The organism is Arthrobacter oryzae, from assembly GCF_037911235.1.
GTDB lineage: Bacteria > Actinomycetota > Actinomycetes > Actinomycetales > Micrococcaceae > Arthrobacter > Arthrobacter oryzae_E.
Genome location: NZ_JBBLYW010000006.1, coordinates 1 through 56,507, shown reverse-complemented (window position 1 = coordinate 56,507; position 56,507 = coordinate 1). Strand labels below are relative to the sequence as shown.

55 protein-coding genes and 1 pseudogene (1 of these 56 running past the window's edge) are annotated in these 56,507 nt (G+C 64.4%); 34 read left to right on the top strand and 22 right to left on the bottom strand.

What is annotated here, in order from left to right; genetic code table 11:
* The 10 genes from WMN78_RS02370 to WMN78_RS02325 all read left to right on the top strand — a co-directional run.
* Positions 1-415 carry the 3' end of an ABC transporter permease gene (locus WMN78_RS02370; protein ID WP_340531801.1) on the top strand. The gene continues 671 nt to the left of window position 1, outside the view, so the window shows 415 of its 1,086 coding nt (coding positions 672-1,086); its start codon lies off the left edge, out of view; it ends in the stop codon at positions 413-415.
* A gap of 41 nt (positions 416-456) precedes the next feature.
* Positions 457-1,437 (top strand): ABC transporter substrate-binding protein, encoded by a 981-nt coding sequence (locus WMN78_RS02365; RefSeq protein ID WP_340531799.1) that lies wholly within the window; start codon positions 457-459, stop codon positions 1,435-1,437.
* 83 nt (positions 1,438-1,520) lie between these two features.
* Complete coding sequence (locus tag WMN78_RS02360) at positions 1,521-3,020, top strand: mannitol dehydrogenase family protein (protein ID WP_340531798.1); 1,500 nt, start codon at positions 1,521-1,523, stop codon at positions 3,018-3,020.
* Positions 3,017-3,790, top strand: coding sequence for an SDR family oxidoreductase (locus WMN78_RS02355; RefSeq protein WP_340531797.1), 774 nt, complete (start codon positions 3,017-3,019; stop codon positions 3,788-3,790). Before WMN78_RS02360 ends, WMN78_RS02355 begins: the two co-directional genes overlap by 4 nt.
* Positions 3,791-3,845: 55 nt before the next feature.
* Positions 3,846-4,436 (top strand): ATP-binding protein, encoded by a 591-nt coding sequence (locus WMN78_RS02350; protein ID WP_340531796.1) that lies wholly within the window; start codon positions 3,846-3,848, stop codon positions 4,434-4,436.
* 168 nt (positions 4,437-4,604) lie between these two features.
* On the top strand, positions 4,605-5,504 hold the full coding sequence (locus tag WMN78_RS02345) for a hypothetical protein (protein ID WP_340531795.1): 900 nt from the start codon (positions 4,605-4,607) through the stop codon (positions 5,502-5,504).
* A gap of 146 nt (positions 5,505-5,650) precedes the next feature.
* The gene (locus WMN78_RS02340) at positions 5,651-6,412 is read left to right on the top strand and encodes a GOLPH3/VPS74 family protein (RefSeq protein WP_340531794.1); all 762 of its coding nucleotides are present in this window, start codon (positions 5,651-5,653) and stop codon (positions 6,410-6,412) included.
* 175 nt (positions 6,413-6,587) lie between these two features.
* Positions 6,588-7,355 carry an enoyl-CoA hydratase/isomerase family protein gene (locus tag WMN78_RS02335; RefSeq protein WP_340531793.1) on the top strand — a complete coding sequence of 256 codons (768 nt, stop codon included), beginning with the start codon at positions 6,588-6,590 and terminating at the stop codon, positions 7,353-7,355.
* A 29-nt stretch (positions 7,356-7,384) separates the two neighbouring features.
* A complete protein-coding gene (fabG, locus tag WMN78_RS02330) occupies positions 7,385-8,119 on the top strand; it encodes a 3-oxoacyl-ACP reductase FabG (protein WP_340531792.1) in 735 nt (244 codons plus the stop codon).
* Entirely contained in the window at positions 8,112-8,534 is a 423-nt protein-coding gene (locus WMN78_RS02325) for a thioesterase family protein (protein WP_340531791.1), read from the top strand. The genes fabG and WMN78_RS02325 overlap by 8 nt, the downstream gene beginning before the upstream one ends.
* Here the strand turns inward: WMN78_RS02325 and WMN78_RS02320 are convergent.
* The 3 genes from WMN78_RS02320 to WMN78_RS02310 are packed head-to-tail and all read right to left on the bottom strand — an operon-like array spanning position 8,520 to position 11,032.
* Positions 8,520-9,293, bottom strand: a complete 774-nt coding sequence (locus WMN78_RS02320) for an SDR family oxidoreductase (protein ID WP_340531790.1) — start codon at positions 9,291-9,293, stop codon at positions 8,520-8,522. The genes WMN78_RS02325 and WMN78_RS02320 overlap by 15 nt on opposite strands.
* A gap of 18 nt (positions 9,294-9,311) precedes the next feature.
* Positions 9,312-10,115: a CoA-transferase subunit beta gene (locus WMN78_RS02315; protein ID WP_340531789.1), complete on the bottom strand. Its 804-nt coding sequence runs from the start codon at positions 10,113-10,115 to the stop codon at positions 9,312-9,314.
* On the bottom strand, positions 10,112-11,032 hold the full coding sequence (locus tag WMN78_RS02310; RefSeq protein WP_340531788.1) for a CoA transferase subunit A: 921 nt from the start codon (positions 11,030-11,032) through the stop codon (positions 10,112-10,114). The genes WMN78_RS02315 and WMN78_RS02310 overlap by 4 nt, the downstream gene beginning before the upstream one ends.
* 121 nt (positions 11,033-11,153) lie before the next feature.
* Here WMN78_RS02310 and WMN78_RS02305 point away from each other — a divergent pair, with 121 nt between their 5' ends.
* Positions 11,154-12,068, top strand: coding sequence for a LysR family transcriptional regulator (locus WMN78_RS02305; protein WP_340531787.1), 915 nt, complete (start codon positions 11,154-11,156; stop codon positions 12,066-12,068).
* A 142-nt stretch (positions 12,069-12,210) separates the two neighbouring features.
* Positions 12,211-13,608 (top strand): MFS transporter, encoded by a 1,398-nt coding sequence (locus WMN78_RS02300; protein ID WP_340531786.1) that lies wholly within the window; start codon positions 12,211-12,213, stop codon positions 13,606-13,608.
* A 190-nt stretch (positions 13,609-13,798) separates the two neighbouring features.
* On the opposite strand, the gene WMN78_RS02295 is transcribed toward WMN78_RS02300, so the two are convergent.
* From WMN78_RS02295 to WMN78_RS02285, 3 genes are all read right to left on the bottom strand, one after another.
* A complete protein-coding gene (locus WMN78_RS02295) occupies positions 13,799-14,890 on the bottom strand; it encodes a type I restriction endonuclease (RefSeq protein ID WP_340531785.1) in 1,092 nt (363 codons plus the stop codon).
* A 147-nt stretch (positions 14,891-15,037) separates the two neighbouring features.
* Positions 15,038-15,775, bottom strand: coding sequence for a VOC family protein (locus tag WMN78_RS02290; RefSeq protein ID WP_340531784.1), 738 nt, complete (start codon positions 15,773-15,775; stop codon positions 15,038-15,040).
* Positions 15,776-15,844: 69 nt separating this feature from the next.
* On the bottom strand, positions 15,845-16,384 hold the full coding sequence (locus WMN78_RS02285; RefSeq protein WP_340531783.1) for a TspO/MBR family protein: 540 nt from the start codon (positions 16,382-16,384) through the stop codon (positions 15,845-15,847).
* A 321-nt stretch (positions 16,385-16,705) separates the two neighbouring features.
* Between WMN78_RS02285 and WMN78_RS02280 the strand changes: the two genes are divergently transcribed.
* From WMN78_RS02280 to WMN78_RS02265, 4 genes are all read left to right on the top strand, one after another.
* Positions 16,706-17,734 carry a TerC family protein gene (locus WMN78_RS02280; protein WP_340531782.1) on the top strand — a complete coding sequence of 343 codons (1,029 nt, stop codon included), beginning with the start codon at positions 16,706-16,708 and terminating at the stop codon, positions 17,732-17,734.
* Positions 17,731-18,057, top strand: coding sequence for a winged helix-turn-helix domain-containing protein (locus WMN78_RS02275; protein ID WP_340531781.1), 327 nt, complete (start codon positions 17,731-17,733; stop codon positions 18,055-18,057). The genes WMN78_RS02280 and WMN78_RS02275 overlap by 4 nt, the downstream gene beginning before the upstream one ends.
* A gap of 149 nt (positions 18,058-18,206) precedes the next feature.
* Positions 18,207-18,497 (top strand): phosphotransferase, encoded by a 291-nt coding sequence (locus WMN78_RS02270; protein WP_340531780.1) that lies wholly within the window; start codon positions 18,207-18,209, stop codon positions 18,495-18,497.
* Positions 18,498-18,917: 420 nt separating this feature from the next.
* Entirely contained in the window at positions 18,918-19,652 is a 735-nt protein-coding gene (locus WMN78_RS02265) for a GAF domain-containing protein (protein WP_340531779.1), read from the top strand.
* Here WMN78_RS02265 and WMN78_RS02260 read toward each other — a convergent pair.
* The 3 genes from WMN78_RS02260 to WMN78_RS02250 form a co-directional block, all read right to left on the bottom strand.
* The gene (locus WMN78_RS02260; protein WP_340531778.1) at positions 19,649-20,134 is read right to left on the bottom strand and encodes a hypothetical protein; all 486 of its coding nucleotides are present in this window, start codon (positions 20,132-20,134) and stop codon (positions 19,649-19,651) included. The two genes, WMN78_RS02265 and WMN78_RS02260, sit on opposite strands and share 4 nt — an antisense overlap.
* 109 nt (positions 20,135-20,243) lie before the next feature.
* Positions 20,244-21,110: a phosphatase PAP2 family protein gene (locus tag WMN78_RS02255; protein WP_340531777.1), complete on the bottom strand. Its 867-nt coding sequence runs from the start codon at positions 21,108-21,110 to the stop codon at positions 20,244-20,246.
* Positions 21,111-21,231: 121 nt separating this feature from the next.
* Positions 21,232-22,056, bottom strand: coding sequence for a PRC and DUF2382 domain-containing protein (locus WMN78_RS02250; protein WP_340531776.1), 825 nt, complete (start codon positions 22,054-22,056; stop codon positions 21,232-21,234).
* Between the two features lie 432 nt (positions 22,057-22,488).
* On the opposite strand from WMN78_RS02250, the gene WMN78_RS02245 reads away from it, so the two are divergent.
* The 3 genes and pseudogenes from WMN78_RS02245 to WMN78_RS02235 all read left to right on the top strand — a co-directional run bounded on the left by WMN78_RS02245 (position 22,489) and on the right by WMN78_RS02235 (position 25,791).
* Positions 22,489-23,373 (top strand): aminoglycoside phosphotransferase family protein, encoded by an 885-nt coding sequence (locus WMN78_RS02245; protein ID WP_340531775.1) that lies wholly within the window; start codon positions 22,489-22,491, stop codon positions 23,371-23,373.
* 59 nt (positions 23,374-23,432) lie between these two features.
* A pseudogene (locus WMN78_RS02240) lies at positions 23,433-24,909 on the top strand (DUF222 domain-containing protein).
* A 105-nt stretch (positions 24,910-25,014) separates the two neighbouring features.
* Entirely contained in the window at positions 25,015-25,791 is a 777-nt protein-coding gene (locus WMN78_RS02235; protein WP_340531774.1) for a hypothetical protein, read from the top strand.
* Positions 25,792-26,249: 458 nt separating this feature from the next.
* Here WMN78_RS02235 and WMN78_RS02230 read toward each other — a convergent pair whose 3' ends face one another.
* Both WMN78_RS02230 and WMN78_RS02225 read right to left on the bottom strand, forming a co-directional pair.
* Positions 26,250-26,561 carry a putative quinol monooxygenase gene (locus WMN78_RS02230; RefSeq protein ID WP_340531773.1) on the bottom strand — a complete coding sequence of 104 codons (312 nt, stop codon included), beginning with the start codon at positions 26,559-26,561 and terminating at the stop codon, positions 26,250-26,252.
* A gap of 121 nt (positions 26,562-26,682) precedes the next feature.
* Complete coding sequence (locus tag WMN78_RS02225) at positions 26,683-27,672, bottom strand: sugar-binding transcriptional regulator (protein ID WP_340531771.1); 990 nt, start codon at positions 27,670-27,672, stop codon at positions 26,683-26,685.
* A 315-nt stretch (positions 27,673-27,987) separates the two neighbouring features.
* On the opposite strand from WMN78_RS02225, the gene WMN78_RS02220 reads away from it, so the two are divergent.
* The 6 genes from WMN78_RS02220 to WMN78_RS02195 all read left to right on the top strand — a co-directional run bounded on the left by WMN78_RS02220 (position 27,988) and on the right by WMN78_RS02195 (position 34,704).
* Positions 27,988-28,950: a sugar phosphate isomerase/epimerase family protein gene (locus WMN78_RS02220; protein WP_340531770.1), complete on the top strand. Its 963-nt coding sequence runs from the start codon at positions 27,988-27,990 to the stop codon at positions 28,948-28,950.
* Positions 28,951-29,892 carry a PfkB family carbohydrate kinase gene (locus WMN78_RS02215; protein WP_340531769.1) on the top strand — a complete coding sequence of 314 codons (942 nt, stop codon included), beginning with the start codon at positions 28,951-28,953 and terminating at the stop codon, positions 29,890-29,892.
* 135 nt (positions 29,893-30,027) lie between these two features.
* A complete protein-coding gene (locus tag WMN78_RS02210) occupies positions 30,028-31,086 on the top strand; it encodes a substrate-binding domain-containing protein (RefSeq protein ID WP_305942385.1) in 1,059 nt (352 codons plus the stop codon).
* Between the two features lie 19 nt (positions 31,087-31,105).
* Positions 31,106-32,611, top strand: coding sequence for a sugar ABC transporter ATP-binding protein (locus WMN78_RS02205; protein WP_340531768.1), 1,506 nt, complete (start codon positions 31,106-31,108; stop codon positions 32,609-32,611).
* Positions 32,608-33,684, top strand: a complete 1,077-nt coding sequence (locus tag WMN78_RS02200) for an ABC transporter permease (protein ID WP_340531767.1) — start codon at positions 32,608-32,610, stop codon at positions 33,682-33,684. The genes WMN78_RS02205 and WMN78_RS02200 overlap by 4 nt, the downstream gene beginning before the upstream one ends.
* A 126-nt stretch (positions 33,685-33,810) precedes the next feature.
* Complete coding sequence (locus tag WMN78_RS02195; RefSeq protein WP_340531766.1) at positions 33,811-34,704, top strand: amidohydrolase family protein; 894 nt, start codon at positions 33,811-33,813, stop codon at positions 34,702-34,704.
* Positions 34,705-34,763: 59 nt separating this feature from the next.
* Here the strand turns inward: WMN78_RS02195 and WMN78_RS02190 are convergent, their stop codons facing one another.
* From WMN78_RS02190 to WMN78_RS02170, 5 genes are read right to left on the bottom strand one after another with little or no spacing between them, the layout of a single operon-like run.
* Positions 34,764-35,951: an ABC transporter ATP-binding protein gene (locus WMN78_RS02190; RefSeq protein ID WP_340531765.1), complete on the bottom strand. Its 1,188-nt coding sequence runs from the start codon at positions 35,949-35,951 to the stop codon at positions 34,764-34,766.
* A 2-nt stretch (positions 35,952-35,953) separates the two neighbouring features.
* Positions 35,954-36,847 carry a carbohydrate ABC transporter permease gene (locus WMN78_RS02185; protein WP_340531764.1) on the bottom strand — a complete coding sequence of 298 codons (894 nt, stop codon included), beginning with the start codon at positions 36,845-36,847 and terminating at the stop codon, positions 35,954-35,956.
* A 5-nt stretch (positions 36,848-36,852) separates the two neighbouring features.
* A complete protein-coding gene (locus WMN78_RS02180) occupies positions 36,853-37,800 on the bottom strand; it encodes a carbohydrate ABC transporter permease (RefSeq protein ID WP_305942379.1) in 948 nt (315 codons plus the stop codon).
* A gap of 26 nt (positions 37,801-37,826) precedes the next feature.
* Positions 37,827-39,092: an ABC transporter substrate-binding protein gene (locus WMN78_RS02175; protein ID WP_340531763.1), complete on the bottom strand. Its 1,266-nt coding sequence runs from the start codon at positions 39,090-39,092 to the stop codon at positions 37,827-37,829.
* Entirely contained in the window at positions 39,089-40,441 is a 1,353-nt protein-coding gene (locus WMN78_RS02170; protein ID WP_340531762.1) for an NAD(P)H-dependent oxidoreductase, read from the bottom strand. Before WMN78_RS02170 ends, WMN78_RS02175 begins: the two co-directional genes overlap by 4 nt.
* Before the next feature lie 277 nt (positions 40,442-40,718).
* Here WMN78_RS02170 and WMN78_RS02165 point away from each other — a divergent pair, with 277 nt between their 5' ends.
* Positions 40,719-41,747 carry a substrate-binding domain-containing protein gene (locus WMN78_RS02165; RefSeq protein ID WP_340531761.1) on the top strand — a complete coding sequence of 343 codons (1,029 nt, stop codon included), beginning with the start codon at positions 40,719-40,721 and terminating at the stop codon, positions 41,745-41,747.
* Positions 41,748-41,953: 206 nt separating this feature from the next.
* Positions 41,954-42,856, top strand: coding sequence for an NAD(P)-dependent oxidoreductase (locus WMN78_RS02160; protein WP_340531760.1), 903 nt, complete (start codon positions 41,954-41,956; stop codon positions 42,854-42,856).
* On the opposite strand, the gene WMN78_RS02155 is transcribed toward WMN78_RS02160, so the two are convergent.
* Positions 42,837-43,310, bottom strand: coding sequence for a GNAT family N-acetyltransferase (locus WMN78_RS02155; protein ID WP_340531759.1), 474 nt, complete (start codon positions 43,308-43,310; stop codon positions 42,837-42,839). The genes WMN78_RS02160 and WMN78_RS02155 overlap by 20 nt on opposite strands.
* 143 nt (positions 43,311-43,453) lie before the next feature.
* Here WMN78_RS02155 and WMN78_RS02150 point away from each other — a divergent pair, with 143 nt between their 5' ends.
* From WMN78_RS02150 to WMN78_RS02140, 3 genes are all read left to right on the top strand, one after another.
* Positions 43,454-43,588 carry a hypothetical protein gene (locus tag WMN78_RS02150; RefSeq protein ID WP_340531757.1) on the top strand — a complete coding sequence of 45 codons (135 nt, stop codon included), beginning with the start codon at positions 43,454-43,456 and terminating at the stop codon, positions 43,586-43,588.
* A 104-nt stretch (positions 43,589-43,692) separates the two neighbouring features.
* Positions 43,693-44,037: a DUF3846 domain-containing protein gene (locus WMN78_RS02145; protein WP_340531756.1), complete on the top strand. Its 345-nt coding sequence runs from the start codon at positions 43,693-43,695 to the stop codon at positions 44,035-44,037.
* A 41-nt stretch (positions 44,038-44,078) separates the two neighbouring features.
* On the top strand, positions 44,079-44,366 hold the full coding sequence (locus WMN78_RS02140; protein ID WP_340531755.1) for a hypothetical protein: 288 nt from the start codon (positions 44,079-44,081) through the stop codon (positions 44,364-44,366).
* 102 nt (positions 44,367-44,468) lie between these two features.
* Here WMN78_RS02140 and WMN78_RS02135 read toward each other — a convergent pair whose 3' ends face one another.
* A complete protein-coding gene (locus WMN78_RS02135) occupies positions 44,469-45,701 on the bottom strand; it encodes an amidohydrolase family protein (protein WP_340531753.1) in 1,233 nt (410 codons plus the stop codon).
* A gap of 85 nt (positions 45,702-45,786) precedes the next feature.
* On the bottom strand, positions 45,787-47,244 hold the full coding sequence (locus tag WMN78_RS02130) for a DUF3100 domain-containing protein (protein ID WP_340531752.1): 1,458 nt from the start codon (positions 47,242-47,244) through the stop codon (positions 45,787-45,789).
* Between the two features lie 146 nt (positions 47,245-47,390).
* Between WMN78_RS02130 and WMN78_RS02125 the strand changes: the two genes are divergently transcribed.
* From WMN78_RS02125 to WMN78_RS02110, 4 genes are all read left to right on the top strand, one after another.
* Positions 47,391-48,878 (top strand): amidohydrolase family protein, encoded by a 1,488-nt coding sequence (locus WMN78_RS02125; protein WP_340531751.1) that lies wholly within the window; start codon positions 47,391-47,393, stop codon positions 48,876-48,878.
* 190 nt (positions 48,879-49,068) lie between these two features.
* Positions 49,069-50,406: an amidohydrolase family protein gene (locus WMN78_RS02120; protein WP_340531750.1), complete on the top strand. Its 1,338-nt coding sequence runs from the start codon at positions 49,069-49,071 to the stop codon at positions 50,404-50,406.
* Between the two features lie 20 nt (positions 50,407-50,426).
* Positions 50,427-51,413, top strand: a complete 987-nt coding sequence (locus WMN78_RS02115; protein WP_340531749.1) for an ornithine cyclodeaminase family protein — start codon at positions 50,427-50,429, stop codon at positions 51,411-51,413.
* 42 nt (positions 51,414-51,455) lie between these two features.
* Positions 51,456-52,124, top strand: a complete 669-nt coding sequence (locus WMN78_RS02110) for a GntR family transcriptional regulator (RefSeq protein WP_340531748.1) — start codon at positions 51,456-51,458, stop codon at positions 52,122-52,124.
* A gap of 183 nt (positions 52,125-52,307) precedes the next feature.
* Here WMN78_RS02110 and WMN78_RS02105 read toward each other — a convergent pair whose 3' ends face one another.
* From WMN78_RS02105 to WMN78_RS02095, 3 genes are all read right to left on the bottom strand, one after another.
* On the bottom strand, positions 52,308-53,684 hold the full coding sequence (locus tag WMN78_RS02105; protein ID WP_340531747.1) for a DUF3100 domain-containing protein: 1,377 nt from the start codon (positions 53,682-53,684) through the stop codon (positions 52,308-52,310).
* Positions 53,681-54,907: an amidohydrolase gene (locus WMN78_RS02100; protein ID WP_340531746.1), complete on the bottom strand. Its 1,227-nt coding sequence runs from the start codon at positions 54,905-54,907 to the stop codon at positions 53,681-53,683. Before WMN78_RS02100 ends, WMN78_RS02105 begins: the two co-directional genes overlap by 4 nt.
* A gap of 55 nt (positions 54,908-54,962) precedes the next feature.
* The coding region (locus WMN78_RS02095; RefSeq protein WP_340531745.1) for an aldehyde dehydrogenase family protein at positions 54,963-56,507 on the bottom strand (1,545 nt) is incomplete at its 5' end.

Here is a 56,507-nt window from a genome sequence, read left to right as displayed (position 1 = left end):
GTCCGCCCGACGCGTCGGCGTGAAAGTGGACCGCCAGCTGATCTCCATCTACGCGCTCTCCGGCGGACTCGCCGGCGTGGCAGGCATCCTGTCGCTGTCCCAGTACGGCACCACTGCCATCGCGGGTCAGTCGGCGACGAACCTCAACGTCATCGCCGCCGTCGTGATCGGCGGAACCTCACTCTTCGGCGGCGTCGGCACCATCTTCGGAACCGTCGTCGGGCTCTTCATCCCCGCAGTGCTGCAGAACGGCTTCGTCATCGTCGGAATCCAGCCGTTTTGGCAGCAGGTGGCAGTCGGTGCCGTCCTCGTCGTCGCCGTCTATGTCGATCAGCGCCGCCGGGCTGCAGCAGCCCGAGGGCATTCCGCCAAGTCTGATGGCAAGAAGAAGCTCTTTGGCCGACGATCCAGCTGATTTCCTCCCGCATCAACCCTTCAAGCAACAGGAGCTAGACAATGAAGTTAACCCCTAAAGTAACGCTGCTCGCCGCAGGCGTCCTGGCCGCAACGTCCCTCACGGCCTGTGCAGGCGGAAGCGCTTCGGGCGGGAGTGCAGCCGGGACGCAGCCCAAGCTCACGTTCATCCAAGGTGTCGCCGGCGACGAGTTCTACGTCAGCATGCAATGCGGCATCGACGCTGCTGCCAAGGCGTCCGGGGCAACGGTCAACACGCAGGGCCCGGCCAAGTTCGACCCGACTCTCCAAAAGCCCATCGTCGACTCCGTCGTAGCATCCCAGCCGGACGCCATCCTCATCGCGCCGACCGATGTGGCCGCAATGCAGGCGCCGTTGAAGGCGGCTGCGGCAGCCGGCATCAAGGTGGTCCTTGTTGACACCACGGTGCAGGACCCCTCTTTCGCCGCGTCGGCGATCGCGTCGGACAACAAAGGCGGCGGCCTGGAGGCCTTCAAGGCAATCAAGAATCTCAGCCCCAGCGGAGGCAAAGTCCTGGTAATTTCCACCGACCCTGGCGTCTCGACTGCCGACGCGCGTGTCGCAGGCTTCGAAGAGGGAGCCAAAGCCGACCCGTCGTTCGAGTACCTGGGTGTGCAGTACAGCCACAACGACCCGGCCGAAGCGGCCAAACTCGTGTCCGCAGCCTTGGCCAAGGACCCGGACATTGTCGGCGTGTTCGCAGCCAACACCTTCGCAGCTGAAGGAACAGCAACAGGCATCCGCCAGGCCGGCAAACAGAACCAGGTCAAGATCGTCGGCTTCGATGCCGGACCTGCGCAGGTCAAGCAGCTCAAGGACGGCGTCGTCCAGGCACTGATCGCCCAGGAACCTGCGTCCATCGGCACACAGGGCGTGGATCAGGCCTTGAAGGCCATCAAGGGCGAGTCCACCCAGAAGGAGATCCAGACCGGGTTCAAGCAGATCACCGCGGACAACATCAGCGGTGACGGCGCCAAGTACGTCTACAAGTCCTCCTGCTAACGGGTTTCCGGTGCTGTTGCCCGCCCCGCTCACCAGCGGGCAACAGCACCGTCCCACCACTCACGACCGAAGAGAAGAATGACATGAATCCCCTGAATGAAGCGGCCCTTCCAGAATTGGAGGACCGGCTACCCATTCCCTCGTATCATCGGCGCGCCGTCCGGACAGGCATCGTTCACTTCGGTGTAGGCGGGTTTCACCGGTCGCACCAGGCCATGTTCATTGACCGACTGCTGAACCTCGGGGGATCTCAGGACTGGGGGATCTGCGGGATCGGCGTTCTGCCCTCGGACAGCCATATGCACGGTGTCCTTAAAAATCAGGACGGCTTGTACACCTTGGTGCTGAAGGGCCCCGGAGGCACCGAGGATGCCAGAGTTATCGGATCCATCACCGAATATCTCTATGCGCCCAACGACCCCGCAGCGGTCATCCGCAAACTCGCGGATCCTGCTACCCGCATTGTCTCCCTGTCCATCACCGAGGGCGGCTACAGCATCAACGACACCACGGGGGAATTTGATCCCCGGACGCCGGACATCCTCCATGACCTGGACCCGAACACCGTTCCAAGCTCAGCATTCGGTCTGATCACCGCAGCCTTGGCGCAGCGGCGTGAGCACGGCGCTGCGCCATTCACTGTCATGTCCTGCGACAACATTCAGGGAAACGGCAACGTCGCCCGCAAAGCGCTCGTGTCCTTCGCCGGGCTCAAGGACCCAAAGTTGGCAGACTGGATCAGCGAAACCGTAGCTTTTCCCAACTCCATGGTGGACCGCATCACTCCTGTCACCACCGACATCGACCGGGCAGCTGTGACCGAAGCCTACGGATTCTCCGATGCCTGGCCGGTTATTGCCGAACCCTTTGAACAATGGGTCCTTGAGGACAAGTTCCCTGCCGGCCGTCCGCCCCTGGAAGACGTCGGTGTGCAGCTGGTGGACGACGTGGAGCCTTATGAGCTCATGAAGCTCCGGCTCCTGAACGCGAGCCACCAAGTCATGAGCTACCTCGGCTACCTCGCCGGTCACCGGTATGTCAATGAGGTCTGTACGGATCCTCTGTTCGCCGATTTCATCGTCGGCTTCATGGCGAGTGAGGCGACACCCACGTTGCGGCCTGTGCCCGGCATCGATTTGGACACCTACCGGGACGAACTCATCCACCGGTTCTCCAACCCTGCCGTCAGGGACACCCTTGCCCGCCAAATGGTCGACGGCTCTGAACGGATCCCCAAATTCGTACTTCCCGTCGTCCGTGAACAGCTCGAACGCGGAGGCCCCATTGACCGGGCGGTGCTGGTGATCGCGGCCTGGGCGCGCTTTCTGGAAGGCATTGACGAACAAGGCGTAAGGATCGACATCACCGACCGACGCCTTGACGAACTCCGCGCCGCTGTCCGTGCGGATCACGCAGAACCTGGGTCCTTCCTCAATCTGACCGCCGTCTTCGGTGACCTGGGGCGGAACGCCCGCTTCGCCGCCGCATACCGGCAGGCCCGGGAAGCCCTGCAACGGTCTGGGGCGCGTGCCGCTGTCCAGGACCTGACCGAACCTTCGATATCCACAAGGAGAACCTCATGACTGACTCACCCGCGACCAGAACAGCCGTCGACGCCCGCGCAGGAGCCGGCTTCAGCGGCCGCGCCATCCTTGTAACGGGAGCTAGCGGCGGCATCGGGGCTGCCACCGTCAGGCAGCTTACCGCCGCTGGTGCAAAAGTGATCGCCAGTGCCCGCACTCTCGAATCGTTGGCAGCGCTCTGTGACGAAACAGGGGCGCAGCCCTTGGCCTTCGACCTGAACTCCGAAGAAAGCATCAGGGACGCCGTCGAGGGCCTTGCCCTGTGGGGCGTCGTGAACTGCGGGGGCTTCGGCGGCGAAATCGCGACGCCGCAGGAAACCGACATCGACGTCTTCGACAAGGTCATCAGCATCAACGCCCGCGGCGCACTCCTGGTCATCAAATATGCGGTGCCCTCCATGATCCGCCAGGGCAACGGCGGCGCGATCGTCAACGTCTCCAGCCAAGCCAGCATGGTCGCGCTGCACGGCCACATCTCCTACGGATCGTCCAAAGCCGCCCTGGACAACATCACCCGGGTGTCCGCTCTGGAACTTGGCAAGCACAACATCCGCGTCAACAGCGTCAACCCGACCGTGGTCATGACCGACATGTCGAACTTCTACTGGGGACGACCGGAAATCGGCGGACCGTTCCTTGAGCAAATGCCCCTCGGACGATGGGCCACGGTCGATGAGGTCGCCGGCCCTATCGTCTTCCTGCTCAGTGACGCCGCCTCCATGATCACCGGCGCTTCCCTCCCCATCGACGGCGGTTACACCAGCCGCTGACCGCCGTTTCCGGCGCAGCAGCGCCGCGAATTGACCTCACCTGAAATGGATGACCATGAACATGACCGAAGAACGCGCATCCGAGGCGATCATCGTCTGCGGCGTGCCGGCGAGTGGTAAGACCACCTTTGCCCAGGATCTGGCCCGCCAGCTCCACTGGACCATCCTTGACCTGGACACCGTCACGAACCCGTTGTTTGAACACATGGGCGGCGAGTTCTTGGTCGACGTCCCCACAGCACAACCCGCAACACGTGCGAGCGTAAACGATATCCGCTACACCTGCCTCTTCGACACAACCCGGGAGAATCTCGCACTGGGCAACAGCGTGGTTGTTGTTGCCCCGTTCACTTCCGAACGGACGTTCCCGGCCGCATGGGCACGGCTTGTTGAGCGCTTGGCGATTCCTGACTCGCGGGTGCACCTCGCCTGGATGGACACCCCGCCGGGCGAGGTGGTGAGGCGCATGCAGCTCCGCGGAGCCGCACGAGACCTCGACAAGATCAAGGAACCGGAGCGTTTCCTCTCGCCCGAAGTCACGCAGCCTCCCGGCGTCGCGCACATCCGCATTGACGGCCTGCTGACGCCGCACGAACAGATCGAGGTTTTCCTGGCGGACTTCGCAGGGCGGGAGGCCGTGCGCTGAGCTGCCGCTAGCAGTTTCCACTCCAACCTTCCGCCGAGGGCCACATCTTCCAGGACAGCACCCCGTACGGGGCGCGATTCGTCGTGCCCTCACCGCGGCGGTTTCCGATGCCTCCGGCCGCCTGATTCCAGACCCACCAGACCAAAACCACCCCATTAGGAGAACCCAGTGAATACACTCACCACACTCGAACGCCGCGGCATGGCAGCGATCTCGACCCCCGGCGGCAAGATGCTCATCGTGGCCGCCGACCAGCGCAACGGAATGAAGGCCGTGATGAACGACGCGCCCGACGGTCCGAACTCCATCACCGCCCAGCAGCTCTCCGACGCAAAGGCGGACCTTGTCCGCTACCTGGGAAACGCCGCGCCGGCGATCCTGCTCGATCCTGAAGTTGCCCTGCCCCGCGTGGCGGATGAGGGCATCCTCTCACGCGACACCGCATTGGTTGTCGGCCTGGATGCTTCCGGTTTCGCGACGGTGGACGGCCTGCGCTACACAAAGTTCGTCCCGGGGATGTCGCCGCACAGGGTGCGCGAACTCGGCGGTGACGTCGCCAAGATGCTCTGGTACATGCGCCCCGACCTTCAGGATGCCGGCTCGCGCGTGGCGGACGAAATCCGTGAACTCGTCAAGGCCTGCACCGACGAGGGTCTCCTCCTCATCGTCGAGATTCTGGTCTACCGCCTCGAAGGCGAAAGCGAGGAGGCCTATGCCAAGGCGTTCCCCGGCCTCGTTGCCGACTCTGCCCGGCTCTCCGTCGAGTGCGGCGCGAAGGTGCTCAAGCTGCAGTACCCGGGATCTGCCGAGGCCAGCGCTGCGGTCACCGAGGCGTCCGCCGGCGTGCCGTGGGCCGTCCTGTCCGCAGGAGTTGACCACGAGACGTTCATCAAGCAGGTCGAGACTGCGGTGGCCAACGGCGCGGGCGGAGCGATGGCGGGCCGCTCGCTGTGGAAGGACAGCATGGCTGTTTCGGCCGAAACCCGCGAGCACCTGCTGACGACACGTGCCCTCCCGCGCCTGCAGGAGCTCGAAGCCGTCGTGGACGGCACGCTCGTGGCTTCCTAAGGTGCAGCGGACGACGGCGGAAGGTCCCGCCGTCGTCCGCTCACCATGACCGCACCCTTTGAAAGCCTGGTCAGCAGCGGGGCCATGGTCGTCGACGCTTGCAAATCCTCATTGTGGTGGCTGCCGAACTGGGCCACCATGATCGTATGGATGCTGAATCAGCCCAAGCGGTGGAACCGAGCCTTCCTCAGGCTTTCCTGCTTTTGGCCACAAACGACAAGAACGGCAAGCCCGAAGTGCCCTTGTTCGCACTCAGGACCACGGTGGCAGGGGCAATACTGGCCGAGCTGGACCTGCTCGGTGCGGTCGAGCTGGAGGGGAAGCATGTCAGGGCCACCGGCACTGCCCCCGCTACGGACTTCCAGGACGAGCTGGAACTCATCCGCGGCAAATCCCGGGCCCGCACTCCCAAGTGGTGGGTCTCCGTGCTCGACAGCCGCGCCGAAGTGCAGCGTGTGTACGAGGGGATGGCGTCCCTGGGCACCGTGGAGCATGTCGGTGAAAAGCACCTAGGCAGGTTCCGGGCCGTGCGGTACCCGGAGAAGGACCACGCTCCGAAGGCGGCGCTACTGAAAAAGATCGAGGCGGCACTGAGCGGTGCTCCGGCGGATCTCGAGGTGCCTGATTCCGCGGCCACCGATGCGCCCGCGACCAATGCGCCTGCGACCGCTGCGGGGGCGCCGGACGCCAGAACTGCTGATGCCGCGAAGCCCGGCGCCAAGGCCCCCGACGTCAGGACCACAGTGCTGATCGCCCTGCTTCAGGCGGCCGGACTGCTCGGCAAGCTCTTCCCGGCTGCAGATCTGGCCCGGGCCAGTGAGCTGTCCAGGGACTATTGGCCGACCCGAGCCGTGGAGGACGAACTTCGCCTGATCAGGCTGGCGGAGGAAGAAGCCGCAACCTTGTGAGGCTGCCTCGCCTTCCTGCTCTCCAGCGACGGCCTGTCCGGTGACGATGCGCAACGGTTTTCCAATTCATGCAAATTCCCACTCAATCGAATTGCGAATGGATATTGGAGATTTCTAATCCCCGCTGGGAAGGTTGTGAAGAGCAGACGCGTCCAACTCGAGAGGAACAGGCCAGTTGTTCATCACCTCCGCCATGGATAACGGCGTCCTGACGATATTCCTCAATGACCCGGACCGTCGCAACGCCATGGGCGATGACATGCGTGGGGAGCTCATCGCGGCCCTCCAGCGTGCCGACACTGACGGCTCAGTGCGAACACTGGTGCTACGCGGGGCCGGCGGCAACTTCTGCTCCGGAGGTGACCTGACCGCCATGCCGCCGGTGGACCTGGACGCAGCTGGGGAGCGCTTGGCCCAGGTGGCCATCATGGTGCGGCAACTGAGCGGCTTCACCCGGCCAACAATGGCCGTCGTTGAGGGTGCTGCTGCAGGTTTGGGGGCCAGCATCGCATTGGCATGCGACTACATCTATATGGCGGACGACGCGCGGCTTATGTTCCCTTTTTCGAAGCTGGCGCTCCTGCCCGACGGCGGAATATTGCACAGCCTCGCAGCACGGGTCGGCGTCGTGAAAGCCAGGCAGATTTTGCTTGAGGGGCGGACTCTCGGAGCGGAGGAAAGCCTTCGCCTCGGATTGGTGGACTACTGCTGGCCAGCAGAGCATCTCGCAGCGGAAGCCGCGGCCAAGGCCGGCAAGCTTGCTACCCTGGCGCCCCGCTCTGTCGCGGGCATCAAAAAGGCTTTCGCTGATGGCCTGCCCACTTGGGAGGATGCGCTCGCCGCCGAAGGCAGCGACCAGCCAGCCTGCTACTTTTCCGACGACTTCGTCGAGGGCCAACGGGCTTTCGCCCGGCGTGGCGTCCCCGTTTTCACGGGATCATGAACAGTTTCAACCGAGTTGAGGAGCGCACTTTGCTATTGCAGGACAAGACCAGCGTGGTCACCGGGGGAGCGCGGGGCATCGGTCTCGCGACAGCCCGTGCCCTCGCGGCACAGGGCAGCAACATCGTTCTCGCCGACCTTGATCCCGGCGCGCTGGAACGGGCAGCTGAGACCTTCGGGGAAGGGGTCGTGACCATCGTCTGTGACGTGACCTCTGCCGAGGACATGGAGGCTGTCGCGGACGCAGCCGTAGATGCGTTCGGGTCCTTGGACATCATGGTCAACAACGCCGGCTTTACACGCGATGCCACGATGCGAAAGATGACCGAAACAGAATTCGACGACGTCGTCTCAGTACATATGAAGGGCGCCTGGCTGGGTACGCGGGCGGCCGCGGACGTCATGCGCAAGCTGGGGACGGCCGGCTCGATCATCAACGTCTCTTCCATCTCGGGCAAGGTTGGTATGCCGGGACAGACCAACTACAGCGCCGCGAAGGCCGGAATCGTCGGCCTTACCAAGGCTGCCGCCAAAGAACTCGGGTTCGCCGGTATCCGGGTCAATGCGATTCAGCCGGGCATCATCCGGACCGAGATGGTCGAATCGCTGCGCCCGGACGTGCTCGAAAAGAAGCTCGCAGAGATTCCGCTGTCCCGGTTCGGCGAGCCCGAGGAAGTTGCCAGTGTGGTGTTGTTCCTCGCCAGCGGGATGTCCAGCTATATGACCGGAACAGTCCTGGAAATCACGGGCGGCCGGCATGCCTGAGCGCTTCGAAATGGTCATGCCGCTCCGCTGGTCCGACCAGGACATCAACGGGCACATCAACAACGCCCGCATCGTGACGCTGATGGAGGAGGCCCGCGTGCAGTGGCTCAACCGGACTGCGGCCGCTGATGGGCTGGACTCGTTCCGCTGCCCCAAGGTGGTGGCTTCCCTGAACGTTGAGTACAAGGCGCCCGTCAGCTACGAAGATGAGCTCGAGTTGGTGCTCGACATCTCCAGGGTTGGCAACGGATCCTTCACCGTCCGCCATACGGGGATCCAGCTGGGCGCCACCGCCTTTGTGGGGACCACGGTAGTAGTCCCGCTGGACAATGAATCGAACCGCCCCCGGAAACTCACTGCCGCTGAAGCCGCCTACCTCGCCCGGTACGCCGAGAAGGCGTCAGTGGCCGGTTAGGCGCCTGCCGCCGTCGACCACGAGTTCAGTCCCGGTGATGTAGCCGCCGAAGTCGCTGAGGAGAAACGCGCAGGCATCGGCAATCTCCTCTTTCCGTGCGAGCCTTCCCAGCGGAATGTTCGCCAGGTGCGCATCCGTCTCCGCTTCGGTTCCGTATAGGACCCCGGCGCCGCCGGTCCCGGTCGTCAGCCCGGGGGTAAGCACGTTGAGACGGATGCCATGGGACGCCCAGGCCGCGGCGAGCGACTTCGTCATGGCCAGCACTCCGGCCTTCGCGCTCGCTGAATGGACCGTCGCTGGGTTCCCGAGCAGAGCCGCGGAGGTGCCGATATTCACCACCGACAACGGCATTGATGAGCCGATGGCCCGTCGGCCCACGGCCTGGGTGAGGTTCCAGGTGCCTTTGAGGACAATATCGACGACGGCGTTCCAGCCGTTGGGAGTAAGGTCCAAGGGGTTCACGCGGAAGTTCCCTGCGGCGTTGTTCACGAGCAGGCCGACGGGACCGTAGTCCCCTTCGACAGCGGCCAAGGCGTGCTGCACGGCTGCTTCGTCGCGGACGTCCGCCCGGTAGCCCCTGACATCCAGTCCCTTGTCCCTGAGGGCGGTGGTGGCGGCCTCAAGTTTCCGTTCATCGCGTCCAATGATTGCTGTCCGGGCGCCCAGGGATCCCAGGCGTTCGGCAATCGCGAGTCCGATGCCGGAAGTACCGCCGGTGACCAGCGCGGTGCGGCCGCTGAACGTGGTGGGGCTAAACATGCGTCTCACTGTCCTTCCTCACCGGAGGTACACACGGCCCGGGTCGATGTCGTCCCGCAACAGCCTGAGTTCCTCTTGGGTGGGCGGCGGCGTTACTGTGACCCCGCCCAGCACCTTGATTGGCCAGCCGGTCTGCTGCCGGACCTGGTCCACGGTCACGCCTTCGTGGATGCTGGCAAGGCATAGTTCACCGTCCGCGTCGGCGGTGAAGACACCTAGTTCGCTGATGACGGTGGTGACGCCGGCTCCCCTCGTCGGCACTTTGGGATCCGCCCGGCGGGCAGCTACGGGCGAAGGGCTGGTGCAGAAATCCAGTTCCGCCACGAAGGAGGTTTTGTTGTGCCGGCGCATCACAACGAAGACCTCCTGGGAGTTCGCCATCACCTCCGCGGCGCCACCGGATCCCGGAAGGCGGACTGTGGGCGAATCCCACGGGCCGATGACGCTGGTGTTCAGGCTGCCGAACCTGTCGATTTGTGCCGCGCCGAGGAATCCCACGTCGATCCAGCCGCCCTGCAGCACATATCCGAACAGGACGGGCATTGTCAGGATGGTTTCCGCGCCGGTGGCCAACGAGGCGTCGGCGATGGTCTCCGGAAGTTTCGGCGGATGTGCGCCGCAGACACCCGATTCGTAGATCTGCTCAATCTCCGGAGACGTGGACTTCTGTGCAAGCGCTACAGCCAAAGTGGGCAGTCCGATTCCTGCGAATACGCGCCGTTTGCCCTGCAGATAACGGCAGCTGACCACTGCCAGGAGCTCGCTCACCGTGTGGGCCGGTGCGGGTGCTGGCGCGGCGGCCAGTTCAGTGATGCTGCTCATAGGACGCTTCCGTAATTGACTGGAGTGGACAGGCGAGGGGCCGGTGTCAGCCGGTCGAAGAACCCTTCGCCAAGTTTGTTGAAGTAGCCGTCGTGGCCGCCCGTATCGTGGATCCATTCCTGGATCCAGCCTTGGAGGCGGGCAGGGTCTTTGCTGATGGCTGACCAGGAGCGGTAGAAGTCGTTGTCGCGGTCGTAGTGACCCTGGGCGAACGATGGGTGCGCCCCGTATTTGCACTCCACGACGGCGTCCACGACGAAACCCGGGATCAGGGTCCTGTTGGGATCGGAGCGGATGACGTCGTCGTCGACGATCTCCTCAACCAGCACGATGGTGCGCTGGGCCGCGAAGGCGACCTCCTGCTGGGGCCCCAGAATTCCCCAGCTTTGGATGTTGCCGTGCCGGTCCGCCCGCTGGGCGTGGATCACCGCGACATCGGGGTTCAGGGCGGGCACCACGTACGTCTCCATATCCTCTTCATAGGGTGACGCCACCTTCTTCAGCAGGGGATTTATGCCAACGAGGTCGCTGCCGGCATAGGACCTGATTGGTATGAACGGGATTCCGGCCGCACCCGCCTGGTACCGTGCCAGGAGGCCGTAGTGGCTGTATTCCTCTAGCTCGAGTCCGCCGGTACCGCCAGCCTCGACTGCGCGGCGAATGGCATAAAGTGAACCGACCGAACTGTTGCCGGTGAACGCAAAGACCAGCTTGTCCACACAGCCGGCGGCGACCATCTGGTCGGCGATGATGTCCGGAGTCATCCGGACCAGTGTCAGGCCCTTAAGGCGCTGCCGGATCATTTCGTGGCCCGCGGCGAAGGGGATGAGGTGTGTGAATCCTTCCAAGGCCACCACATCGCCGTCGGACACAAACGTTGTGATTGCGTCTTTGAGGGAGAACAATTTTTCGGCCAAGGGAAATGCCTTCCGGATATTTCGGCGGGTTCCCTCATGCTCGCAGTACGGATATATAACGGTCCAATACATAAATTACACTTCTGTAATAAGTAATAGTTATCGATCTGGAGAGGGCGCAGTGGAACTGAGGCATTTGACCGGCTTTATCGCTACGGCGGAGGAACTGCATTTCGGGCGCGCGGCCGCCCGGCTGCACATTGCCCAGCCTGCGTTGAGCCAGCAGATCCGGCTCCTGGAGAAAGAGTTGGGGGTCGAGCTGTTCCACCGGAACACGCGATCGGTGACCCTGAGCGAGGGTGGAAAAGCGCTGCTCGGCCCTGCGAGGCAGGTCATGGCCGACGTCGACATCGCCCGCAGGTCGGCGATATTGGGGAGTTCAGAGGTTGTCGGCAGGGTGGTGGTTGGCTTCGCCGGGGCCAGCAGCAGGAATGTGCTGCCCTTGTTGGCGCGGGCGGTCCGCGCAGAGCAGCCCGGCATAGAACTGATACTCCAGGGGCAGACCTATGCCGGTGCGGCCATCGCCGAGGTAGCGGCCGGCGGGCTGGACATAGGCTTTTCACGCCTTCCGGTCACCAACCAGAGTGTCGCGACCCGCGTTTATGAGTACGAGCGGTTGGTTGCTGCGCTGCCTTCCGATCACCAGCTGGCCAGCAAGGACACGATTCGTGTGGCTGACCTGGCCACTGAGCCGTTTGTGACCTTCCCGGGCACCCAGGGCTCCACGGTGCGGGACGCCCTGATCCAAGCGGCCATGAAAGCCGGCTTCACTCCGCGGATCATGCAGGAGGCGCCGGATTCCTACACCATCCTCGGTTTGGTCGCCGCTGGCGTGGGAGTCACCCTTACGGTTTCATCGGTGCAGCACATCGATACGCCGGGGCTTGTGTACCGGGAACTGGAGGATGACGTTCCCCGGCTTGCCGTGGTCCTCGCGTGGAGGAAGGACAACATTTCCGCTGCCACGAGTGCAGTCCTGGAGATCGCCGAGCGACTGCTGCCAACACCGGCCGGGCCGGCTACATCAGCGGCCTAACGATCCGGGCGACTAATAGCATTTTCAACTAACTGTAGGTCCGATTAGTTATTGGACGCTATGAGTTTTGGCTGTCAGGGTAGGGGAGGAAATTCACCGTGTGCCGAGTCACAGGGTGCCTCGGACAGACAATGGAGTTGTTGTGAGCGAATTGCAAAAGACGGAAGTGGGCGGCGCCCAATACCGCCAGAAGATGGCCCGGAAAGCGGGCATCGCCTCATTTGCTGGCACCACCGTGGAATGGTATGACTTCTACGCCTATGGGACGGCCTCGGCTCTTGTCTTCGGCAAAATCTTCTTCCCGGCAGAGGACCAGGCTGTCGGAACGCTCGCTGCCTTCGCCACATTCTGGGTCGGTTTCCTTGCGAGGCCGCTCGGCGGAATCATCTTCGGTCATATCGGCGACAAACTCGGCCGCAAAAAGGCGCTGGTCACCACACTGCTCATGATGGGCGTCTGCACCACCGCCGTCGGGCTCCTGCCCACCTACGCCCAGGTGGGTGGCTGGGCCGCGGTGATCCTGGTGCTACTCCGGCTCGTCCAGGGCATTGCCATGGGTGGCGAATGGGGTGGCGCGGTGGTGCTTGCCGCCGAGCACGCACCCAAGGGCAAGGGCATCATCTACGGCGCTTTCGCCCAGCAGGGCTCGCCCATGGGCAACCTGCTGTCGACTTTGGTCTGGCTGGCCGTCGCTCAGCTTCCCGACGAGGATTTCATGACCTGGGGCTGGCGCATTCCTTTCCTCCTCTCTGCCGTGCTGGTAGGCATCGGGCTGTTCATCCGGTTGAGCATCGAAGAATCCCCGGCCATGCGGGCGCTGATGGAGACCAAAACCGTTGCCAAGGCGCCCCTGCGTGAAGTGCTCCGCAACTCCAAGGGCATCGTGGCGCTTGGAATCGGTGCGTGCGTCATCGCCGTCTCCGCAACCTACTTCAAGGGCACGTTCGCCCTGGCATGGGCCGTGGAAGAAGGACTGTTTACCCGTCAGAACTTCCTGTCCATTGTGACGATTTCCCTCGTGGTGCAGTTCCTGGTGCAGCCCTTCGGCGCAGTGCTCGCCTCCAAGCTCACGCTGCGAAAAGCAGTGTTGCTGATGCTGCTTCCCGAACTTCTGGTACTTCCGATGATGTTCATGATGATCGGGACCGGGGACTACATGTTGGCCGTCGTCGGCATGGCATTGGCCACCATTCCGCACTCCATGTACTACGCCGCGTTGGCCGGCATCCTGGCCAAGTCCTTCCCGCCCAACATCCGCTACACCGGTATCTCCCTCAGCTACCAGCTCAGCTCAACGCTGTTTGCCGGGACCGCGCCGATGATGGGGCAATTCCTGTTCAATGCCACCGGCTCCATCATGGCCGTCATTGTCCTGGCCGTGGTTCACGTGGTAATCACCGTCGTTTCCGTGCTCGGCCTGCTTTCACGCTCGCGCAGCCTGGGATCTGACTACGGAAGCGCGGATAGCTTCAGCACTCACGACGAAACTGCGCCCACTGCTGAGACGGAACAGCGCCGAAGCTCCGCTCTTCAGCGCTAACGGCCTCCAGTTCACGGAGCGGCGCCAAACGCAAGCGGACGACGGCGGGATCCCGGCAGTATCTAGCGGTCGTTGCAACCCCCATAACTCGGGGTGTAGCAACGACCGCTAGAACGCAAGGAAGGACGACGGCCTTCCCTTTTGAGCTTCCAATTCTGGAGTCGTAGTCCAGATCAGGTGAGGTGTGCGCTTAGAGGTAGCTCTTGACGCTCGCCCGAAGTGCTTCGGTGTGCTCGTAGATTTCTTCCAGCGAGCCGATCGGTACCCGGGTCTCTTCCTTGTTGTCGTCGAAAATTCCGATGTACTTCTGGGTGCGGTTGAAGTGCAGGCGCGCGATGGGCTTGCGGTTGTTGTCGTCGAGCAGCACCGCGAAATAGGACTTGGCATCCCGCTGCACTACACGCGCTGGCTTCACTTCGCTGCAGACGATGGCCCTGACGATTTGGTAGCCCTCGATTTCTTCCAACGTTGTTTCCAGACCGTCCGCCTCGGCCAGATCGGCTTCGGCCACGGGTGCACTGGTGACGCTGGCAGCCACCGCCGCGTCGTCATTTTGCGGAAAGCCCGGAGCGCCAAGGGCTTTCTTCAGGCGCTCATTCACCTGGTCGTTCAGGAACTGCTTGGACGCTTTGGCTACCAGAGCCGTGAACTGCTCACGCACTTTCTGGGTATAAGGGCCCGGGTAAACGCGGCCGGTGAGGAACTTGACCCATTCGTCTTCCGGTTCCTTGAACTGTGCCGCGAGTGTTCTCTTTAGTTCGCCGATGTATTTCAATTCACCAGCGGCGCTGATGATCGAATCAAGATCAAAGATGTCTTTGGATAGTTTCTGCAGTTCCGGAATGAGCGACTCATCGATGTCATTCAAATCGAGGACGAGGAACGGCTTCTCGTCCATGCGGTTCGGGGCATCGAGGTCCGTAAAGAACTGGTAGACCTCACCGTTGGTCAGGATGGCGATCCTGGCATTCGTGACGGCAAAATAACGGAAAAGCTGAGATGCATGCTCGATCTTCACTGGCTCCGTGGACTTTTTGCACTCAATCAGGATCTGTACTACGCCGTCCTTGACGATGGCATAGTCGATCTTCTCGCCCTTTTTCAGACCTACGTCGGCGATGAACTCCGGCACGACTTCCATGGGATTGAAGACGTCGTAACCAAGAATTGTGGAAATGAAGGGCATGACAAAGGCATTCTTTGTAGCCTCCTCAGTTTGGATCACCCCTCGCTGCTGACGTACCTTTGCTGCCAGAGCCGAAAGTTTTTCTGCAAACTCCATTTGTCCCCCTTGAAAAATGTTGGTGCTGCCAACCGTAGCGCAGCGAGGTCAGATCTATCCGAACCGCCGGCATGCTATTTGGCAATAGGCTCAGTGGAACATTTCCGACAAATGGGTGGCTAGAGGGGGCGGGCGGATCCACCAGCGTCAGCGCGGGGCGAGGACGCAGAACTCGTTGCCTTCTAGGTCGGCGAGGCATACCCATGGCACATCGCCTTGCCCGACGTCGGCGTCAGTGGCGCCCAGGGCCCGCAGCCGGGCCACCTCTGCCGCTTGATCGTCGCCGGGGTAAGGCATCAGGTCGAGGTGGACACGGTTCCACACGGTATCCTCGCCGGGCGTACGGAGTAGCTCCAGATACGGCCCCACACCCGAGGGCGAACGCAGCCTCGCATGGTCGTCGGTCACCTCGTGGAGGGTCCAGTCCATCGCCCCGCTCCAGAACCGTGCCATGGCCCGCGGATCCGCGCAGTTGACCACCACCGTGGCGATCGGCCCGGTGTCCCGGTAGATCTCCCGAGGCTCCAGCACACAGAACACATTGCCCTCCGGGTCAGCCAGGACCGTCCACGGCACATCACCCTGGCCCACATCTGCGGGCGTTGCACCGAGCTCCTTGAGTCGCGCGACCAGCTCCGCCTGATGCGCCGCAGAAGTGGTAGCGAGATCGAGGTGCGCGCGGTACTTCACCGTCTCGGGATCCGGGACGGTGACCACATCGACGCACACGGCGGCGGGGTCCGGCCAGGCGAAGCCCACAGGTTCAACATTGGTCACTCCGGGTCCTTCACTGGATAAGCCCCAGCCGAGCGCCTCCGCCCAAAACCGGCCCAGCGCCGAGTCATCCCCGGCCTTGAAATTCACCTGAACAAGTCGCAACGCCATACCGTCAGACCCTACCCGAGCTGATACCCGATACAGGAGGCCCGCTAGTTGTTCAGCCCGCTAGGCCCGCTAGTTGTTCAGGGCCGCGTACAGGTTCAGGCTGGCCGAGAACACCAGCCACGAAACGTAGGGCAGCATCAGCACCCCCGCCGTCGTACTGATCGGTCCGAAGTGCAGTACGGCGAAGGTCGCAATCACGGAGTGGACCGCGATCACCAGCAGCGCCAGCCAGAGTGCGGCGGTACCCATCATCGGGTACATGCCGAAGAACACCAGCGGCCACGACAGGTTCAGCAGCAGCAGGCCGCCATAGGCTTTGAGCGCTTCCCGGCGCGGGGAATGCTGCTGACGCCACACCAGCCACGCCGCTACCGCCATGGCTGCGTACAGCACCAGCCACACAGAGCCGAACATCCACCCCGGCGGGGTCCACGGCGCCTTCTCCGCAGCCGCGTACCAGGCGCCGTTCATCCTGATCGGCAGCGAGCCCAGCGCCGAAACAGTCCAGGACGCCGCCAGAAAACCGAGGAGGGCCGCAATCTGCCGCCGCCGCGGCCGTGTGCCGGGGGCGGGAGTGCCCGGGGAGCTATGTTCAACGTTCAAGAGCACCGACTTACTGTGAACAACCGCGGGCCTTCCCGTCAAACCACGAAGGCGGGACCGCCCGCCGTCGTCCGCCCGCCGTCGTCCACCCGCCGTCGTCCGCTCGCTGTCGTCCGCTCACCGTCGCGCTCCGCACCTTCCCGCACCGGAAAAACCCACCCATTGTCCCAACAGGTGAAGTGTGTTTCACTATTTCTCACGGAGGGGAGTATCCCCTGAATGTTCCGTCGTCAGTCCGGCCGTCCCTGAACGGCCCGGCGGGACAGGTCCCCCGAGGACCGGGAAAGACCTCCAGTTGGTTGAACTGACTGGAAGCGGGTTTCACTGATGAATGTTCCCCTATGGGCCTGGTTGGCCGTTCTTGGCGTCATTATCCTCATGCTGGCCGTGGACCTTTTCGCGCATCGCCGGGCGCATGTGATCGAGGTCCGGGAGGCGGCCCTGTGGTCAGCCGTCTGGGTGGCCTTCGGAGTTGGTTTCGGCGCCCTGGTGTGGCGGATCTACGGGGCGGAATTCGGCCAGCAGTACTTCGCCGGATACCTGATCGAGAAGTCCCTCGCCGTGGATAACGTGTTCATCTGGGCCATCATCTTCACGTACTTCGCGGTGCCCCGGGAGTACCAGCACCGCGTATTGTTCTTCGGTGTGCTCGGCGCCCTGGTGTTCCGGGGCATCTTCATCGCCGCCGGCTCCGCGATCATCGCCAGCGCCGGGTGGGTGCTGTACCTGTTCGCAGCCTTCCTGCTTTACACCGGCTATCAGATGATCCGCCACCGCAATGAGCACCTTGACCCGGAGAAGTCGAAGGCCCTGGCGCTCTTCCGCCGGCGGGTGCCCATGACGGACAACTTCCACGGCCAGCGGTTCCTGATCCGCAAGAACGGCGCCCTCCTTGCCACCCCGCTGCTTGCCGTCCTGGTCCTGGTGGAGGTCACGGACGTCATCTTCGCGGTGGACTCCATTCCGGCGATCTTCGCCGTCACCGACGAAGTCTTCCTGGTCTTCACCGCCAACGCCTTCGCCATTCTGGGGCTCCGTGCCATGTACTTCCTGCTGGCCGACCTGATCCACCGGTTCATCTACCTCAAGATCGGACTCGCCCTGGTCCTGAGCTGGGTGGGCATCAAGATGCTCCTCAAGATCGACGTCTACTACATTCCCACCCCCGTATCCCTAGCCGTCATCGCCACGATCCTCGGCGTATCCGTGGCGGCAAGCCTCTGGGCCACCCGCGGGCAGGGACGCCACGCACTCCCGGCACCGCAGAACCCGCCCTTCGGAACCGCCTCGGAAGAGGAGATTGACGCCCTGGAACCGTTGTGGCGGCGTCCCGGCAAGAAGCCGATCCGGACATGAACCTGGACGAAGGGCCCCTGCCTGGCCCGCCCGCCTCCGGGCGGGCCGGCTGGACCTTCCTCACCAACCACGGGCATGTGCTGCTGTCCGTGGCGGCCGACCCGGACATCCGCGTGGCGGATATTGCCGACAGGGTGGGCATCACGCCACGGGCGGCGCTCCAGATCCTCAAGGACCTCGAAGACGGAGGTTACGTGCACCGCACCCGGGTGGGACGCCGCACCCGCTACAACATTGAGCCGCACCGGCATTTCCGGCACCCCACCGAAGCAGCCCGGGAAATCGACGGGCTGATCCGCCTGTTTGCAGGGCCGGCACCGTAAGAACGCTGCCAGTCCTCCAAGGCGAGCGGACGACGGCGGGAAGTCCCGCCGTCGTCCGCTGCCCGTATCCCTGCGGTCCGGGCAGTTCTGGCCAGCAAGCGTGTCAGTCATAGACTTCATCGCAGAACCAATGGAAGGCGGATCTCTGAATGGCAGGAATGCCACCGGCCACGGTGGAAGTGTGTGACGCCGCGGTCCAGCGCCTCGTCCGGGACCAGCGGCCCGACCTTGGTGACCGTCCTTTGACGCGGGTTGCCAATGGCTGGGACAACGCGAACTTCCGGCTCGGCGACGACCTGGCCGTCCGGCTGCCGCGGAGGACGGAGGCCGTTCCGCTGATACTGCATGAACGGCGCTACCTTCCGGACATCGCCCGCCGCTCCCCGGTCGCCGTACCTGACCCCGTCCATGCCGGCCGGCCGACGATCCTGGGAAGCTGACTTTTGCCCGTAACCCTGAAGCGGCGTTAATTGTCGGTGCCTGCTGGGATGCTGTGGGTATGGAGGGCAGGGCAGTTGCGGAGACGGTGGAGGCCATGGAGGCTTCCTTTGCTGCGTTGGCTGCATGTGCCATCCGCGGGGCCGGGAACGGTGCCTCGACTGGTGCTGACCCCCTTCGGGATGAAGCGGACGCGTGCCTCGACGAGACCGCGCCGCCATTACCGGTGGATCCCCTGCCTGACTGGGCGCTCTTCATCGCGGCGTAGGACAGACTCTCCACGGCAGCCGCGAACCCTACCCGGGAGAGGCGGACTGGGCGCTGCACGCAAGACCGGTGGACGCGCGGATTACGCGGCGCGGTCTTATGCTTTACATACAGGTTTTGCAGTGAGCCGGAGCGTCTTGATTCGAGCGTGGAAAATGGCCGAAGCCACCCCGTTGCACATTGGACCGGAAGAACCTGCTGACTTCCACTCTGCAATCCTGGACACCCCCGACGTGCAGCAGTTCCTTAGCGAGGCCGCGAAGGCACTTATGGACGACGCCGGTGGTGTAGCACGTGATTTCCATTGGGCCATCGCACTTCTAGTCCGGGGTGAAGTCCGGAACTTGGCATCGGGTTCCACCAAGGCGAGGGAGATCGACGGGCTGCAAAGCCTGTTCGCGGACGGTCCTGCCCGGGCCGCGATGGCGGGTTCGGAATTCGTCCACATACCCGACACAGCCCTCGACGGCCGGTGGCCCGGGTACTCCGCTGCCGTTGCCGGCCAAGGCGTGGGATCGGTGCTGTGCGTGCCCATGATTGTGGAGTGGGACGTCAGGGCGGCGCTGACGCTTTACAGTTCATCCGCCCACGCCTTCACCAGCGAAGATGTAATCCGCGCCGTTGAAGCTGCGCGACGTATCACCAAGATATGCCAGTTACTCCTGAGGCTGGGGTTGAAAGTCGGGGCCGTCATCACGCAGATCCCACTTTCCGTGATTGAACTGGACGTGTTGTCCTTGATTCGCGAATACGGTCTGACAGAGGAAACTGCAATACAGTACCTCCAGGCAGTGGTGCATCATGCGGCCATCAGCTCCATGACAGTTCCTGCCGCCGGCATAGCAAAGGGACCGTCCCCGTCGGGGCCGGTCCCTATGCCACTCCTCTAGGCCGGCGCTTCGGCGGACTCGGCCGGATTCAGGTCATCCGTGCGTGGATTGCCCGGCGCCGTATTGGTTGCCGCCGTGTTAGCCGATTGACGTCGGCGCCATAGCAACACCCCGCAAAACGCCGCAGCCGCCGCCACTCCTGCCACCCACCACCGGGCAAGTGATTGCGCCCCCGGCTTGGCGGCCTGGGCGGGCTCGCTGCTGAAAGCCACAGCCTTAGGCGTGATCCTCGTGATCCCCTCGTGTACTCGGGGGACGACGGCTTCCACTCCGCCTGCCAGTTCGTCGGCAATGGCGCGAAGGCTGGCTTGGATCCGGGGGGACGCGGCCTCGATGCCGCTGTCCATCCCGGTAAGCGCCCGGTGCAAAGCGGCCTCAATTCCGGGGGTGGCCCACTCCCTCCCCTTGGCCAGTTGCGTGACCAGGCTTTCCTGAAGGTGGCGGGCTTGGGCAATGCGGGCGGTTTTTTCTGACGTGTGCATTGGAACCTCCGGGGTCGTACGGTGTGGTCGAGCTCTGGTCTTGGTAGCTTGCGGGAACAGCCTTGATTTGTGAAGCCCACGGATTGCAGCGAACCCTATCGGCAGAGCCCTATGGCTGGGCGTCGGGTTGATATGTCCTCGCTTTCGCTGTGGTGGAGGCATGGGCCGCACGCTTCCTGCTGGTTAGGTACAGTCGGTGGGCGGTTATGACCAACGCGAGCCAGGCCAGGCCAAGTGACCATGCGGCGAGGACATCGGTGAGCCAGTGGTGGCCCAAATAGACCCGGCTCAGGCCCATCGTCAGGGCGAACGCTGCAGCCAGCGTGATGGTCAGAACCCGTCCGCGTCCGGACGTCAGGCGCAGGATGATCAGGTAGGCGACGATGCCGGCGATGACGACCGAATTCAGTGAATGCCCGCTGGGAAACGACGCCGAGTATTCGTAGGGGGGAACGGCGTCGCTGAGGAGGGGCCGCATGCGGCCAATCAGGTGCTTCCCTGCGATGGTCATCAGCAATGAGCCCGCGCCGCCGATTACGAGGAGGATGGCGGGGGTCCAGGACCGACGCCTCAGCGAAAGAAGCACGGCTGTTGTGACGGCGAGGATAGGCATGCCCACTGTGCCCCCAATGTCCGTGTACCCGGTGATGATCAGGTCCACGGCAGGCGAGCGTACGCTCTTGGCCGCGCCCAGTACGGGATGGTCCAGCCCCGCGACACCGTCTGCGTTCACGACCGATTCATATACTTCGGAAAATACCGCGGTGAGGGCGGCAGCGATCACGGCCCCGACGCACATGATCAATATCAGCGCCGTATGGTGCCCGAAAACCTTGCTGACACGCCTGACGGCCGATGCCAGGAATTTTCCGATCGGGCTGGTCCAGCGCGTCAGGTCCAGGTCGCCGAGGAACCGGTCCTGATGGAGCTCGCCCCGCACCCCCGCGGCGGGAGGTTCCTGGTATTGAGTGAGCATCAGTAGGTTCCAATCTCGCGGATGGACGGACGGATGGACGGAGATTGCAGGCCAAAGCTGAGAGAAGAGCGCCAGGGCTACGTCTGCGGCCCTGGCACTCTTCCTCAGTTCTTAGCGGCTCTTAGCGGCGGTCGTCGCGCAGGCCCTCAGTTTCGATGCGCTCTTTACGCACCTCTTCATCAACGGTCACCTCGTCCGTCACTGTGTCCTTGTTCAGCCTTACCCGCTCCACCGGAACGGTTTCCTTCTCGACAACGGGCCGTTCCTCGTGGAGCACCACCTCGTGCTCCTCTTCGCTGATGTCGGGTCCGCTCATGGCGGCACCGGCGTTAGCATCCGTGATCGGTTCGCGTTCGATCCGCACCTCTTCACGCTGCACCGGAACGGTCTGTGTGACGTTCTCGGTGGTCACGTACTTACGCAGCCGGGCCCTGCCAGTGGCCTGCTGCTCGGTGCCGACGTTCAGCCGTTCCTCGGAGCGGGTCATAGCGTCGTCCGTGGTGGGACCTGAAGTGTCACGGCCCACCGTTCCCGTGGTGTCCGCGTCTTCACGGAATCCGGTGCCGGCTCGGCCTTCATTACTGCGGAAGTCCGAGGTTCGGCCGGCTTCTGTGCCGCGGACCCCTCCTCCGTTGACCCGGTAGTGGCGGTAGAGGCGGTCCTCTTCCGAAGGCTCGAGGTGCCCGTCCGTGTCCACCCTGGGGGCGTCCTTCACCTGGTCCTTGCCGAAGGGGACAACGATGTTGTCCCCTTCCACGCGGGCCCCTTCGAGGGGGACGAACGATTCGGACGTGCCGAAAAGGCCCGTCTTGACCGTAACCCACGTGGGCTGGCCGCTGTCGTCGTCGGTGTAAACCTGGCCGATGGATCCGATCTTGTCCCCCTCAGTGGAGAGGACTTTTCCATCGCGGGTCAGCAGGTCGTCGATATGTTCCTTGGCGAGCATGGTGTCTCCTTGGAGTATTTCGGTAAAACGGGGATGGCAACGCCACTCTTCAGGACATTGCACCGCACTACGATAAGCACGCTTAGTAATGGTTTGGCAAGCATGCTTACTAAATTTTTCTGGGAGTGGACGCGGACGAGAAACCCGCTCTTGCGCAGTGGATAGCAAGTGTGCTTACTATCGCAGTTGGTAACCGTGCCGCTACGGACCACCACCACCGTGTCCGGAGATTTGGCGGGCCCTTGTCGCAGCGTTCTGGCAGGCCGTAGGTCCGGGCGTATATTCAAACGCAAGCGGACGACGGCGGGACGACCCGCCGTCGTCCGCTCTGCATGATGCCACAAGCCCGACCGTGACGTCCTTCCCTAACAAGGGAAAAGGGATTGCATGGCAGGACAAGTAAATCGCGGAACAAGAAGGGCGGATCTCTGAATGGCGGGAATGCCACCAGCCACGGTGGAAGTGAGTGATACCGTCGTCCAGCGCCTCGTCCTGGACCAACGGCCCGACCTCGGCCACCGTCCTTTAGCGCGGGTTGCCAATGGCTGGGACAACGCGACCTTCCGGCTCGGCGATGACCTGGCCGTCCGGCTGCCGCGCCGGGCGGAGGCCGTTCCGCTGATCCTGCATGAGCGGCGCTACCTTCCGGACATAGCCCGCCGTTCCCCGGTTGCGGTTCCATTCCCGGTCCATGCCGGCCGGCCGACGTCGGACTTTCCGTGGCCGTGGAGCATCGTGCGGTGGGTCCCCGGAGCCGCCGCGGCCGACGTCGGCCCGGCAGGCCGCGGTCCGGCCGCTGAAGGCCTGGCCGATTTCCTCCTGGCGCTCCACGTGCCCGCCGAAACCGGCGTCCCGGTGAATCCTTTCCGCGGTGTGCCGCTGACGGACCGTGACGCTGCGGTGGTGGAACGGCTCGGGGACCGCGAACGCTACCCGCAGGCAGTCGCACTGAGAGCCGTCTGGGCGCAGGCCTGTGCCGCGAAGGCCTGGGATGGTCCGGCGATGATGCTCCACGGGGACCTCCACCCGGGCAATATCCTGCTGCAGGACGACGGTTCGCTGGCCGGCGTCATCGATTTCGGCGACGTCGGGGCAGGGGACCCGGCTGTCGATTTAGCCGTGGGGTGGCTGATGTTCGACGCCGGCGCGCGCCGGCGCTTCAGGGGCGCCTTTGGCCCCGCAGTGGACGGGGACACATGGATGAGGGCCCGGGGCTGGGCCCTCATCCTGTCCACGGCCATGCTGAGCAACTCGGACGACAACCCGCGGATGTTCGCCGTGGGTGAGTTTGGCATCAGGCAGATCCTGGAAAGCTGACTTTTGCCAGCAACCCTGAAGCGGCGTTTTTTGTCGGTGCCTGTTGACATGCTGTGGGTATGGACGGCAGGGCAGTTGCGGAGACGTTGGAGGCCATGGAGGCCTCCTTTGCTGCGCTGGCTGCTGTGGTTGGTCGCGGGGCCGGGGATGGTGCTTTGGCTGGTGCTGACCCCCTTCGGGATGAAGCGGACGCGTGCCTGGACGGTCTGGCCGCGGCGGGCCGGATGGAAGCCATGCTGGCCGGGCTGAAGGTGCATTTTGCGGCGGGATATGCCCGCGCTGCCGCCGCCTTGGCGGCCCCGGCCGTTTCCCCGCAGGAATGCACCGCCCGGGAAATGGCGGTGACGGCAGAGGTCGCCTGCGTTCTGACGGTGAGTGAGAGATCGGCGGCGGCATTCCTGGCGGAATCGGCCGCGCTGACCACGTCCCTGCCGTTGACGCTGTCTGCGCTGGGGTCAGGGAGTATTTCGTGGCAGCACGCGCGCGTGATGTGTGATGAGACCGCCAACCTGGACAGGGGTGGCGCTGCTGCCTTGGAGGCTCATTTCCTGGACCCGATGCTCCGTTTGCTGCGCGTGGCTGCCCGGCGGGGGAGCTGGTGCCGGGCAGGTTCCGTGCCAAGGCGCGCAGCTGGCGTGAGCGGCACCATCCTGTAAGCATCGAGGCGCGCCACCGCAAGGGCGTGGAGGACCGGCGGCTGGAGTATGTGCCGGACCGGGACGGCATGGCCTGGCTCTCGGCCTACGTGGCTGCGGATGTGGCAGCGGGTGTGTGGTCACGTGCCACCGAAGCGGCGCGTGCCCTGCAGGGGCCGGCGGAATCCCGGACCCTGACCCAGCTTCGTGCGGACGTCGCTGCTGACTGGCTGCTGGCGGGGGTGGTGGAAGGTATCCCGTCACCCAGGGCGCAGGTCTTGGTGACCGTTCCGGTGTTATCGCTCCTGGGTGCAGGCGAGGAACCGGCCACGCTGGACGGGTACGGCCCCGTTCCGCCGAGCATGGCCCGCCGGCTTGTCGCGGATGGCGCGGAGTCGTTCCTGCGGGTGCTGACCGATCCGCGGACCGGAGCGCCGCTGGAGATCGGACGCGAGAGCTACCGGGTTCCGAGGGCGATGCGTCAATGGCTGCGGCTTCGGGACGGCCGGTGCCCTTTCCCCGGCTGCAACAACCATTCCTTGGACAATGAAGCGGATCATCTGCTGGCCTGGTCCGAGGGAGGCGCACCGGCATCACCAACCTGGCCCAGCCATGCCGGAGGCACCACCGGCTCAAACACACCACAGCATGGGGGCCGGTCGGTGCGACCCGGGACCAGCCGCCGGGCTGGATCTCACCGGCGGGACGCTCCTATCCGAGCGAACAACCGGACTGGGAACCGCCACACTGGCCGGACCAACCCGCCAACGCGGGCGACGACCAAGACCGGGAACCGCCTGACTGGCTGAACGTATTTGCCAGTGCCGCCGGTCTCGACGAGACCGGGCCGCCATTACCGGTGGATCCCCTGCCTGACTGGGCGCTCTTCATCGCGGCGTAGGACCGGCGCTCTACTGTCCTGCACGGTCCGGCCCGCACCGGACCTTATACTCAAGAGTCCAATCCGGACGGCCTAAGTGGGGGAGACGTGGACGACGGAACTATTGTGCCTGCACAGGAAACGCAGGGCTTACCGCCGGTGTACCTGGAAGTGCCGCACCACTCCGGATTGCAGGGCGCTGCGGCATCCAAACTCCTGAACACCGGGCTCACTGCGACCGAAGCCCTCGTCGTCTCGGAACCAGCGCCTGTCCAGTACGCCACCAGATCACAGCGACGCACCCGGGATATCTTGGGTGTCACGTGGATCCTGGCGTGCATGGCCGCAGGCGTGATGCTTGGCATCTACAGCGATGCGGCAGAGGGACCCAATCCGGCGGAAGCGGACTGGGCGCTTGTGGTGTTGGGAATCATCGCGCCCTTCGCCGTCGTCTTCAGCTTCTACCCGCATTGGCAGGAAAGGCGGCACAAAAAACTGCACAGGGCGTGGCTTGCCCGATTCATCGCATCATGGCCGCTGCGCGAAAAGCTGGCGAGCGTGGAGAGCATCCCCGACGTGTGGCAGCGCATCACGGTGGGCACCATGGCTGACACGCTTGCGGCTGATCGTGAGGCCATACTGCTGCAGGGCGGCGGCGCCTCCGGGGAAGTTCCTGCCCGGCTGCTCATTGACGCCCTTAGCGCAGTGGGCACCTATGCCCGGGCCGCTGCCCTGGATCCGGAATTGCAGTTGGCGGCCCAGCAGTCTGTTGACCGGTTTAGCGAGCTGGCCGGACGACGGCGGGACCACCCCCCGCTTTCAGTCCCACCGTCAGTGCCTGGTGAACAGCTGCGGCGGCGCCGCAACGGACCCTCCAACGACGTCGGCAGCCTGCCGGAATAGAGGCCGACCTCGGATAAATGGACATTCCCCAGATCAAACGCAAGAGGACGACGGCGGGATGTGCCGCCGTCGTCCTGCCGCGGTTGCCTCGTTCGGGGCGCGGAACGGCTCCTATTCCGACGCGTGGCAGAAGCAGTGAAGCCGATCGCATTGTGCGTCGTAGGGTCCTACAAACGTGTAATCAGCAGGGGGATCGGCATCCTCGGAACGTATTGCAGCCGCTTCCTGGACATTTCCGGAACGTGATTTCACGGCTCATTCCCCAATTTAGGCTCAATGGTCGTCCCAGATCCGAGCCAAAAATGTTTCCCTTGACGGGACGTTGGAGCCAGCCTACGACCCGCACGTTTCCGCTGCCGATCCATGCCGTTTCGCCTGTGTTACAGGGCAGCCCTTAACGCAAACGGACGACGGCGGGAAGTCCCGCCGTCGTCCGTGTGTCACTGACCGTTTACTACTTAGAGTGCTCCCTGGTGGGAAGTTCCGGCGGGGATCGGCACCAGCCGGGTGACGTCCACCGGCTTTGCCAGCAGCCCGTCGAGTGAGGCGTTGAGGCGCTTGACGGCGTCGCCGGAGCCGTGGGCATCGAGCAGGTCCACGCTTTCCCATTTTTCGATCATCATGATCTGGCCGGTGGGCGATTCATGGATGGCGTACAGCAGGCAGCCGGGTTCTTCGTGCACCTCTGCAATGGCGGGTGAGAGTGCGGCGACCACCTGGTCGTAGGCACCCTCTTTGGGTGTGAATTCTGCGGTGACAATGATGGTCATCGGTGACCTGCTCTTTCTCTGGACTCTGCTTGGCGGGGGAATAGCGGCAGTGGTACAAAAGTGTAACCGATACCACTTTTGCGGACAACGTCGCCCTCGCCATGCCGCGCGTTATTCGGGGCTAGAGCTGCGGCGGTTCCAGGAGTTGCCTCGCCACGTCTGCATCCGTGATCAGGACATTGATCCACCCGCCGGCGACGGCGCCGCGGATGGCGTCAAGTTTGCGCATTCCACCTGCGACGCCGATGCGACGGGGTACTTGCATCATGGCCTCGGCCTCAATGGAGATCATTCTTTCCTCGATGGCGGGTTTCATGGGCTGGCCGTTGATGTCGAAGAAGCGCAAACAGATCTCTCCTACGGCGCCGGCCCGGGAAAGTTCCCCTTCTTCTGCACGGCTCAAGGCGTTTCCGCTTGCCTGCCACAGCGGGGAGGCAGGGAATGTCCCGATCCCCACCAGCAAAGTGGTCAGGCGCTCCCAGGCGGCCATGGATGCCGCCACCGCTGGATCCCCAAGGAACGCTTCGCGGATCTGTGGGTTGGCTACGAGACCGGGGCACCCCATGTAGTAGGGCTTGGCCGACGTCAGTTCTGCTAGGTGGGCCACCAGGCGGGTGGCCTGTATCTGGGCCTGGGGGCTGCCGACGCCCCCAATGAGCTGGATCACTTCGTTGGCGATTTTCCGGGGGCGTGAGCGCATGGCTTCGACGGTGTGCAGGAGGGTGGTGCTCCACGACGAGATGCCCACATAGTCGTCAGCGTCAATTGTCGTTTCGAGGTACGTAGCAGCCGACGATCCCAGGCGCATCCCCAGCGAGGCGCCGTCCATGACGTCCACAACCACAACTTCACGAAGTTGGTACTTCTCCTCGAGAGCCTTCTCAAGTCCGACATAAATCCCCGACGGCTGGACGATCGATGTCCGCACGATTCCGAGCTCCACGGCGTTCTTGAGATAGCGCGAAACCCTTGCCTGGGAGAGGTTCAGTCGCTGGGAGATTTCCCCCTGCGACAGGCCTTCCTCGTGGTACAGCACGGCGATCTTGGTGAACAGCCGAAGCTGCTCAGTGCTGACCGACAAGGTCGACGACGGTCCTGTGAGCTGCGTCATATTTCGTCACTTTCGTCGTGGTCTTGAATATATATGCAGACCTGAATCTTCTCCCGGAGAGCCTGGACGGTAGCGTCCCGTGCCGTCTCCGGGGAGTCGGGAACGGGCCCCTCCCAAACGGTAGCCGCAAGCCCCTCTGAATCAATATTCAGTACTGAAGATTCTTGCAGTCGGATTCATTATTCCCTACATCCCGGGACCAAACGCCTCATAGACTTCCAACACCAGCCAAACTTCAGAGCCGAAGTTCCTTCAGGAATTTCGATCGCCGTCCATGCGGACCAGAGTGGCCTTCACGATCGAAAGCGAACTGCAATGACAGCAATCAAGTACTCCACCCGTCTCAATTCCTTTGCCTTGGGCAAGGGTAAGAAATACCCCAGTGGCGAAGATTCGGTGATCGACCTGATCTCCATCGCCGGCAGCGTTAGGGGCCTCACCTCGCTCGAACTGAACTTTCCGGAGCACTTCGGCGAGCACTCAGTCGAGGAAATAAAGGCAGCCCTGGCAAAAGCCGACCTGGACGTCCGCGGCATCCAGCTCCGGTGGCCGGCGCCCCAGTTCGCCAATGGAGGATTCACAAACCCTGATCCCGCGCTCCGGGAAGCGGCCGTCGGAATGGTCAAGGAAGCCATCAGCCTCTGCCGGGAATTCGGCTCCGACCACGTCCTCCTCTGGCCCGCCCACGACGGGTACGAATACCCGCTGCAAATGGACTACATGAAGTCCTGGAACTGGATGGTCGAAAGCCTGCAGGCCGTCGCCGACGTCGACCAGGACATTCGCATCTCCATCGAGTACAAGCCGGCCGAGCCGCGCGGACGCACCATTCTTAACACCACTGGTGCCGTCATGAACCTCATCAAGGACTGTGACCGCCCGAACCTCGGCGTAACTCTTGACTTCGGCCACCTGCTGATGGCCCGCGAGAATCCGTCCCAGTCCGCGGCCATGTGCTTGCGGGAGCAAAAACTGTTCGGGCTGCAGCTCAACGACTCCCACGGCGTGGCAGACGACGGCCTCGTGGTAGCGTCGATCCACTTCGCGGAAACACTTGAACTTGTGTACTACCTGCTCCGCGAGGGATACCAGGGAACGTACTATTTCGACACCGATCCGGTACGCGAGAACCCTGTCGCCGAATGCGAAATGAACATCGAGAGGATGGGGACGATCATCGACAAGGCCCGCGAACTTGTCCGGGACTACCCGGACCTCCCCAACGGAGACGCACTGCACTCCTCGTCCGTCCTGTGGTCGAAAGCCGTGGGTGTCTAGGTGAGGCCAACCGGTATCTGCGTCGTCGGCTCGCTGAACGTGGACCTTATCGCCTACCTCGGCGCCGAAGTGAGCGCGGCGAGCTACGTGACCGGGCAAAACTTCGAAATGGCTGCGGGTGGCAAAAGCCTGAATGCGGCGATGAGCATCGCCTCATTGGACCCGACGGTGACACTCGTGGGACGTGTCGGCTCTGACCACCTTGGAGACTTCATCACCGGAGCCCTCCGCGAACGCGGAATCACCACCGAGGGCATCATTCGCGACGACCTGGCCCATACCGGCGTGGGGCATGTAAGGGTCAATCCTGAGGGCGAATACGATACTGTCGTTGTCCCGGGAGCCAACGGTAATTTCTCGCCGGCTGACGTCGATGCGTACCTCGAGGACCATGAACCGCCTGCGTTTGTAGTCCTGAACCTGGAGGTGCCCCTTCCCGCCGTCAGACGTGCGGCCACCCGATTTCGTGAGCTCGGTTCAACCGTGGTGTTGAACCTCTCGCCGGTGCACGCAGAGGCGAAGGACCTCCTTGGCCTCGCCGACGTCGTAGTTATGAACCTCAGCGAGGCCTGTCATGTGCTGAACGTCCCGCAAAGCACCGACGTACCGCTGCTCCTTAAGGCACTGCGAGAGGCCGGCGCCAAAACTCCCGTTCTGACACTCGGCGAAGGCGGGGTGGCGGCGCTGAGCGGGAACGATCTTGTGCAGGCGGCGGTCGAACCGATCCGTGTGGTGAACTCAGTCGGCGCCGGAGACAGCTTCCTGGGAGCGATGGTCCTGGCGATGGCCAACGAACACCCCTTCCCCGTATGCCTCAGGGCGGCCAACGAGGCGGGCCGGCTTGTTTGCGGACGCTCCGAATCCTTCCTCACGCCGGCTGACGTACTGCACATCGAGAACGTCTTGGGTGTTTCCCTCGCCAGAGCCTCAGCTGGCCGCTAGGTCTCCAGCCACTACCCGTCAAACCAAGTACAAGGCAAGAACCGTTGTGGTGCCCAAAAGCAACCGGTACCGCAACCGAATTCAGCAAGAGTGCCGCCTATTGCGGGCCTTCCAAAGATGAAAGGAACCATCACAATGACAAGAATTCCTCGCGCAGCTACACAGCTTTTCGCCGCTACGGCCGCAGTCGCGTTGCTCGCCGCTTGCAGTGCCACCCCTGAAGGGCCCACCGGCCAGTCATCCCAGTCCGGTGACCTGGTGAGCCTGGTTGACGCCTCTGCCAAGACACCGATCGAGGACGTGAAGGCCAGCCTGGGCGCACCTGCAGCGTCGGCCGACACCAAGCTTTGCTACATCACCCGGACGCTGTCCAACGAGTTCTGGGGCTTTGAACGGGACGGATTTGAGGCCGAGGCGAAGAAGCTCGGCGTCAAGTACCAGACGTTCGATGTGACCGATGAGTCCTCCATTACCGAGCAGCTGGACAAGGCCAAGAGTGCCGCGAACCAGGGCTGCAGCGCACTGCTTGCATCACCTATTTCAGCGACAGGGCTGGACACGGTCTTCACCGATGCCCTGGCCAAGAAGATGCCGGTGGTCATCCTCAACGACGCCAAGGGCAACGTCCCGGGGAGCGTTTACGTCGGGCCCGATGCCTTGACGATCGGCGAGACGGCTGCTGACTACATCGCAGCCAAGCTCCCCGAAGGCGGCAAGGTGGCCATGATTGAGGGCGACCCGGGGTCGTCCAACGCCTTGAACCGGGGGGAGGGCTTCAAAAAGGGCCTGGCCAAGCACTCCAACCTGCAACTGGTCGCCTCCCAGACTGCGAAGTGGGATCAGACCAGGGCTCAGGAAATTGCAACTGCCATGCTGACAGCCAACCCCGACATCAAGGCGTTCTATTCCCAGAATGACGGCATGGCGTTCGGCGTCGCGGCTGCGATCGCCGCGAAGAATCTCACCGGGAAGGTTGTGCTGGTCGGAACTGACGGCATTCCCCAGGCGAAGAAGGAAATCGAAGCAGGCAACATGACCGCCACGGTCAGCGAGCAGCCCGTCACCGAAGGTGCCAGCGGCGTGGATGCTGCGCTTTGGCTGTTGGCCGGCAAGAAGGTTCCGGGCTGGGTGGACGTTCCCGCTTTCATCATCGATTCAAAGAACGTCGGGGAATACCCGACCGGAATGCCGTAAGGCAGAAACGGTATCCATCATGGTTGCACCGCTGCTGGAACTGCAGAATATCGCGAAGTCATTTCCCGGAGTCCGCGCTCTGAATGATGTCAGCTTCACGTTGGAACGCGGAGAAATATGCACATTGGCCGGGGAGAACGGGGCGGGCAAAAGTACCCTGCTTGCCATTCTCGGCGGCTCCCTCGTTCCGGACCACGGAGCCGTAATTATCGAGGGCGTCCAACGGCAGCACTTCTCACCCCGCCAGGCATTGGCTGACGGGGTGAGAATCGCCCACCAGGAACCGGCCATCGTTCCGCAGTTGTCCGTGGAGCAGAATCTCGTGCTGGGGCGCACGTCGCGGCAACGCCGGGAGGCGGGCAAAGACATCGAACAGGCGCTGGCCGACGTCGCCCAGATGGGCTTCCCGCTCAACGCCAAAGCTTCCGTACGCGGACTGAGCCCCGCCCAGCGCCACGCCCTCACCATTGCCCGGGCACTGGCGTTCGGCGCGAAAATCGTGGCCCTCGACGAACCCACAACAAGCATGCTGGAACACAATGTCGAGGGCGTGCTGAACCGGGTTCGGGAAATTGCGCACACCCGCGGGGTCGGCATCATCTACGTATCCCACAAGATGCCCGAGGTCATGAGCGTTTCCGACAAGGTAGTGGTTTTGCGCGACGGGACCGTCAATTACACGAAGCCCATCGCGCAGACGTCGGAACAGGACATAGTCCGGAACATGGTCGGCCGTGAGCTGCTCTCGTTCAAGCGGCAGCACCCGGTACGGCAAGACGCACCGGTCCTGTTTTCTGCTTCGGAGGTCAGCCACCCCACGGGTGGGGGACCGCTCTCCTTGGATGTCCGGGCAGGCGAAGTCCTGGGCATCGCGGGCCTTGTCGGCTCGGGCCGCACCGAGTTCCTGCGTGCAATCATCAGGGCCGACAAAGGCAGCACCGGCGCGGTGAGCATCGACGGGAAAAAGCGCAGGATCCGCTCGCCGCGGGACAGCAGAAACGCCGGCATTGCGTTCATCCCGGAAGAACGCAAGCACCAGGGGCTGGTCCTGCAGGTCCCCGCGTACTTCAACATCTCCCTCACCGCGGACCGGCAGTTCAACGGCTTCGGCCCGATCATCAGCCTGCGGAAGCAGATTGCAGCCGCCGAAGAGGCCGCGGCACGTATGTCACTCAGGCCCGCCAACGTCCGCCTCAACGCCCGCCAGTTCTCCGGCGGCAATCAACAAAAGATCGTTATCGCCAAGTGGACGTGGCGCAACACGAAAGTATTCCTCTTCGACGAGCCCACCAAGGGCGTGGACGTCGGCGGCAAGGTCGAAATCTATGAACTCATCGACGCCCTGGCCAAGGCCGGAAGCGCAGTGATCGTGGTTTCCTCCGACCTGCCGGAAATCATCTCCCTCAGCGACCGGGTCAAAGTGATGCGGCAGGGTCAGTTCGTTTCCGAGCACACCGGCGACGACATCAATGAACACAGCCTCGTGGCCAACGCCATGGGCATCGCAGAAAGAACAACGACATGAGCCAGCCCACGCTGCCCAAGAACGACCCGGGCCAAGACAGCCAGAGGACCCCCGTAAACCGGCGGCCCGAACCTTCCGTCGCCAAGCTGCCACGCCAGCGGCCGACACTGAACCTGCAGGCACTCGGCATCTACATTGCCGCTGTTGTCATCTTCCTGATCTTCGGAATGCTGAACCCGAACTTCCTCACCTCGGGCAACCTCAGGGACATCGCCGTCTCGGCCAGTGTCAACGCCATCATCGGGCTCGGCATCACATTCGTCATTATCACCGGCGGCATCGACCTCGCAGTCGGCTCAATCGCGAGCTTCGTCGGGATCGTCTCCGCCACGCTCATGGTCAACGCCGGGACCTCACCCTTCCTCGCGCTATGCGCAGGCATTGCCCTCGGCCTGGTCTGCGGCGCCATCAACGGTCTGCTGATCACCAAACTCAAGCTGCCCCCGTTCATCGCCACCCTTGGAACGATGAGTATTTACCAGGGCTTCGCATACGTGGTCACCAACGGGCGGCCGGTCTACAACGTCCCCAAGGACTTCGTCTTCATGCTCAACAGCTACGTCGGCGGCATCCCGGTGGCGGTCATCCTCGTTGCGGTTCTCGCCATCCTCTGCTGGCTGCTCCTCCGCCGGACAGTGTTCGGGCAGAATGTCATCGCCACCGGCGGCAGCGAAGAAACGGCCTGGCTCTCCGGCGTCCGTGTCGACAGGGTGAAAATTGCCGTCTACGCCCTCTCCGGCGTCCTCGCAGGAGTGGGCGGGCTGGTCATCGTTGCCCGCATTAACGCGGCCCAGACCGATGCGGGCAGCCCGTACCTGCTGACGGCAATCGCCTCGGCCGTGATCGGCGGAGCCAACCTCATGGGTGGAGAAGGAAGGATCGCCGGCACGTTGGTCGGGGCCCTGATCCTGGGGGCGCTCACGAACGGCCTGGTGCTGCTCAACGTCCCGAGCTTCTACGAACAGATCGTCACCGGGCTCGTCGTCGTCATTGCCGTTGCCCTCGACCAAGGAAGCAAGGGATGGCCGCTGATGAAAAAGAAATCGCCCCCGAAGAAGGAAGCGACGGCCTGACCGAATGCTCGGCGTTCACCGGGCTTACGACTGTTACCTCAGGCAGCGCCGGGAGCGGTGGCAACGGAGACACCGCTGCCGCCGCTTCCGGCGCCCGCGTCGGCCCGGAAACAAATGGAGCTCCCAGTGCTGGATTTTGAGATCATCGACGCCCATCACCACTTGTGCGATTTCTCCCGCTCATATCCCTGGCTCCAGGGCCCGGCAGAACCGTTCCGCTATCACGGGGACGACCGCCCGCTCCGGCGAAACTACCTCATCGAGGACTACCTGGCTGACGCCGGGGATTTCCCACTGGCCGGGGCCGTCCATGTCGAAAACGGTGCCGCCGATTCGCTCTGGGAAGCGGACTGGATCCAGGGCCTCCACGACAGCACCGGCCTGCCCTCCGTCCAAGTGGCCAAAGCGTCCCTCGCCGAGCCGGGAGTGCGGCACCGGCTGGAACGGCTCGCCGCCATTCCATCGGTGCGGGGTGTGCGCGACATCCTCAACTGGCACCCGGATCCCCGGTACACCCATACCTCCCGGCCGGATCTGATCACCGATCCCGGCTGGCTGGAGGGGTTCTCACATCTGTCATCCCTGGGCCTGTCCTTCGACCTCCAGGTCTTCCCCGGCCAGCTCGACCAAGCGGCGGAATTGGCCGCTGCCCATCCGGACACCGTCATCATCCTTGACCATGCCGGGATGCCCATCCACCGCGATCCGGTGTCCCTCCGCAACTGGCGGGCCGGTATGAAAAAGATGGCACAACAACCAAACGTCGTTGCCAAGGTTTCGGCACTAGGAACCAATGACCACTCCTGGACGGCCGCATCAATCCGACCGATCGTCCTGGACACCATCGACCTCTTTGGTCCGCGCCGCACCATGTTCGGAAGTAACTTCCCGGTGGACAGCCTCTACTCGACCTTCACCGCGCTCTACACTGCGTTCGACGAGATAACCGCCGCCATGACCGCTGACGAACGCCGGTACCTCTTTGCCGAGACGGCAAGAAGAACCTACGGAATGAAGTAAGCCCGCCGCGCCGACGGATAGATTCCGTCGGCGCAGCGGGCTTCCTTTGGCGGGCTGGCCTAGCCGGGCAGCAGGGCAGTGGACGTTTCATCGGCGGGCGCGAGATTCACTCCAGTATCGCCGTCGAAGTAGCTGGCCATCCTTGCCTCGGGGGTGACCGTGCAGGGATCTCCCGCCATCAGGCGGGTCTGCCCCGTCTGACGGATCCAGAGGAGATCGTCCTGGTTGAGTTCCCACATCTTCAGTCCAAGTGCAGGGTCGGGCTGGACGCCGATCAGGGTGTCCGCGCCGAGGTCCTCGATTCTCCGGACCGTTCCCGCCAGACCTGGCCCGCCGACGTCGGCCGTTACCGTGAGGTGTTCCGGGCGAAGGCCCAGGGTCACGGAGCCGTTCCGGAGCCGGAGTTGTTCGGGAGCCGGGAGCCGGAGCCCGCCGAGTGCCGGCTGCCCGTCGTTCACGGCCGCGGTCATGAGGTTCATGGGCGGGCTGCCGATGAAGCGGGCAACGTACGTGTTGGCGGGGCGGGCGTAGATTTCCTGCGGGGTGGCGTGCTGCTGCACGACGCCGTTGTGGAGAATGACGATCTGGGTGGCCATGGTCATGGCTTCCACCTGGTCGTGGGTGACGTAGACGAAGGTCTTCCCGGTCAGCCGGTGCAGCCGGACGATTTCGCCGCGGAGTTCCGCGCGGAGCTTGGCGTCGAGGTTGGACAGAGGCTCGTCCAGCAGGAACATCGACGGGTTGCGGATCAACGCGCGTGCCAGGGCCACGCGCTGGCGCTGCCCGCCGGAGAGGCCACCGGGCTTGCGGTTCGCGTACTCGTCCAGCTCCAGCATCGACGAGACACTGGCCACCTGCTTGACGATCTCCTTGGACGAGCCATAAACGCGGCGTGCGATGGCGCTGATGCCCGGGATGTGGTGCCAGCCCTTGAACCTGTCCAGAGCCAGCGGGAAGGCAATGTTTTCGCGGACTGTCAGGTGCGGATACAACGCATAGGACTGGAACACGAAGGCGATGTCGCGCTCGCGCGGACTTTGCCGGTTCACGCGCAGGTTGTCGAAGATGATGTCGCCCGCGCTGGCGTCGGTGAGCCCGGCAATGATGCGGAGCAGGGTCGATTTTCCGGATCCCGACGCGCCGAGCAGTACCAGGAATTCCCCGTTGTCGACCTCGGCACTGAAGTCGTGGATGACCTGGGTGTCCCCGAAGCGCTTGCTGATGTTGCGTAGTGAGAGCTTTGCCATGATCAACCTTTGACTGAGCCGGCCGTGAGGCCCGATACGATGCGACGCTGGACAAGGAGGAAGAAGATCAACGCCGGGAGCGTGAACAGCAGGGCCGCAGCCATGACGGAGTTCAGCGAGGTCAGGTACTGGCCGATGAAGGAGGCCAGGCCCACGGACGCCGGCCAGAGGTCGCGTTCGGCGATGAACGTCTTGGCCAGCAGGAATTCGTTCCACCCGTCGAAGAAGTTGATGACGGCGGCAGCGGCGATGCTGGGAAGAATCAGGGGTGTGAGAACCAGGGACAGGATGGTGACGCGGGGACACCCGTCGACGGCGGCGGCCTCTTCGATTTCATACGGGATCGCATCGATGGCGCCCTTGATGATCCAGACGCTGACGGGCATCGTGAAGGCCACGTTGGCGAGGATCAGGCCGCCCATGCCGTTGAGGAGGCCCAGCGACGCGAAGAGCGCGTAGATCGGGACGACCAGCAGTGCCTCGGGCAGCATCTGGGTGGCGAACAGCAGGAACCCCGCGGCGCCCTTGCCGTGGAACTTGAACCTGGACAGTGCGTAGCCGGCCAGCACCGCGAAGATGAGGGACAGCAGCGTGGTGCCCCCGGCGATCACCACGGAGTTGGTGAGCCACTTGAAGATGGGGACGCTGCCGATCAGGTCGCCGAAGTCCGCGAGCCGTTCCCAGTGGGGCCACCAGCCCTGGGCCTGGCCGTAAAGTTCGGAGTCCTGACTGAGGGCCGTGTTCAGCATCCAGTAGAGCGGGAAGCCTGAGAAGAGGACCAGGGCGGCCAGCATGACGTAGCGGGCGGGCTTGCTGAAATTTCGGTTGCCCGGTGCCTTCAGCCGCCGCTTGTGAGGGGCTGACCGGGTGATTGGAGGTGCTTCTTGGGTGGTCATTTGTTCTAGGCCTCCTTGGCGGCGTTGCGCCGTTCCATCATGAAGTAGACAACCGTGACCAGCAGGGACAGCACCAGGCCCAGGGCGCCGATGGCTGCCGCGCGGCCCAGTTCCTGGTTGCTGAAGGCCTGACGGTAGACGTTGACGACGAGGGTGTTGGTGGTGTCCACCGGGCCGCCGCCGGTCAGGAGATAGATGATCTCGAAACGGCGGATGGACCAGATCGTCATCAGGAGCGTGACTACCCTGACGGTGGGGGCGATGTGCGGCCAGGTGACGGCCTTGAACGTTTCCAGTGCCCCGGCGCCGTCCATGCGGGTGGCCTCGTAGAGTTCGCTCGGGATGGACTGCAGCGAGGCAAGGACCACCAGCATGACGAGGGGCATGACCTTCCAGACGGACGTCAGGACGACGGCGGCCATGCCGAACTTCGGATCGACCAGCCAGCCCTGCTGGCCGACGCCGAGCACTCCGACCACTTCGTTCAGGACGCCGTCGGAGCGGTTGAAGATCCAGCTGAAGATCAGGGCGGTGGCCACCGTGGGGACGGCCCAGGGGAACGTGATGATGGCCCGCACGATGGTGCGTCCCTTGAAGGCCTGGTTCAGGAGCAGGGCTGCTCCCGCGCCGATGGCGACGGCGATGATGACGGTCGCGGCCGTGTACAGGATGGTGGCGCCTAGCGAGTTGTAGAACTGCGGGCTGCTGAGCAGGCGGGAGTAGTTCTCCAGCCCGACGCCGGTTCCGCCGTCGGGCCTGACCAGCGGGGTCTTGGTGAAGCTGAGCTGGATGCCCTGCACCACCGGAATGATCATGAAGATGATCAGGTACACGACGGCGGGGCCGATGTAGATGTACGGGGAGATCCTCTGCCACATGTGATGCCGGGAAGGGGCATCCTGGATGGGAGGCTGCGCCACGGCGGGCGGGGAGATCGAAGTTCGGAGCGACATTGCCCGGATCCTTTGCCTAGGTCTTCTCAGCCAAGCAGCTGAGTTACTTGTGTCTGTGCGGTGGCGAGTGCCTTGGCAGCGTCGCCGCCGTCCACGAGGTAGCGTTCCACCTGCGTCATGACTTCGCGCATGATGGCCTTGGTCTGCGCCTCGTAGCCCTTGATGAGGGGGCTGCGCGACTCCGAAGCCAGGTCGATGAACGCCTTGGCCCACGGATTGGCCGCGGCGTAGTCGGGAGCCAGCGGCACGTCGGTGGCCAGTGTTGACGGGCCCATTGCCGCCCGGAGCGCAGCTTGGCCTTCGTCGGAACCGACCCAGCCGACGAAGTCGACGGCGAGGTTCTTGTTCTTGCCGTACCCGTTGACAGCCAGCACGATCTCCTGGTGGGCCGAGGGGCGGGGAAGCGGAATCCGTTCGGCAAAGCCGATGTCGGCCGACGTCAGGGCCTTGGAGGACCGCAGGATGCCGGCGACGGTGGAGGAGACATCGATCATCATGCCCAGGCGGCCTTCGCGGAACTTGGTACGCATCGTTGACGCGTCGTCGCCAATGGGCATCGCACCTGAGCGGTAGATCTCGCCGAACGCCTCAACGCCGGCGATGTTCTCTGCGGAGTCGATCGTGGGGCGTGAGCCGTCCGACCAGGATCCGCCGTGCCCGTAGGTCCACACATCGAAGTCCATGAACCAGGAATCGAATTCCGTCATCTGATGCCGGACGCCGAAGCCGTCCAGGCCGGTGGCGGAGCGGATCTGGCCAGCGGCGGAAATCAGTTCTGCGACGTTCGTCGGCGGGGTCACGCTGGCCTTCTCCAGGATTTTGCGGTTCCAGAAGAAGTTCCAGTTCAGGCGTTCCCACGTGATCCCGTACTGCACGCCGTTCACCAGGCCGGATTCATTGGTGTGGTTGAACGGCGTGCCCTTGTGCGAGGAAATCACGGAGCTGAGCGGGGCCAGGATGCCGGCGTCGGCCAGCGGGTAGAAATTGACGTCCTGGACCACGAAAACGTCCGGCCCGCCCTTGCCGCCGAGCTCGGTGTTGAGCTTGTCCGCGAAGGAAAGGAACGGCGTGGTGCTCTGCGCCAGGACCGCGGACGGATTCACCTTCTGGTAGGCCTGAATGGCCTTCCACATGGCCTCGCCGCGGCCCGGCTCGAGCCACTGCCAGCTGCCGAACTTCAGGGTGCCCCCTGCCGACGCGGCGCGGTTCGGGTCGATTCCCGGAGTGCTCCCGCAGCCGGCCAGCAGCATGCTCGCCGCGGCGGCTCCGAGGAAAGTGCGACGGTCGATCATGTCGCCGGCACCACGTCGAGTGCCAGGGCCTCCGTCTCGCGCCGCAGCTCGAGGGCCTCTTCCAGGGAGGTATCGATTTCGACGTCGTCCCAGCGGACGATGCCGCCCTCGGGGACATCGTTGACGAGCTTGACGTGGTGGGCCATGGCGACCGGCAGGGCGCCGTCCCGGACCGACTTTTCGGCCGAGATCAGTTTTCCCCAGACCGTGAAGCCGCCCTCGCCGTCGAGGATTTCGCCGGCGCGCAGGTCCTTCTTGGCGCAGGCAACGACGTCGGCGTGGAAGCCTTCCGGAGCTCCGGTGGCGACACCGCGGAGTGCCGCGTTGGCGATGGAGACGTTGAGCTCCAGGCCGACGTAGTGGTACGGGCGGTAGAGGGCGGCGTACTGGCCGGTGGGGTCCGGGTGCCACGGGTACTCCTGGAAGCAGCCGGAGACGTACTTGTTCGTGGCCTTCACCACGACGAAGACGCCCTCCTGGGTGTTGTGGGGGATCCAGTCGCCCTCACGCGTCACGCTGGACATGACATCGACGCTTCCGGCGTTGCTGAGCACGCCGCCGTCTGCCGCGGGACGGCAGATCGTGGCGATCTCTTCGACGTCGCCGGGAGTGAACGTCAGCCCTTCGTCGGACGGACGCAGGCCCGCCGCGTTGGCCACAGCCGCCATTTCGATGGCGGCCTTGGTGCCGTCGCGGAAGGAGGTGTGCATGTAGGGGTTGAGCTGGCCGGAGTCCGTCAGTTCCTTGGAGAATTCCCAGTTCTCCCAGACGTTGTCCGGGTTCATCTGGTGGTAGTGGGACAGGTACTTGGCACCCTTGCCGGCGCAGACGACGTCGAAGCCGGAGGTCCGTGCCCAGTCGACGAGCTCCCAGATCAGCGCGGGCTGGTCCCCGTATGCCAGTGAATACACGACGCCGGCCTCTTTGGCCCGCTTGGCCAGGGCCGGGCCGGCGAGGGCGTCCGCCTCGACGGTCACCATGATGATGTGCTTGCCCGTCTCGATGGCGCGGAGCGCGTGGTTGATGCCCACGATCGGGTTGCCGGTGGCCTCGACGATGACGTCCAGGTCAGCGTCGAACAGGACGGACGCATCGGTCACGACGGTGGTGGCCCGGGTGGCAAGCGCCGCCTCGATGTCTTCTACGAAGGCTTCCTCGGGCCACTCCACCAGCTTCAGTGCGCCCTTGGCGCGTTCGGCGTTGATGTCCGCGATGGCCACCACATGGATGCCGGGGATGTTGCGGGCCTGTGCCAGGTACATGGTGCCGAACCGTCCGGCGCCGATCAGTCCCACGCGGATCGGGGCGCCTTCGGCCTCGCGTTGGGTCAGAAGTTTGTGCAGGTTCATAACTACCTTTCAATGGGTGCGGCTCCATCCCGTGTGGATGGCCGGCAGAAAGCATCGGGTCCGCCGCAGCGTTGCGGTGAAGTGACGCTCAGGTGGCTGGCTGGGGTGTGCTGCCTCAATCCCGGGCGGTGCTGCGGTAGACAATCGGCTCCGAAGTAAACATAATGGAACCGGTTCCACTTTTATGTCATACCTGCTCGACGAGGTCAATACCCTAGTCTGAAAAAGTTCCCGCCGGAGGTTCCGGGGAGCCGCAGTAGCCGATGGAGGAGTACACGTGCAAAAGCAGCCGACCATACGCGATGTTGCCGCGGCTGCGGGGGTGTCCGTCGCCGTCGTCTCCCGCGTCCTCAATCCGGGGTCCGGTCCCGTGGCAGCGGCGACCCGGGGGCGCGTCAGCGACGTGATGGAAACCCTCGGGTACCATCCCCGCACAGCAGCCAGGGAGCTGAAGCACGGGCCGCCCACCACGCTGGGGCTGCTCCTGGCCGATGTCTCCAATCCCTTCTTTGCCCGGCTGGCGGACCAGGTTGTGCAGGAGGCGCACTCCCGCGGAATCCAGGTGCTCCTGATGACCACGCAGGAGGACGACCAGCTGGAGTCGGAGCGCCTCTCCACCCTCATTGAGCGGCGCGTCAGCGGGATTATCGCCACTCCCACGGGGAACAACCTTGAGATCTGGAAAAAGCTCCAGGACATGGGGACCGATGTGGTCTTTGTTGACCGCTCCATCCCGTCGCTGCCGGCCGTGGACGTCGTGACCATCAACAACATCGAGTCGGCAAGGTCCGCCACGGCCCTGCTGGCTGCGCACGGACACCGCCGGATCGCGATCATCTCGGGTCCTGCGGCATCAACCACCGGCCGGGACCGGATCGCGGGATATCGCGAAGCTTTGGAAGCAGCCGGACTGGAGCAGGATGACCACCTGATCCGCTCCGCGGCCTTCCGGGGTGCCGCCGGCGGGGATGCCATGACGGCGTTGCTCAACCTGGAGGATCCGCCCACCGCGCTGGTGGTGGCCAATACCGCCCAGGTGACGGCGGTGCTCCGGCGCCTGGCGCACGCCGGGGTTTCGATTCCGGATGAATTGTCGGTCATTGTGTTCGAGGATTCGCCGTGGACCGAGCTGATGACCCCGCCCCTGACGATTGTCCGGCAGCCCATCGACCTGCTGGCCCGGCACTCCGTGCAACTTGCCCTGTCCAATGCCAGCGGGAAGTCCTCCGGAAAACCGACCGTGATCCATGTCGACGCCGAGCTCATCGAACGGTCCAGCGTGGCGCGGCCAAAGCCGCGCACCTAGATTTCCTACCGCCGCACTCCGGCGGCTGGTGCGGGAGTGCGGACGAACAATGATTTACACCCGGCCAGCCGCTGTGGTACAAAAAGTGTACCGGTTCCACTTCGGTTCCACTGATGCGGCGGACTGCCTTCCCATGGCCGTCCGCGCACTGCCTCGCAGCCGGCCGCCCTCCCTTAGCCGGCCCCCAAAATTCAAGGACTGTGAACATGACCGAAACCACGCGACGCTCCCTCGCCCTTCTGGGACTGGGCCCCATGGGCGGTCCCATGGCCGGCCGGCTCCTGGCTTTCGACGGCGACCTCACCGTCTGGAACCGGACGTCCGCCAAAACGGAACCCCTGGTTGCCCTTGGGGTGCGCGCCGCCACATCACCGGCCGATGCCGCGTCCGACGTCGTTCTTACGGTTTTGCCCGACCTGGACCAGGTTGAGTCACTGCTCCCGGGACCGGACGGACTGCTTGCCGGCTGGGCGGCGAGAGGCATCGCCCGCCCCGCCCTCGTAGTCCACGGAACGGTTTCGCCGATCGCCGTCGCGGCCTTTGCGGAACGTTTGCTCCGTGACCACGGGGTGACGGTCCTCGATGCGCCAGTCAGCGGTGGAACCGTTGGCGCGGAGAACGGGACCCTCAGCATCATGGTCGGCGGGGACCGGGACGCGGCGCAAGCGGTGGAGTCCGTGTTCCAGGCCATGGGCACCACCGTCCGGTACATGGGTCCGAGCGGATCCGGGGCGCTCGCCAAGGCCTGCAACCAGATCGTCGTCGCCGCCACCGTGACCGCAGTCTCCGAGGCGATGCTGCTTGCCGGCAAGGGAGGCCTGGACCTGTCGGTGATGCTCGAGCTGCTGCAGGGCGGGCTGGCCGATTCCGCTCTGCTCCGGCAGAAGGGCCACCGCTGGATCAGCAACGATTTCGACGGCGGCGGCAGTGCCCGGAACCAGCTCAAGGACCTCGGGTTCATACTGGAGGCGGCTGCCAAGGAGGGGCTTGAACTCCCGCTGAGCGGCGCCGTGCGCGGGTTGTTCGACGAGATGGTGGCCCAGGGCGACGGCGCGCTCGACCATACGGGCATCCACCGCACCCTCGCGCTTAAAGGCGGAGTTGCATGAAAACGCTGTTGGGATCCATAACGTAGCTGCCAAAGGGAGGGCACTCGGTGAACCCGTTGCGGACATACAAGCGCCGTGCGGGCGCGAAATAGTCCTCGGTTCCTGTCTCAAGATAGATGCGCTCGAAGTCCCGGGTTCGGGCCGCGTCAAGGATGTGCCTGAGCATCAGGGTGGCGACGCCTCGCCCCCGCGCGGTTGCTGTGGTGCGCATGGACTTGATTTCGCCGTACTTCGCTGAGCCGTGCGGGGAATCGAGGAGCTTGAGCGCGCCACACCCCAGGAGCTCGCCGTCCTCGCGGGCCGTCCAGAACGTGATCGACGGAGCGGACAGTGCGGAATGGTCCAGTGCGTGCACACTTTCCGCCGGCGAGGTGGCGAGCATGTCTGCCAGGTGCTCGCTCAGGAGCTGGCGGACGTCTCCCCGCGCAGGGTCATCCGGATTAATATGAATCATCACCCCAAATTTACCGGGCTGCCAACGTCCGGATCAACTACGCGCGTGCCGCCAAAATTCTGCCCTTTTTCGGAAAACTGGCATAAAAAATATAAGTGTGTATGGTACTGGGTAAGCACAAACCCTTGAAAGGTGTGATTCCAATGTCAGGAAAATCGCCCAGAAGCGCTGGCGCCAAAAAGGCGGGTAAATCTATTCTCGAAAAGCGCGCCGATAAAAAAGCAAAAAATGAAACTAGTGAAATTCAGTTCATAAAGCCGCGCAAGAACCAGCGCTAACATCTTGCGGGCGGTCGAATGCGGAACTCCTAGCCCCGTCGGCCGCCCGCACCACCCGCCGCTGCTGGGGACCGTTCAGCCCGTTCAGTGACAAGGACAAGTCCATGAACACTGCCTACAACGCCTTGGTCGTACCGGCCCGCATCACCCAGCCTGTGCGCATCGAACCCGTGAACACGGACATGGCCGCACTGCAGAAACTGCTTGCGGGAAACATCGAATCCATCACGGGCGCAGACTGGCATGTCTACTTGAATGAGCAGGGACACCCCATGCCCTCGAACATCAGGGCTGAAGTGCTCATCCGCGAAGCAGGCATCAATCTCCAGGAAGCCTTCAACGGAACGGCAATTTTCCTTGGCCATGGAAGGTATGTTCAGGAATTAGACGCACCCCGCCATCTAATCCGGCTTGCGGAGCAGCTTTTCGACTTGCCGCTGGCGACCTAATAAACAAAGTACATAAATTTGTAGCGAGCGGCCGGCGCTAATTGCGCGGGCCCGAAAATTCACCTTTTGTTGGCGGTATCGATTTATTCCGGGAGCTGTACACGCTGGCAGCACGGGACCCGGCCTACCGGGCCATCACCCACGCCTGGATGCGGCAGAGCCGCACCTCCCTGGGCCGCCACTTCGACCCCGTCACGTGCCGGATGCTGGACGCACTGATCGAAGGCTCCTTCCTGCACGCAGCTTTGGATACCGAACAGCACGACCGGGCGGTGACGGCGGAGGCGGTCGCCCGGATCACCACACCCCGTTCCGCGCAGGGGCGCTGACCGCCGTTCGGCAGGCGCAGCGGACGACCTGAAAGCAGGCGGACGACGGCGGGAGGTCCCGCCGTCGTCCGGCTCTTTCGTGCGGAAGTGCAGCCCGGCTGACTACGCCGCCGGGCTAGGGAGAACGGCCAGGCCGTCCGCGACGAGCCTGCCGTCGTGGATGACGGTGCGGTCGGTGCCGCGGTCCATGACGGTGCTGGTGACGGTCTCACCGTCGACCAGGACTATGTCGGCCCGATCCCCGGGTGCCAGGCCCGGCCGGTGGTCCGGACTGGTGAGCCGCTCCACGGTGCGGTCCATGATGGAGGCGCCTCCGATGGTGGCGATCGCCGCACAGTGCTCGATCAGCAGGTCCTTGCGCAGCCGGTGTGTGAAGGCCAGTTGCCAGGTGCGGTCCAGCATGTCGCAATTGCCGTACGGACTCCAGTAGTCCCGCTGGCCGTCCTCGCCCAGACCGACACGGATCCCGGCCCCGGTCATGCGGGCCAGGTCGAACTGCGTGCCGCCGGTAGCCGGGGCAACGGTCGCCCAGGCGACGTCCAACTCGGCCATCTGCTCCACGAGCCGGGCGGTCACATCGGGGTGGACATTGGCCAGATCATAGGCGTGGGACAGCGAGACGCGTCCTTCCATACCCAGTGCGCGGGTGCGTTCGAAGACAAGTTCCGCGCTGAAGACACCCAGGTGGCCCGGCTCGTGCAGGTGGATGTCGACGTCCACCCCGTACTTCTCCGCCAGGCCGAACACGATGTCCAGGTGGCGCACCGGGTCACGGTCCAGCTGGCAGGGATCAATGCCGCCGATGGTTGTCGCGCCCGCACGCAGGGCCTCCTCAAGGAGCGGAACTGTGCCGTCCTCAAGCAGGAGGCCCGCCTGGGGAAAAGCCATCACCTCCACGTCGGCGGCGTGGGCGAAACGCTCCTTCGCGGCCAGCACCGCCTCAAACCGCTCAAGCTTGCAGTCCACGTCGATCTGCGCGTACGAACGGACCCGCGTGGTGCCGCGCGCAATCATCCGCTCCAGCGTTCCTGCCACGACATCCCTGTAGGGAATGGGGGTGTCGCGCCAGTTTTCCCGGTCATTGCACATCATGTTCCACACACCAGGCGAGGCGGTGTGCTCCCGGAACGGCAGCCCGATCCGCGTCGAATCGAGGTGGACGTGTACGTCGGTAAAGGCGGGCATGGCGATCCGGCCACGCCCGTCGATCGCCCCGCCGGAGGAGTCAGCTACTTCGACGGCGGTCCCCGCCGGGTGAACGGCGGCAATCCTCCCCTCCCGAACCTCGAGGTCTACGGCGTCCCCGCCCCAGGGGCGGACATTGGTGATGAGCATGGTTCATTCCTTTCGACGGAGAAGTTAACGACGGCGGGGAGGGCGCCGGTCCGCGGGGACCGGTGCCCTCCCACAGCAGCACGTACTAGAACTGGAAGGCAACCTGCGCGATGACTGCCGCGGCGAGGAAGCTCGCCGTGAACGTCATCAGCGCAACGATGACAATCTTCCAGCTCAGTGAGCGCAGCGCCTTCACGTCGCGGCCCAGGGACATGCCGATCAGGGCGATCATGGGCAAACCTGCGAAGAGGACGTTGATGTGCTGCGTGGTGGATGCGATGAAGGGGCCGATGGGCAGGAACGTTGCCGAGGCTATGGTGGCCAGGGCCAGGACCCAGATGCTGGACGGAACCGCCGGGACGAGTTTCGCAAGTACCAGCGCGACGGCGGTCAGTGCCAGCAGGATGAGCACGCCGACGGCATCCAACGGCCGGGCGGTACCGGTGCCGAGGGCGTTCAGCAGGACGCCCGCCACTCCGGTGGCGGCGAACGCGATGAGCCAGGTCCTCGGTGTCCGGACAACAGTGGGGTCCGCTTCGATGCCGTTGACGTCCACCGTGTCGCTGCCGGACGCCTCCTCCGCATCCATCACCGCACTGCCCGCGCGCGCTGAGTTCGAGGCTCCCGTTTGGGTGCCGGCAGCAGCGCCGACCAGGGCGCCGCGGCGTACACGGCGGCCGAGGTCGTCCCGGCCGAAGAGGCGGGACCACATCTTGTAGAGCTTCTGGCACATGGGCAGCGCGATAAAGACCCCGGCGTAGAAGCCGACGATGTTGGTGACCAGGTTGGAGAGGGCCGCGAGGGCCATGATCTCGCCCGCCATCTCCGGATACAGGATGGACAGCGCGCCCACGCCGCCGAGCATCATGGAGGCGGATCCGAGTCCGAGCCCCAGCGCAAGGGCGCGGGGGTCAAAGAAGTCCAACCCGCCGAGGAGCCCTGCCAGGAGGGAGATGAACACTGCGCCGAAGACGCTGCCCAGCACCCACACAGCAAACACGCCCCGGTACTCGGGGGAGCGGACGCCGAAGCGCTGGATGGCGAAGGCGAGGTAGGACTCACGGTCGATCGACCAGGTGGCTCCGATCGCCGTGCGGCCCAAACCCAGCGCAACTGCGACCGGAAGGGCGAGGATCACGGTGCCCACGACGTGGCCCATCTCCTGCAGGAGGATCGCGGGACCGATGTTGGTGAACTTCGTCAGCGACGGGCCGATCTGCGTGCCGAGGCCTGCCAGGAAGAAAACGATGGACACGTCCATCAGGTGCGTGGAGACTGCGCGGGCACGCCCTCCAATGGGTTTCCATCTCTGGACTCCGAGGAATCCGCCGATGAGCACCGTCCACAGGATGGGCATCAGGACGATGGCGGCCGGGCCGAGATGGAACTTGTGGGTTCCGATCATGATGGCCACGGCACAGACGGCGGTGGAGATCGCGATCATCGCGAACCACAGGGCGGGCCGGGCACGGAACGTACGCGACGGTACCGCGTCCACAAGGACGGATACGGAGCCGTCTGTGGTCTTCGCTTCATTGCGCATGGCGCAGGCCTTTCGAGGGGGATCGGGGATCAGGACAAAGACTTCTCGCATTTTGCGGAACCGGGTCTTTGGTATACCAAATGACTGTATACTCGTACCCATTGAGAGGCAAGTCACATTTTTCGGCAGTCCGCCAAGGAGGCACGATGTACACGAAAATCTCAGCCCGCTACGTTCTGGGGTTCGACGGGGCCCGGCACACGCTCACCGAGGACGGCGAGGTGGTCTTCGACGGAGATTCCATCGTTTTCGTCGGACGCAACTACGCCGGTCCGGTCCATGAGGAGCGCGACTTTGGCCAGAGCCTGGTCATGCCCGGCCTCATTGACCTGGATGCCCTCGCCGACATAGACCACCTCATCCTGGACTCGTGGCCAACGCCCGACGTCGCCGCCGGCCACCTGTGGTCGGAGCACTACTTCGCCAACCGCCGCCGGGACGTGTTCACTCCGGCGGAGCGCGCCACGGTCCGCGAATTCGCCCTCGCGCAGCTGGCACTGCACGGAATTACCACCTACATGCCCATCGCGTCAGAGATCCACAGCGCCTGGGCTGAGGGCCTCGATGAACTGGTGGACATGGCAGAGACCAGCCGGCGGATCGGACTGCGCGGCTACCTCGGTCCCGCCTACCGGTCCGGGGTCCACGTCACCACTGCCGCGGGTGATCGCGAAGTCCACTTCGATGAGGCGCAGGGACTTGCCGGCCTGCGCGACGCGGAGCGTTTCCTGGACCACGCCGCCGGCCTCGCCGACCCGCTTGTCACCGGCGTCCTGCTGCCGTGCCGCATCGAGACGTTGTCCGAAGAGCTCATGCGGGAGACGGCGCGGATCGCCCGGGAGCGGGACGCGATTGTCCGGCTCCATTGCCTGCAGTCCCCGCTGGAGGACGGGATGCTGCAACATTCCGCGGGACGCAGCGTCCTGGAGCTGCTCGATTCCACAGGCTTGTTCGGCACGCGGCTGCTCATTCCGCATGGCGTGGTGATCCACGGCATGGACCCCTCCGCGTTGGCGCCCGGAGGCCCGCTGGACCTGCTGGCCCGGCACGGCGTCAGCATTGTGCACTGCCCGCTGACATCGTTCCGCTACCAGAAGCAGCTGGTTTCGTTTGACCGTTTCCGTGAGGCCGGGGTCAACCTGTGCCTGGGTACTGACTCCTTCCCGCCGGACCTGGTGCGCGGCATGGACGTCGGCATGCACCTGACCCGGCTGGTCGAGGAGCGGCCGGATGCCGGGACCCTGGCTGACTACTTCGACGCTGCCACCCTCGGTGGTGCGAGGGCCCTGGGGCGGGACGATCTGGGGAAGCTGGCACCTGGCATGCAGGCCGACATTACGGTTGTTTCCCTGGGCCACTTCGGCGACGGTGTGGTCGAGGATCCGCTGCGCACGCTGGTGCTCAACGGCACGGCGCGCCAGGTGACCGACACCTTCGTAGCGGGGCGCCCCGTCGTTGTCGACGGGGCTCTGCCCGGCATTGACCTCGACGCGCTGCGAGCTGAGGGGCAGCGGCTCTTCGACCAGATGAAGGCGGCCTACTCGGAGAGGGACCTCCGGCGCCGGGAGCCCGGCGCGCTGTTCCCGCCCACCTATCCGCACGCGGAAATCACGTCTCCCGCCCACGTCGGTTGAGGACTTTCATCGGTAATCTCGGGAACTACTGCTATTGGCTTGGTATACCAAAGCGAGTATTGTTGATGCGTACGGGGGCTCCCTCCATCCTGTGGTTGATGCTGATCCGCCCCTGCTGGAACCACGACTTTGACCCACTGACTCCGGCGCCCGCACTGCTGCGGAGCGGCCCCTTCCCTTTGGAGAAACTATGTGCTTGCACGACCACACCCCGGCTGCCCTTCCTCCCGCCGCTGTTCCGCGCCGCGGCATCCTCGCCGGGGCCGCCGCCCTCGCCGGAATCTCGGTGGCGAGCCTTGCGGCCCAGCTGGGAAATGCCCCGGCGGCGAAAGCGGAGGGCAACACGGCAAGCCCCGGCTACCCCGGCCGCCCCGCTTCACCCCAGCCCATGATCATCGAGGGCGGCACCATCGTGGACCCCAAGACCGGCGATGCGGTGGCAGACGGAGTCCTTGTGCTGGAGGGCGGCAAAGTCACCGCGGTGGGCAGCCGTGACGAGACCCGCCGTGCCGTAGCCGCCCTTGCCGGCCGGGCCCGCATCGTCAACGCTTCCGGACGCTGGGTCCTTCCCGGCCTCATCGACGTGCATGTCCATGCGAACGCGCTGTCGGATGCACGGGCCATCCTGCAGGGCGGAGCCACCAGTGTCAGGAGTGGCTCCAGCAGCTTCTACCAGGACGTCGCCCTCGCTGCCCTGCCCGCCTGGGCCGCCGGCGCCTCGCCCCGGATGAGCCCGGCAGGGCTGTTCATCTCACCCGAGCTGGGGGACTCCCTCCTCGCGGACCCGGACCTGGCACCGCTCGCAGCCCTGTCCGGGGGAGTGACCGAACCGACCGACCTCGCCTACCTCACCAAGGTCAACCTGAAACGCGGCGCCCGCGTGATCAAGACCCGGGCCAACCCCCGGGCGGGCCTGCCGGAACAGGACCCCCGCGAACTGGTCTACAACTACGAGCAACTGTCCGCGGTGGTCAAGGCCGCAGGCAAAGCAGGCGTGCTGTGCCATGCCTACAGCGCGGAAGGGATCGACGGCGCGGTCCGGGCCGGCGTGCGCAGCATCGAGCACGGCGTCTTCGTCAGCGAGGAGACCATCTCCCGGATGGCCAGCCGCGGGACATACTTCACTCCCACCATGGATGCCATCACCAGCATGGCGGCTTCCTCCAACCCGATCCTTGCCGCCCGCGGCAAGGAGTACACCCCCATCATCAAAGCGGCCGTGAAAGCCGCCCATGAAGCCGGCGTCACCGTCGTCGCAGGGACGGACTCTTTCGGATCGGACGTGACCCCGATCGGCACCGAAGCACGCCTGCTGGTCGAGGCCGGGCTTTCGCCGCTGGACGCCTTGCGGGCCGCGACAGTAAATGCCGCCGCCCTCCTCGGCTGGAGTGAGGATGCAGGGCGCCTGGTGCGCGGTTCCTTTGCGGACGCCGTCATTGTGGACTCTGATCCCTTGACCAGCGGCTCCGCCCTGGAGGGAATCCGGGCCGTGGTGGCGCAGGGAGTCCTTGTCCGGAACGACCTCTGATCTGCACGGGGAAAGCGACCATGACACTGATTCTTAAAGCCTCCGAGCTCCAGGCCCTGGCCGACATGCCGGGGACCATTGCCGCCGTCGAACGCGTTTTCGCCGGCCTCAGCCGGGGAACCGCCGTTCAGCCGGCGCCGGATTCCCTTCTCCTGCCGTCCTCGGACGCGCGGTTCCTGCCGATGGCAGCGCTGTCCGGCGCCGAGGAGTTGGCAGCGGTGAAGCTGCTGGCGGACATCCCGGCGAACCGGGAGTCCGGCCTGCCCACCCAGCGGTCCACCATCATGCTTGTCTCCCAGTTGACCGGCGAGACACTGGCCATCCTGGACGGGAAAGTCCCCACCCGGGTCCGCACGGCCGCTGCCAGCGCCGTGGCCACGAAGCTCCTCGCGAGGCCCGGCAGCACCACCCTGGGACTCGTCGGTGCAGGCGCGCTGGCCGTGGCCCATGTGGAAGCGATGCTGGCCGTCCTTCCGATCGAAAAGGTGGTGGTGTGGTCTCGTTCCGCGGACACGGTGGCCGCCTTCTGCGGGGAGGTTTCCCGCCACGGCCTGAACATCACCCGCGTCTCCAGCGTCCAGGAAGTGGTGGAGGCTGCCGACGTGCTGTGCACCCTCACGCCGGCCGTTGAGCCGCTGGTCAAGGGCGAGTGGTTCAAGCCCGGGCTGCATGTGAACGCCGTCGGATCCCGTCCCCGGGCAGACCACCGGGAGATTGATTCCGCAGGAATGGTGCGGGCGAGGGTTTTTGTGGACAGCCTGGCCACGGCCCGGGCCAAGTCCGGCGGACTGATCATCCCGGTGACCGAAGGTGTCATGAGCTTCGAGGACGTGGAAGCCGAGCTTGGTGACGTGGCAGCGGGGACAAGAGCAGGACGCCGTGGCGATGAGGACGTAACCTTGTTCAACTCGGTGGGTATCGGTCTGCAGGACCTTGCCATCGGGCGGCTCCTGTACGACGCTGCGCTCAGACAGGGGGTTGGCACGCGCGTGGCGCTGAATAACTGAGAGACCGCGGACGTCAGACGCGGCAGCACAACGGAGGCATGAATGACAGTCCAGGCGGAATCTCCCGCATCGTCGGCTGACACTGCCCGGGCACGGATCCGGGAGCTGATCATCTCAGGGGACTTCGCGCCGGGGTCCCGGCTCCGGGAACGCGAGCTGTCCCAGACCCTGGCTGTATCCCGGGTGCCCGTCCGCGAAGCACTGCAGCAGCTGGAGGCCGAGGGCTTCATTGACGCCTCCCCGCGCCGAGGCGCCACCGTTAAACAAATCACCCTGCGGGACGTCAACGAGCTCTTTGATGTGCGGCTCAGCCTGGAGGTCCTGGCCGCGCGCCTCGCAGCCCACGCCGCGGCGAGGGGCCAGTCGTCGTCCGGGCTGCAGCAGATCATGGACCAGGCGGAGGACGCAACGCTGCGCCATGATCACGCGCAGATACCGCTGATCAACACCGCCCTGCACGCAGAGATCGTGGCGATGGGGGGCAACTCGCTGCTGGAGTACTCCATGAAGCCCCTGCTGGGCAGGATGCAGTGGCTCTTCACCCTGACCGGGCACCGTGACCCCCAGGTTCAGTGCGCCGAGCACCTGAGCCTGTGCAAGGCCATTTACGACGGCAAGGCGGAGCTGGCGGCGGCGCTGGCCTATGCGCATGTGGAGCTGGGCCGCGAACCGTCGCTCCAGGGACTCGCCGGGCGCCTGCCCGAAAGCTGACTGCCTGAAAACTGACCCCCAAAAGCTGACCGCCGGAGGGGAGCGGCCCCGAACGCAAGCGGACGACGGCGGGAGGTCCCGCCGTCGTCCGTTCCTTCTGTTCCGAAAAGCCGTTGGAGTTTTTGTCCAGATATCACGAGTTGGGGGCCTCGTAAGTCGCTGTATCTGGACAAAAACTCCGTGTTAGTGCCAGAGACCCAGGGCGAACTCCGCGATCACGGTGGAAAGCAGGAAGGACGCCGTGATGGCCACCAGGCCTACGGGAATGATCTTCCAGCCGATGTTCTTCAGCAGCGGGATGTCCTTGCCGAGGGACAGGCCCGCGAGCGTCAGCATAACGGTGGCGATGGACAGGAAGTCGACGGTCTTGATGAACCCGGTGAGTGCCTCGGCGCCGAAGAACCAGGGGCTGGAGATGTAGGCGCCGATAGTGGTGATGTACACGATCGCCGAGATCTTCCGGGTGAGCTTCGCCAGCGCAATGCTCACCAGGACCAGGCCCAGCATGATTCCGTACCCGGCGACAATGGACAGGCTGAATCCCTTGGCCGCCACCGACGCCGTGCCGATGCCGAGGATCGTCAGGACTGAGAGCGACAGCCACAGCGGGAGCTTGATGGCCGCCGAGGATTCGGCCACGCGCTCGCGGAAGAGTCGGTTTTCCTCCGCCTGTGCTGCCTCGCGGTCGATGTCGGCGGCGCTGCGCTGGGCGGTGGCGCCTGCCGTGACGGCGGCAGTTTCGCGGGCTGTCTGCTTGCGGGTGAGCGCCTTGTAGAAGCGGTCGGCCAGCGGCAGCGCAATGTAGATGCCCACATAAACGCCGAGGACGGTGGTGATCAGGTTGGACACGGCTGCCATGCCCAGGATGGCTTCCTGGTCCGCCGGGTAGGCGGCCACGATGCTGGCCGCGGAGGCCGCCATCATGGAGCCGGAACCCACGCCGGCGCCCATGGCCAGGGCCAGGGGATCGAAGATCTTCCAGTTGGCCACCAGGGAAGTGAGAAGCGTGATGAACACGGCGCCGAACAGCGTGCCGAAAACGTACATGGCCAGCACGCCGCGGTACTGGTCCGAATCCGGTCCGTATTTTTCGGAGACCATGGCGAAGGACGGTTCCCGGTCCAGGGAGAACGTGGCGCCCACGGTGGCCTTGCCCATCCGGAGCAGGACAGCCAGGGGGAGTGCCAGCACGATGGTGCCCAGCAGGTGGCCCACCTCCTGGAGGAGCAGCGCCGGGCCTGCCTTGATGAGGCTGGGAAGGCTGGGCCCGATGTTGAAGGCCAGCCGGGCCACCAGGAGCAGTACGGCGACACCCACCAGGGCGGCCGCAACGCGCTGGAGGTCAAGGCCGAGCGGTTTGAACTTCTGGATGGAGACGAGCAGGCCCACAATGAGGCCCCACACCATGGGGAAGATGATGATCGCGCCGATTCCGACGTCGATCTTGGCCTGCCCGATGAACTGGACCGCGACGGCGATCACCAGGGCCAGGGCGGCAATCGGGATGGTCAGCTTGGTGCCGGCCTTATCTATCCGCGCGGTTTTGGTAGTGCTGCTCATGATGTGCCTTCCTGGGTGAAAGTACGACGGCGGTATGCCGCTTTGATGAAGCGTTCTCGTTGGGTGGGGGTTGAGGCTGCTGCGGCGATGGTCCAGGCCAGCGCGGTGGCTGCCTCGAACATCACCCCGTAGGCCTCCGGGGTGTCGGCAAGCGCGGCGAACGCATGCGAGTGGATGGGAACGTCGGCCCCCGGGATGCTCAGCCATGGATGCAGGGACGGGATGACCTGGGAGATGTTGCCCATGTCGGTTGAGCCACCGCTAAGGCCTGACGAGCGGGATGTGTCCTTGCCGAACACGTCCATCGCACCGGTCCAGTGCGCAGCCAAGGCGTCATCCTGAAGCAGGGGTTCATAGAGGGGTTCGGTTTCTTCAATAGCCAGGGTTGTCCCGGTGGCCAGCGCGGCTCCTTCGAAGCAGCGGCGGACACGCACCAGCAAGGCCTCGTATTCGGGCAGCGTGAAGGCCCGGCATTCAAACTGGACCACCGCCCGTTCCGGAATGATGTTGGTGACGTGTCCGGCTTCCGCGACGAAGCAGGCGATGCGGTGGTCCGCGGGGATTTGCTGGCGGAGCAGTCCGATGGCCACCTGGCTCAATACGGCGGCGTCCGCAGCGTTCACACCCAGGTGCGGGGCCGCCGCCGCGTGCGCGGCCTTGCCGGTGAACGTCGCCTTGTACCGGCCCACCGCCTGCGCGCTGGTACCGGCCGGGTTGTAGGTCAGGCCGTCCTGGACGGGATGAACCATCAACGCCAGCCCGACGCCGTCGAACGCTCCCTGCTCCAGCATGAGCACCTTGCCGCCGCCATGTTCCTCGGCCGGGGTTCCGATGGCTTTCAGCGTGATGCCCAGCTCGTCCACATACGGTCGCAGGGCCAGCGCGGCGGCCACGGATGCGCCCGCGATCAAGTTGTGCCCGCACGCATGCCCGATGTCCGGCAGCGCATCGTATTCCACGCACAGCGCCACCGTCAGGTCGCCGCTCCCCGCGCTCGCGGTGAACGCTGTGGGAAGCCCGCCGGTTCCGCGTTCCACCTCGAAGCCGCCTTCGGCCAGCAGTGCCGCTGCCGCCTCGGCCGAGCGGACCTCCTCGAAGGAGACCTCCTTGGCAGAGTGGATTTCCCGCGCCATGGCCCGGACGCGGGGCTTCCAGTTTTCGACGCCGCCCGCAAGGGCCGTGCGGAGCGTCGCCAGGGCGGTGGTTGAGTCTGTCAGTTCCATGAGTGTCTGCCTGTTCTCGTAGGACGCTTTAGTAAGTCGCTTTGAGTAAGCCGCTTTAGTAGGAGAGGGACGGGAAAGGGGACCCTGCCGCCCGCGTGGGCACCCAGATGGCCTTGGTCTGGGTGTACTCGTCCAGGACGCCCGGGCCCGAGGAACGCCCGTGGCCGGAATCGCCGAAGCCGCCGAAAGGAACTGCCACGTGGATGGTCTTGTAGGAGTTGATCCAGAATGTCCCCGCCTTCACCTCGCGGGCAATGTGGTGGGCCCGGGAGATGTCGGAGGTCCACACGGCGCCGGCCAGGCCGAAGTTGGTGTTATTCGCCCTTGCGATGGCTTCCGCCTCGGTGTCGAAAGCGTCGGCGCCCACCACGGGACCGAAAACCTCCGTGGTTTCGAGGCGGTTGGCGGGGGTGACGCCGTCGAGCAGGGTGGGCATGACCCAATGCCCGCCGGACAGCGCGGACCCGGCGAGGGCATCTGGAAGCGACGCCCCGGTGACCCGGCGGCCGCCGTCGTGCATTCCTGCCTCGATGAGGGTGTTGACCGTGGCGAACTGCTGGGCTGTGATGATCGGTCCCACCTCGGTGTCCGCGCTGAGCGGGTCACCGATCCGCAGCCTCGCGGCCTTCGCAGCCACCAGCTCAATGAACTGTGCGTGCACCCTCCGCTCCACCAGGAGCCGCGATCCGGCGACGCAGGACTGCCCTGCGCCGGAGAAGATCGCCGAGATGGCGCCGTCGGCGGCACGGTCCAGGTCGGCGTCGGCGAACACGATGTTCGCACTCTTGCCGCCGAGCTCCAGCAGTGCCGGAATCCCGGCCTGCGCAGCCGCGACAGCCACGCGCCGCCCGGTGGGGACGGAGCCGATGAAGCTGATTTTGCCCACGCGCCGGTCGGTGGTCAGGGCGGCGCCCACGGTCTGGCCCAGCCCCGCGGCCACGTTGAACACGCCTGCCGGGAGCCCCGCTTCGTGGGCCAGCTGGGCGAGCCGGACCGAGGAGGCCGGGGTGAATTCGCTGGGCTTGATGATCACGGCGTTGCCGGCGGCCAGCGGGGCGGCGGAGTTCCAGCCGGCCGTGAACAGGGGTGCGTTCCAGGGCGTGATGGCGACGACGACGCCCCACGGAACGCGCTCAGTGTAGGTGTGCCAGTTGCCGGGAACGGGGATGGTCTGGCCGGTCAGCTTGTCCGCCCAGCCGGCGTAGTAGCCGAACATTTCGGCGACCTTGGCGGCTTCAACGCGGGCATCCCGGATCGGCTTGCCGGTGGTGGCCGACTCGAGGATGGCAAGTTCCTCCGCGTGGGCTTCCACGGCGCGGCTGACGTTGCGCAGGATTGCCGCCCGTTCGAAGCCGTTCATGGCGGCCCACACTGCTGCGCCCGCCGTCGAGCTTTCCAGGATCGCGTTGGCGCCCTCGGCACCGGGGTCCGCGTACGTGGCAAAAGGTTCGCCGGTGGCCGCTGCGGTGAGGGTGATGCTCTCCCCGCCGCCGGGAACGGTCTTGCCGTCCAGGAAGGCGCCGAGGCCGGCCGGGAAGGCAGCGTCCAGGACTGCCCGGGCAGTGGCTGCCGAGGAGGAGGTAGGTGCTGTGGTGATGCT

Bases quoted from the DNA above. Each gene is read 5' to 3' on its own strand.
- WMN78_RS02120 (WP_340531750.1), top strand. From the start codon at position 49,069: ATGTGCTTGCACGACCACACCCCGGCTGCCCTTCCTCCCGCCGCTGTT.
- WMN78_RS02350 (WP_340531796.1), top strand. From the start codon at position 3,846: ATGAACATGACCGAAGAACGCGCATCCGAGGCGATCATCGTCTGCGGC.
- WMN78_RS02170 (WP_340531762.1), bottom strand. From the start codon at position 40,441: ATGAACCTGCACAAACTTCTGACCCAACGCGAGGCCGAAGGCGCCCCG.
- WMN78_RS02230 (WP_340531773.1), bottom strand. From the start codon at position 26,561: ATGACCATCATTGTCACCGCAGAATTCACACCCAAAGAGGGTGCCTAC.
- WMN78_RS02275 (WP_340531781.1), top strand. From the start codon at position 17,731: ATGAACCTGGACGAAGGGCCCCTGCCTGGCCCGCCCGCCTCCGGGCGG.
- WMN78_RS02180 (WP_305942379.1), bottom strand. From the start codon at position 37,800: ATGTCGCTCCGAACTTCGATCTCCCCGCCCGCCGTGGCGCAGCCTCCC.
- WMN78_RS02185 (WP_340531764.1), bottom strand. From the start codon at position 36,847: ATGACCACCCAAGAAGCACCTCCAATCACCCGGTCAGCCCCTCACAAG.
- WMN78_RS02320 (WP_340531790.1), bottom strand. From the start codon at position 9,293: ATGTTTAGCCCCACCACGTTCAGCGGCCGCACCGCGCTGGTCACCGGC.
- WMN78_RS02225 (WP_340531771.1), bottom strand. From the start codon at position 27,672: ATGACGCAGCTCACAGGACCGTCGTCGACCTTGTCGGTCAGCACTGAG.
- WMN78_RS02355 (WP_340531797.1), top strand. From the start codon at position 3,017: ATGACTGACTCACCCGCGACCAGAACAGCCGTCGACGCCCGCGCAGGA.
- WMN78_RS02150 (WP_340531757.1), top strand. From the start codon at position 43,454: ATGTCAGGAAAATCGCCCAGAAGCGCTGGCGCCAAAAAGGCGGGTAAA.
- WMN78_RS02365 (WP_340531799.1), top strand. From the start codon at position 457: ATGAAGTTAACCCCTAAAGTAACGCTGCTCGCCGCAGGCGTCCTGGCC.
- WMN78_RS02290 (WP_340531784.1), bottom strand. From the start codon at position 15,775: ATGGCGTTGCGACTTGTTCAGGTGAATTTCAAGGCCGGGGATGACTCG.
- WMN78_RS02175 (WP_340531763.1), bottom strand. From the start codon at position 39,092: ATGATCGACCGTCGCACTTTCCTCGGAGCCGCCGCGGCGAGCATGCTG.
- WMN78_RS02125 (WP_340531751.1), top strand. From the start codon at position 47,391: ATGTACACGAAAATCTCAGCCCGCTACGTTCTGGGGTTCGACGGGGCC.
- WMN78_RS02210 (WP_305942385.1), top strand. From the start codon at position 30,028: ATGACAAGAATTCCTCGCGCAGCTACACAGCTTTTCGCCGCTACGGCC.
- WMN78_RS02220 (WP_340531770.1), top strand. From the start codon at position 27,988: ATGACAGCAATCAAGTACTCCACCCGTCTCAATTCCTTTGCCTTGGGC.
- WMN78_RS02270 (WP_340531780.1), top strand. From the start codon at position 18,207: ATGGCAGGAATGCCACCGGCCACGGTGGAAGTGTGTGACGCCGCGGTC.
- WMN78_RS02280 (WP_340531782.1), top strand. From the start codon at position 16,706: ATGAATGTTCCCCTATGGGCCTGGTTGGCCGTTCTTGGCGTCATTATC.
- WMN78_RS02340 (WP_340531794.1), top strand. From the start codon at position 5,651: ATGGATGCTGAATCAGCCCAAGCGGTGGAACCGAGCCTTCCTCAGGCT.
- WMN78_RS02105 (WP_340531747.1), bottom strand. From the start codon at position 53,684: ATGAGCAGCACTACCAAAACCGCGCGGATAGATAAGGCCGGCACCAAG.
- WMN78_RS02200 (WP_340531767.1), top strand. From the start codon at position 32,608: ATGAGCCAGCCCACGCTGCCCAAGAACGACCCGGGCCAAGACAGCCAG.
- WMN78_RS02315 (WP_340531789.1), bottom strand. From the start codon at position 10,115: ATGAGCAGCATCACTGAACTGGCCGCCGCGCCAGCACCCGCACCGGCC.
- WMN78_RS02190 (WP_340531765.1), bottom strand. From the start codon at position 35,951: ATGGCAAAGCTCTCACTACGCAACATCAGCAAGCGCTTCGGGGACACC.
- WMN78_RS02360 (WP_340531798.1), top strand. From the start codon at position 1,521: ATGAATCCCCTGAATGAAGCGGCCCTTCCAGAATTGGAGGACCGGCTA.
- WMN78_RS02155 (WP_340531759.1), bottom strand. From the start codon at position 43,310: ATGATTCATATTAATCCGGATGACCCTGCGCGGGGAGACGTCCGCCAG.
- WMN78_RS02260 (WP_340531778.1), bottom strand. From the start codon at position 20,134: ATGCACACGTCAGAAAAAACCGCCCGCATTGCCCAAGCCCGCCACCTT.
- WMN78_RS02115 (WP_340531749.1), top strand. From the start codon at position 50,427: ATGACACTGATTCTTAAAGCCTCCGAGCTCCAGGCCCTGGCCGACATG.
- WMN78_RS02135 (WP_340531753.1), bottom strand. From the start codon at position 45,701: ATGCTCATCACCAATGTCCGCCCCTGGGGCGGGGACGCCGTAGACCTC.
- WMN78_RS02250 (WP_340531776.1), bottom strand. From the start codon at position 22,056: ATGCTCGCCAAGGAACATATCGACGACCTGCTGACCCGCGATGGAAAA.
- WMN78_RS02145 (WP_340531756.1), top strand. From the start codon at position 43,693: ATGAACACTGCCTACAACGCCTTGGTCGTACCGGCCCGCATCACCCAG.
- WMN78_RS02110 (WP_340531748.1), top strand. From the start codon at position 51,456: ATGACAGTCCAGGCGGAATCTCCCGCATCGTCGGCTGACACTGCCCGG.
- WMN78_RS02160 (WP_340531760.1), top strand. From the start codon at position 41,954: ATGACCGAAACCACGCGACGCTCCCTCGCCCTTCTGGGACTGGGCCCC.
- WMN78_RS02325 (WP_340531791.1), top strand. From the start codon at position 8,112: ATGCCTGAGCGCTTCGAAATGGTCATGCCGCTCCGCTGGTCCGACCAG.
- WMN78_RS02100 (WP_340531746.1), bottom strand. From the start codon at position 54,907: ATGGAACTGACAGACTCAACCACCGCCCTGGCGACGCTCCGCACGGCC.
- WMN78_RS02265 (WP_340531779.1), top strand. From the start codon at position 18,918: ATGGCCGAAGCCACCCCGTTGCACATTGGACCGGAAGAACCTGCTGAC.
- WMN78_RS02245 (WP_340531775.1), top strand. From the start codon at position 22,489: ATGGCGGGAATGCCACCAGCCACGGTGGAAGTGAGTGATACCGTCGTC.
- WMN78_RS02130 (WP_340531752.1), bottom strand. From the start codon at position 47,244: ATGCGCAATGAAGCGAAGACCACAGACGGCTCCGTATCCGTCCTTGTG.
- WMN78_RS02205 (WP_340531768.1), top strand. From the start codon at position 31,106: ATGGTTGCACCGCTGCTGGAACTGCAGAATATCGCGAAGTCATTTCCC.
- WMN78_RS02255 (WP_340531777.1), bottom strand. From the start codon at position 21,110: ATGCTCACTCAATACCAGGAACCTCCCGCCGCGGGGGTGCGGGGCGAG.
- WMN78_RS02295 (WP_340531785.1), bottom strand. From the start codon at position 14,890: ATGGAGTTTGCAGAAAAACTTTCGGCTCTGGCAGCAAAGGTACGTCAG.